We start from the raw sequence: 55,382 nt of genomic DNA, 5'->3' as shown, positions 1-55,382 counted from the left end.
TGCCCGACCAGATGCCTGAAGCCTTCGCGCGTACGGTGCTCGATTTTCTGGAGACGCTGCCGTGAAGGCAGTGCGCATCCACGGATTCGATGCGATCCCCGTGCTGGAGGAGATTGCCGACCCTGTCGCGCGGCCGGGCCGCACCCTGGTGCGCATGGAGGCCGCAACGGTCGGGCACATCGACCGCACAGTGTGGCGCGGGAGTTTCCTTCGCCATCCGCCGTTGCCCTACACGCCTGGCGTGGAGGCTGCAGGTGTAGTGATGGCAAGCGAACGGTATGCCATCGGCCAGCGCGTGTGGCTGCGCGGCAGCGGACTCGGCACGCTCTTCGACGGCACCTGGTGCGAGCAGATCGATGCGCCCGACGAAGCGCTGGGCCTGTTGCCCGACGCTGTGCCGATGGCGTTGGGCGCTGCTTTCTTCTCGCCCACGACCTCGGCATGGGTGGCGCTGCACGAAGTCGCGAAGCTGCAGGCCGGTGAGCAGGTGCTCGTGACCGGCGCGAGCGGCGCCGTCGGCTCGCTCGTGATGCAACTCGCACGCGACGCAGGTTGCACGGTGAGGGCAGTGAACCCAGATGCCGCGCCGCCACCCTCTGCCAGCGCCGATCTGCTGATCGACACAGTCGGCGGAGATGTGCTCGCCAAGGTGCTGCCTTCGGTGCGGCCAGGCGGCCGTGCCGTGCTGGTCGGCTATACCGCCGGCCCGACGCTGCAGCTCGACATCGCGCACTTCCTGCAACGCGACGTTGCGCTGTTGCCTCTCAACATGTTTCGACGTGAAGCCGTCGGCCGTGCCGCGGCGCCCGAATTGCTCGCGAGGCTGGCCGATGGCCGCCTGCACCTCGACGTGCAGCCGTTCGCATTTGCCGATGCAGCTCGCGCGCTTGAATGGATCGCACAACGCGGCCACCGCGGCCGCGCCGTCCTCGTGCCCCGCCTCTGAGCGGAGAGGCGAGCGAGCAAGCTCAGTCTTCTTGCGGCTCCTCGACCGGCACATGCACGTGCAGGTCGATCATCTGCCTCAGCGTTTGCTTGAGCTCTTCGGCGCGTCGCAGCCCGAAGGGTTCGAGCACGCGCCGCTCGTGGTCGCGTGCCAGTTCCATCAGGTGCTCGACCGCCTTCAGCCCCTTGCGCGTGATGCGCACCAGCGTGATGCGGCGATCACTTTCGTGGGGCAGGCGCTCGACCTGTCCGCGCGATTCCATGCGGTCCAGCAGCCGCGTCACCGTGGGTTGCTTGGTCACTGTCACCTGCGCGAGCTGGCCGATGCTGATCGGCTCGCTGCCGGCGAGCGATGCCATCACGCGCCACTCCGATACGGAGAAGCCCTGCTGCCGCGCAACCTCGTGGAACTCCGAGGAGATCAGCTGGCTGGCCTGCGCCAGCAGTGCCGGCAGGTAGTCATCGACGAAGCGATGCGATTCGACGGGTTGTTCTTCAGCCATGAAGGCACCTCACAGTCGCCGCGGGCACGCTGTTTGCATGTCTAGGGTAATTCATGATTGTGGATACATTCATTTGTCAACATTATATGAACCGCGATGCAGCTCCCCAAGCTCATCGTCCCACGATAGACAACAAGGACCCAGATGGCCGAGCGTTCATTCGTTGAAGAAGTCAAGAAGCTGCGGCTTTCTGGTGGGGAAGTCTTCCGTGGGGAGGGCATTCTGGCGGTTACCAAGGCCTTGCTCGAATCGGGAGTTTCCTATGTGGCGGGCTACCAGGGTGCACCCATCTCGCACCTGATGGACGTGCTGGCCGACGCGCAGGACATCCTCGCCGAGCAGGGCATCCGCTTCGAGAACAGCGCGAGCGAGGCCACCGCCGCCGCCACGCTGGCCGCTTCCGTCAACTACCCGCTACGCGGCGCCGTCACCTTCAAGGCGACCGTGGGCACCAACGTCGCGTCTGATGCGCTGGCCAACCTGGCATCCGGCGGCGTCACCGGCGGCGCGCTCATCATCGTCGGCGAAGACTACGGCGAAGGCTCGTCCATCATGCAGGAGCGCAGCCATGCCTTCGCCATGAAGTCGCAGATCTGGCTGCTCGATCCACGCCCCAACCTGCCGAGCATCGTCGATGCGGTGAAGCAGGGCTTCGATCTTTCAGAGGCCAGTAACACGCCGGTGATGCTGCAGCTGCGCATTCGCGCCTGCCACGTGCACGGCCACTTCATTGCCGGCGACAACCGCCGCCCGAAGTTCACGCTGAAAGACGCGCTCGAGAACCCGCAGCGCGATGTCAGCCGTATCGTGCTGCCGCCCGCGAGCTTCGTGCACGAACAAGAGAAGGTGAAAGACCGCTGGCCCGCCGCCGTGCACTTCATCGAGGAGCGCAAGCTCAACGAGTTCTTCTCCGAAGACGCCGACGACATCGGCATCATCGTGCAGGGCGGCAGCTACAACACGCTGCTGCGCGCCCTCGAGCGACTGGGCTTGGCCGACGTGTACGGCAACACGCAGGTGCCGCTCTATGTGATGAACGTGGCCTACCCCGTCATCGAGAGCGAGGTGATCCGCTTCTGCGAAGGCAAGCGCGCCGTGATGGTCGTGGAAGAGGGGCAGCCCAACTTCGTCGAGCAGAACCTCGCGACCATCCTGCGCCAGGCCGGCTCGACCACCGCGCTGCACGGCAAGGACATGCTGCCGGTGGCCGGCGAGTACACCGCCTCCGAACTGCTGAAGGGCGCACGCAGCTTCTGCGAGCGCTACGAACGCCTGGCACCGCTGCCGGTGCCAGTGCCGGTGCGCAAGGTGATTCCGTTGAAGGAAGTGGCCGCCATCGGCGTCGATGCCGCACCCGAGCCCGCGCAGCCGTCGACAGCATTGGGCGAAGTAGTCCACGCCCGTCCGCCGGGCTTCTGCACCGGCTGCCCCGAGCGCCCCATCTTCAGCGCCATGAAGCTGGTCGAGCGCGAACTCGGAGCGCACCACGTGAGCGCCGACATCGGCTGCCACCTGTTCTCCATCCTGCCGCCCTTCAACATCGGCAACACCACCATGGGCTACGGCCTGGGCGGCGCAGGTGCCGCGGCGCTCAATGCACCGGCAGGCAAGCGCGCGATCTCGATGATGGGCGACGGCGGCTTCTGGCACAACGGCCTCACCAGCGGTGTAGCGAACGCGGTCTTCAACAAGAGCGACAACCTCACCATCGTCGTAGACAACAACTACACCTCGGCCACGGGCGGGCAGGACATCCTGTCGTCGCACGCCGTCAACAAGACGCGCAGCACCGGCCACGAAATCGAGCGCGCCGTGCGCGGCGTGGGCGTGGAGTGGGTGAAGACGCTGCGCCGCACCTACGACGTGGCAGGCATGCGCGACGCGCTGAAAGACGCACTCACCACGACGAAGAAGGGCCCCAAGGTCCTGATCGCCCAGTCGGAGTGCATGCTCAACAAGCAGCGCCGCGAGAAGCCGCTGGTGCGCAAGGCCATTGCCGACGGCAAGCGCATGGTGCGCGAGAAGTTCGGCGTCGATTCCGACACATGCACCGGCGACCACTCCTGCATTCGCCTGTCGGGCTGCCCGTCGCTGTCGATCAAGCCCAACCCCGATCCGCTGCGCACCGACCCCGTTGCGACCGTGCTCGACAGCTGCGTGGGCTGCGGTGTGTGCGGCGAGGTCTCGCATGCCGCCGTGCTGTGCCCGTCGTTCTACAAGGCCCAGATCGTGAGCAACCCCAGCCGCTGGGACGTGCTGCGCGAACGTGTGCGCGCCGCCGTCATCGGCTGGCTGCAACGCGGTGAGGCGCGCCGCCGTGAAGCCTATGCCTTCTGAAGCAATGACGAGCAACGCACAACCCATAAAGGTTGCCATCCTCGCCATGGGCGGGGAGGGCGGCGGCGTGCTGGCCGACTGGATCGTCGACATGGGCGAGGCCAACGGCTACGTCGCCCAGACCACTTCGGTGCCGGGCGTGGCCCAGCGCACCGGCGCGACCATCTACTACGTCGAGCTGTATCCCGCGGCGCAGGCCGAGGCCGATGGCGGCCTGCCGGTGCTCGCGCTGATGCCACTGCCGGGCGACGTCGACGTGGTGCTGGCATCGGAGCTCATGGAGGCGGGGCGCGCCGTGCAGCGCGGCCTCGTCACGCGCGACCGCACCACGCTGATCGCATCCACGCACCGCGTCTTCTCCATTGCGGAGAAAAGCGCCTTGGGCGATGGCCGCGTCGACAGCGACCAACTGCTGGCACACACCGCCAAGGCAGCCAAGCGCTTCATCCGCTTCGACATGGCACAGGCAGCCGAAGCCTCGGGCAGCGTGATCAGCGCCGTGCTGTTCGGCACGCTGGCAGGTTCGGGCGTGCTGCCATTCAGCCGCACGCAGTTCGAGGCAACCATCGAGCGAGGCGGCGTGGGCGTGAAGCCCAGCCTCAAGGCCTTTGGCGCTGCATTCGCTCGCGCACAGGGCGGTGACGACGGCGAGCCTGCGAAAGAAGTGCCTATTACCGCGCCGGCACCGCGACCGCGCCACCCGGCCGTGCGGGCACTGGTCGAACGGGCGCAACACGACTTCCCGGTGCAAGCGCAAGACTTCCTGCTCGAAGGCGTGCGCCGTCTCATCGACTACCAGGACCCGGCCTACGCCAGCCTGTACCTCGACCGCATGGCTGCCATCGCCGCGCTGCCGGGCAACGACGACCATCGCCTGCTGCGCGAAACCGCGCGCCACCTCGCGCTCTGGATGTCCTACGAAGACACCGCCCGCGTCGCAGCCCTGAAGACCCGCGCCACCCGCTTCGAGCGCGTGCGCGGCGAGGCCCGCGTACAACCGGGCCAGGTGCTCGCCATCAACGAATACATGCACCCGCGCCTGCAGGAAATCTGCGAGACGCTGCCCGGCGGCATCGGCCGCTGGCTCATGAACTCGACGATGCCCAAGAAGCTCGTCGAGCGCTTCACGCAGCACGGCCGCGTGATCCAGACCAGCTCACTGCGCGGCTACCTCATGCTGCGCATCGTGGCGGCATGCAAGCGCTGGCGCCTGTCGACGATGCGCTATGCCGAGGAAAACCGCCGTATCGAGGAATGGCTGCAGCGCATCGCCGCCACCGCGCAACGCAACCCCGAACTGGCCGTCGAGCTGGCCCAGTGCCAGCGCCTCGTCAAGGGCTACAGCGATACGCACGAACGCGGCATTCGCAACTACGACACCGTGATGCGTGCTGTCGAGCGCGCCGGCACAGCGCTGGCACCGGCCACGCTGCGCGAACTGCGCGATGCGGCCCTGGCCGACGAACATGGCCACAAGCTGCAGGCCGCACTGGCACAGCACGCACTGGCCTGAAGAGACAACGAAGATGACCGCACCCTCAGCCACCCTCTCACTGCGCGTCGTCGAGGCGCGGGCGTTGAATTCGCTGATCCGCATGCTGCGCCTGCGCGCCGAAGATGGCCGCGCGCTGCCCGGCTTTGCAGCCGGCGCCCACATCCGCGTGCAGGTGTCGCTGCCAGACGGCAAGACCGACTGGCGCCACTACTCGCTCATCAACTTCGACACGGCGCGCAATGCCACCAATGCGCCGGCTGAATACGTGATCGCAGTGCGCAAGGAGGCCGAAGGCCGGGGCGGCTCGCGCTTCATGCACGAGCAGCTGCGAGAGGGCGACACCCTCGCCATCGAGGCGCCCAAGAACGACTTCCCGCTGCACACCGGCCCCGGCGGCACCGTGCTGGTGGCCGGCGGTATCGGCGTGACGCCGCTCGCCACCATGGCCGCCCGCCGCCGCGCCGAAGGTGCAGCCGTGCGCATGCACTACGCCGGCCGCAGCCGCGACCTGATGGCCTTCCTGCCCGAGCTTCAAACCCTGCTCGGCGATGACCTGCGCGTGCACGCGGACGCCGAGGCCGGCACGCCGCTAGACATTGATGCGCTGCTCGACAGCGTTCCCACCGGCGACCGCCTTTACGTCTGCGGCCCCAAGGTCATGCTCGACGCCGTGCTCGAGCGCACCCAGGCGCGCGGCTGGGAACATGACCGCGTGCACTTCGAGCTTTTCACCGAGCCCGTCGCGGAAGAAGGCGATCAGCCCTTCGAGGTGGAGCTCGCCCAGTCGGGCCAGCGCTTCACCGTGCCGGCCGACCAGAGCATCCTCGACTGCCTGATCGAAAACGGCTGCGACCCGATGTTCGACTGCAAGCGCGGCGAATGCGGCGTATGCGCGGTGCCGGTGCTCGAAGGCGAGATCGACCACCGCGACTACGTGCTCACCGCCCGTGAGAAGGCGGAGGGCAACGTCATGCAGATCTGCATCTCGCGCGCCAAGGGTGCGCGCCTGGTGCTCGACATCTGATGAAGCAAGGAGCCATGAGAACCATGACCTCGTACAGAGACAACCCCGATGCCATCCGCGCGCTGGTGCAGCATGATCGCGTGCACCGCGACCTGTACACCAGCCAGGAACTGTTCGAGCTGGAGCAGGAGCACTTCTTCGCCAACACCTGGAACTACGTCGGCCATGAAAGCCAACTGCCCAAGCCCGGCGACTGGATCAGCAACGAGATCGCGGGCCGCCCGCTGATCATCGTGCGCCACTCCGACGGCAGCGTGCGCGCCATGATGAACCGCTGCGCTCACAAAGGCTCGCGGCTCGTGAACGGGCCCTGCGGCAACACCGGCAAATTCTTCCGCTGCCCGTACCACGCCTGGACCTTCAAGACAGACGGCGCACCACTCGCGATTCCGCTGAAAACGGGCTACGAGCACACCCAACTGCACGAGTGCGAGTCGGGCAAGGGCCTTACCACCGTGAAGCACGTGCGCAGCCACCGCGGCTTCATCTTCGTGAAGATCAACGACGCAGGCCCCGACTTCGACGAATACTTCGGCGACTCGCTGAGCTCCATCGACAACATGGCCGACCGCTCGCCCGAAGGCGAGCTCGAAATCGCGGGCGGTTGCCTGCGCTTCATGCACCAGTGCAACTGGAAGATGTTCGTCGAGAACCTCAACGACACCATGCACCCCATGGTGGCGCACGAATCTTCTGCCGGCACCGCCAAGCGCATGTGGGCCGACAAGCCCGAGGACGAGCCCAAGCCCATGGCGGTAGAGCAGTTCGCGCCCTTCATGTCCGACTACAAGTTCTTCGAGGACATGGGCATCCGCACCTACGACAACGGCCACAGCTTCACGGGCGTGCACTTCAGCATCCACAGCAAGTACAAGGCGATCCCCGCGTACGACGACGCCATGAAGGCGCGCTACGGCGAGGAGAAGACGGCGCAGATCCTGGGCATGGCGCGGCACAACACCGTGTACTACCCGAACCTCACGATCAAGGGCGCGATCCAGGCGATTCGCGTGGTCAAGCCGATCTCTGCCGACAAGACGCTGATCGAGAGCTGGACCTTCCGCCTCAAGGGCGCGCCGCCCGAGCTGCTGCAGCGCACCACCATGTACAACCGGCTCATCAACTCGCCGTTCTCGGTGGTGGGGCATGACGACCTGCAGGCCTACCGAGGCATGCAGGCCGGCCTGCACGCGAGCGGCAACGAGTGGGTGAGCCTGCACCGCGACTACGACCCCTCCGAGTTGAAGGGCGGCGAGATCACCACGGGGGGCACCAACGAACTGCCGATGCGCAACCAGTACCGAAGCTGGGTGCAACGCATGACGGAGACGATGTAATGGCCGGCACCGAAGTCACCCGCCAGGACCTGATCGACTTCGTCGTGAACGAAGCACACCTGCTCGACACCCGCCGCTACGAGGAGTGGAACGCGCTCTTCACCGACGACGCCTTCTACTGGGTGCCGCTCGTGCCCGACCAGGAAGACGGCCTCAACCACACCTCGCACCTGTACGAAGACAAGCTGCTGCGCGACCTGCGCATCGAGCGCTTGAAGAGCCCGCGCGCTTTCTCGCAGCAGCCACCGAGCCGCTGCCACCACCTGTTGCAGGTACCGGTGGTCGAGCAGTTCGATGCCGAGGCCAACCGCTACGTGGTGCGCACCGGGTTTCACTACACCGAATCGCAGGGTGACGAACTGCAGTTCTACGTCGGCACCTTCTTCCACCACCTCACGGTGCAGGATGGCGCGCTGCGGATGACGCTCAAGCGCGTCAACCTGCTCAACTGCGACGCGGCCCTGCCGGCCGTGCAGCTCTTCATCTGACTGGGACGAGATGTCACACGCCACCGTCCATCAAATCTTTGCGGCGACCGCGGCGCGCACGCCGCAAGCCGAATTCCTGTTCACCGAATCGGTGACTGCGGCCGCCTATGGCATCGAAGCGGGCGCCATCCGCTGGGGCGAGGCTGCGGCGCAGATCGAACGCCTGCGCGCGGCCTATGCGCAAGCCGGCTACGGCCACGGCCACCGCGTCGGCCTGCTGCTGGAGAACCGGCCTGCCTTCATCTTCCACTGGCTCGCGCTGAACGCACTGGGCGTGAGCGTGGTGCCCATCAACGCCGAGATGCGCTCGGCAGAACTGGTCTACCTGATCGGCCACAGCGAGATCGGCCTGGCCGTCACCCTGCCGGGCCGCGCCGCCGATCTGCGTGCGGCGGCGGCGCAGGCGGGTGTCGAATTCGAGACGATGGGGCCTGAAGACGCAGTGCCGCCAGCGAAGACCGCCGCACCGCGCGCCGATGAGCCCATCGGCACAGACACCGAATGCGGCCTGCTCTACACATCCGGCACCACGGGCCGTCCCAAGGGCTGCATCCTGAGCAACGCCTACTTCCTGCGCGCGGGCGAGTGGTATGCGGCGCTCGATGGTGTGTGCGGCATCCGGCCCGACAAGGAACGCGTCATCACGCCGCTGCCGCTGAACCACATGAACGCGATGGCCTTCTCCACCATGGTGGTGCTGGTTGCGGGCGGTTGCCTGGTGCAGCTTGATCGCTTCCATCCGAAGACCTGGCTGGCGAGTGCGAAGGAAAGCGGTGCGACCATCGTGCATTACCTCGGCGTGATGCCGGCCATGCTGCTGTCCGCACCTGCATCGGCGGCCGACCGCGATCACGCCATCCGCTGGGGCTTCGGCGCTGGCGTGGACCGCAAGAACCACACGCCTTTTGAAGAGCGCTTCGGCTTCCCGCTGGTCGAGGCCTGGGCCATGACCGAGACCGGCGCAGCCGCCTGCATCATGGCCAACCGCGAGCCGCGCCTCGTGGGCACCAGCTGTTTCGGGCGGCAGGAAGACTTCGTCGAGATCCGCCTCGTGGGTGAGGACGGCGGCGACGTTGGCATTGATGCACCGGGCGAGTTGCTGGTGCGTTCGGCCGGCAATGACCCGAAGCGCTATTTCTTCTCCGGCTACCTGAAGGACGAGGAAGCCACGCGCGAAGCCTGGGCCGATGGCTGGTTCCACACCGGCGATCTGGTGCGCCGCGACGCCGAGGGCAACTTCTTCTTCGTCGACCGCAAGAAGAACGTGATCCGCCGCAGCGGCGAGAACATCTCGGCCGTCGAGGTCGAGAGCGTGCTCAACCAGCACCCGGCGGTGAAGACCTCGGCCGTGGCAGCCACGCCCGATGCGGTACGTGGCGACGAGGTGCTGGCCTGCATCGTGGTGCGCGAAGACATCGACGCCTCGCAGCGCACGCAAGTCGCCACCAGCATCGTCGAACACGCACTGGCCCAACTGGCGTACTACAAGGCACCCGGCTACGTGGCCTTCGTCGATGCGTTGCCGCTCACCCCGTCGCAGAAGATCCAGCGCGGCCAGCTGCGCGAAATGGCGCAGTCGCTGCCGGGCCAGGGCCATTGCGTCGACACACGCGCCATGAAGAAGAGGCAGGCATGACGACGAAACGACGGCTCTCCTACGAAGGCGTCGCGGTCGCGGTGCCCGTGACCGTGCCCTACGTGCGCTACTCCACGCGCACCGCGCACTGGTTCATCGGCCAGGCCATCGAGGCGCTGGTCGATGCCAGCGGCGTGGCCAAGGAGCAGATCGACGGCCTGTGCCTCAGCAGCTTCTCGCTCGCGCCCGACACGGCCGTGGGTGTCACGCAGCACCTGGGCCTGTCGCCTCGCTGGCTCGACCATGTGCCTACCGGCGGTGCATCTGGCGTGATGTGCCTGCGCCGTGCGGCGCGGGCGGTGCAGGCGGGCGATGCCGACATCGTGGCTTGCGTGGGTGCCGACACCAACCACGTCGACTCCTTTCGCCAGACGCTGGGCAGCTTCAGCAACTTCGCGCGCGATGCCAGCTACCCCTACGGCTCGGGCGGCCCGAACTCGATCTTCGCGTTCATCACCGCCAACTACATGCGCACCTACGGCGCGAAGCGCGAAGACTTCGGCCGCATCTGCGTCGACCAGCGCACCAACGCGCTCGGCAACCCGAACGCGATGTTCAAGAAGGGCCTGATGCTCGACGAGTACATGGCCGCGCGGCCCATCTCCGACCCGATCCACCTGTTCGACTGCGTGATGCCCTGTGCGGGCGCCGATGCCTTCCTCGTGATGAGCGAGGAGCGCGCGCGCGACCTGGGCCTGGCGCACGTGGTGATCCGCGGCGCCATCGAGCGCCACAACGCCTACGCCGAAGACCCCGTGATGGTGCAGGGCGGATGGCGCAAGGACCGCGACGACCTGTATGCGCAGGCCGGCATCCAGCCCACCGAGCTCGACTTCGTGCAGACCTACGACGACTACCCCGTCATCGTGATGATGCAGTTCGAGGACCTGGGCTTCTGCGAGAAGGGCGAGGGCCCGGCCTTCGTGCAGTCGCACACCATGACCTTCGACGGCAGCTTTCCGAACAACACCAGTGGCGGGCAGCTCTCGGCAGGGCAGGCCGGCGCGGCGGGCGGCTTCCTCGGCATGGTCGAGGCGATCCGCCAACTGACTGATCAAGCAGGCCCACGCACCGTGCCCGATGCACAGCTGGGCCTGGTCGCCGGCTTCGGCATGGTGACCTACGACCGCTGCCTGTGCACAGGCGCCGTCATCCTGGGGAGACCGGAATGATGTACCCCCACGTTTGCCGCTTCGCGGCTGCACTGCCCCCCGAGGGGGCCGCGCGCCTGCCTTGGGGCGGCCCGGCGGAGGCGCTATGACCATGCCGATGATGCGCCCCCCGCGCAAGAACCCGGTGCTGCGCACCCGGCAGATGAACCTGCCGCCCGGCGCGCGTGGCCGCGTGGCGCTCGGCCTTACGGCTGCTGCCGCCGAAGGCCGCTTCGAACTGCAGACCTGCGAGGACTGCGGCACGGTGCAGTACCCGCCGCGCGAGGTCTGCCACAAGTGCCTCTCGGCCGCCTTGCGCTGGCGCCAGCAGAGCGGCGAGGGCGAGTTGCTCGGCAGCACCACGCTGCATCACAGCAACGACTTGTTCTTCCGCGAGCGGCTGCCCTGGCGGCTGGGCCTGGTGCACCTGGATGCCGGCCCCACGCTCATGGTCCACCTGCATGGCGAGGTCGGCGATGCGCCGCAACGCGTGCGTGTCGGCGCCCGGCTCGACCGCGCGGGGCAGGCCGTTCTCATTGGTTTTCCGAATGAAGGGAGTGCCCATATGGCCGACGACAAGATGCTTCGCGAAATGACCAGCGACCCCAAGTTCCGCAAGGCGCTGGTGACAGACGGCAAGACCGAGACCGGCCAGGCCATCGTGCGCGCGCTGGTGAAGGCTGGCGCCGACATCGTCTGGGTCGGCCATGCCGAGCCCTGGAAGAAGATGGGCGAGGGGCTCGACGACATCTCGGCGCTGCCGCAGGTCACGCTGGTGCCGCTCGATCTGACCAACGGCCGCCAGGTGACGGAGCTTGCGGGCTCCATCGGCGGCAAGGTCGACATCGTGATCAACAACGCCGAGGTGCACCGCACCTTCGGCATCGGAGCGCGGCGCGGCACCGACGTGGCCAAGGCCGAGATGGACATCAACTACTTCGGCCTGCTTCGTCTGGCGCAGGAGTTCGGCCCCGCGCTGAAGGGCCGCTCGGCCGACGGCGCAACCGGCGCGACGGCCTGGGTCAACCTGCTGTCGATCTACGCGCTCAGCAACTTCCCGCCGCACGGCACCTTCAGCGCGTCGAAAGCCGCAGCGCACTCGCTCGCGCAGTGCCTGCGTGCCGAGATGCGGCCGGCCGGCATCCGCGTGATCAATGTGTTCCCGGGGCCCATCGACGATGAATGGAACCAGCACACGCCACCACCCAAGCTCGCACCCACCGCGCTGGCCAACGCCATCGTGAAGGCGCTGCGCGACGGCGTGGAAGACGTCTACCCCGGTGACGTGGCGCAGGAGTGGCTGGAGCGCTGGCGCGACAACCCCAAGGTGCTCGAGCGCGAGCTCGCGGCGGGCGGCTGAGACAGGAGCCATACGAATGACCACGACAACCGAACTGATGTCCGCCGCCGAAATCCTCGGCGGCCTGGTGACCGCGATGGCCAGTGGCCGCATCCGCGTGATCGACCTCACGCAGACGCTCACGCCCGAGTTCCCGCAGATCGCGCTGCCGCCCGAGATGGGCCAGTGCTGGCCCTTCCGCATCGAGGAAGTGTCCAAGTACGACGAGCGTGGCCCGGGCTGGTACTGGAACAACTTTTCCTGCGGCGAGCACACCGGCACGCACTTCGACGCGCCGATCCACTGGATCTCGGGCCGTGACCTGCCGAACAACTCGGTCGACACCATTCCCGTGCAGCACTTCGTGGCGCCGGCCTGCGTGATCGATTGTTCGGCCGATGTGCAGTCGAACGACGACTACCTGCTGAGCGTGGCCGACATCGAGCGCTACGAGGCGGCGCATGGCCGCATCCCGAAAGGCGCTTGGGTGCTGATGCGCACCGACTGGTCCAAGCGCAGCGACCCCGAGGCTTATCAGAACTTCGACGAGACGGGCCAGCACACGCCGGGTCCGAGCACCGAGGCCGTGCGCTTCCTGGTCGAGCAGCGCGACGTGCTGGGCTTCGGCTCCGAAGCCATCGGCACCGATGCGGGGCAGGGCTATCACCTGCGGCCGCCGTACCCGTGTCACTACTACATGCACGGCGCGGGCCGCTACGGGCTGCAGTGCCTGAGCAACCTCGACCTGCTGCCACCGGCCGGTGCGGTGCTGATCTGCCCGCCGCTGAAGATCGAGAAGGGCAGCGGCAGCCCGCTGCGCGTGCTGGCACTGGTGGGAGCCTCGGCATGAGCGCGGCGCCCAAGGTCGCGGCCGTCACCGGCGGCAGCGCCGGCATCGGCAAGGCGATCTGCGAGGACCTGCTCGCGCAGGGCTACGAGGTGGTGTCGCTCGCGCGCCGCAAGGCCGAAATCGACCATCCGAAGCTGCACAGCATCGAGGTCGACCTGAGCGACCGCGCCGCCACGGGCGAGGCGGTGCGCGAACTGGTCGAACGCTTCGCGCCGACCACCATCGTCCACAACGCAGGCGTCATCCGCGCCGCGCTGTTGCCCGAAGTAAAGCTCGACGACCTCGACGCACTGGTCGACCTGCACCTGGGCTGTGCCATTCAGCTCGTGCAAGGTGCGCTGCCCGCGATGCGTGCGCAGCGCTTCGGCCGCGTGGTGCTGCTGTCGTCACGCGCCGCGCTGGGGCTGGCCACGCGCACCAGCTACTCGGCCACCAAGGCCGGCATGCTGGGCATGGCGCGCACCTGGGCGCTGGAGCTTGCCGCTGACGGCATCACGGTGAACGTGGTGGCGCCGGGGCCGATCCGCACCGACATGTTCTACGACGTGGTCGAAGCCGGCAGCGAGAAGGAACGCGCGCTCGCAGCCTCGGTTCCCGTCAAGCGCCTCGGCGAATCGGCCGATGTGGCACGCGCCGTGCGTTTCTTCGCCGATGCCGAGAACAGCTTCGTCACGGGACAGGTGCTGTATGTGTGCGGCGGCACCAGCGTCGGAAGTCTCGCCCTCTGAGTTTTTTGCTTTCCTCACGTTCATCCAAAACCACCTCTGGAGCCTCGCCATGAAAGTCCTGAACCGAATTCGCACACTCGCGGCCATTGCCGCGGGCCTCGGCGCGCTGAGCGCCGCGGGCGCGTGGGCCGCCGATCTCAAGGTCGGCTTCATCACTTCGATGTCGGGGCCGGTGTCATCGCTCGGCATTCCGTACGACAAGGGCATGAAGGCGGCAGTCGCGTACAAGTCGGAGGTCGCAGGCCGCAAGGTCCAGGTGATCCAGCTCGACGATGCGTCAGACCCGTCCACGGCCGCACGCAATGCGCGCAAGCTGATCGAGGAAGACAAGGTCGACGTCATCATCGGCACGGCCGGAGCGCCGGGCTCGCTGGCCATTGCCGGCGTGGCGCGTGAAACCAAGACCCCGCTGATCTCCATCGCCAATGCCGACCTGGCAGGCGAAGAAGGCGCATGGATGGTGACGCTGCCGCAGCCCGCGCCGCTGATGATGGGCGCGATGGTCGAGAAGATGAAGCAGGCCGGCGTGAAGACGGTGGCCTACATCGGCTACTCCGACGCCTGGGGCGACCTGGTGTACGACGCGCTCATGAAGTCGGCGCCCACGGCAGGCATCAAGGTGGTGTCGAACGAGCGTTATGCGCGCAGCGATTCGTCGGTGGCCGGCCAGGTGCTGAAGATCGTGGCGCTGCGCCCCGACGCGGTGATCACCGGTGCGTCGGGCACGCCCGGTGCGTTGCCGTACCTCGCGCTCACCGAGCGCGGCTACAAGGGAAAGATCTACGGCATGCATTCGCTGATCAACCCCGACTTCATCCGCGTTGGTGGTCCGTCGGTCGAAGGCCTGCTGGCGCCCACCGGCCCGGTGGTGGTAGCCGAGCAGCTGCCCGACAACAACCCGATGAAGAAGATCGCGATGGACTTCCGCGCCGCCTACCAGAAGGCCAACGGCGCGGCGCCCACCGACACCTTCTCGGCCTACAGCTTCGATGCGTGGCTGATCTATCTCGACGCTGCGCAACGCGCGTTGGCCAGCAAGGCTGAGCCTGGCACCCCGCAATTCCGGCTGGCGCTGCGTGATGCCATCGTGAGCACCAAGGAGCTGGTGGGCACGCATTCGGTCTACAACTTCAAGCCCACTGACCGCTATGGTTCGGATGACCGCTCGCGCGTCGTCGTGAAGCTCGAAAAGGGTCAATGGAAGCTGGTGCCCTGAGATGAAGAACAAGCTAACTCACATCCTTGGCGCAACAGCGCTTGCGCTGGCAGCCTCGCAGGCCATGGCGGCTGACCTGAAGATCGGCTTCATCAGCTCGCTCTCGGGCCCCGTGGCCGCGCTCGGGATTCCTTACGAGAAGGGCATCCGGGCCGCCATTGCCGAGCACCCGGAGATTGCCGGTCGCAAGGTACAGCTGATCGTGCTCGACGACGCTTCTGATCCCACCACAGCTGGGCGCAACGCACGCAAGCTGGTGACCGAGGACAAGGTCGACGTGCTCATCGGAACCTCCGGCGTGCCGGGCGCCATGGCCATCGCAGCGGTGGCCAGGGAACTGAACACGCCATTGATCTCGCCCACGCCGGTCACCATCGCCGGCCCCGAGGGCGCGTGGACGGTGACGGTGTCGCAGCCGTTCCCGCTCATGGTCGCTGGCGTGGTCGAGCGCATGAAGAAATCGGGCGTGAAGACGGTGGCCTTCATCGGCTTCTCGGACGCACTGGGTGACCTGGCCTACGACTCGCTGGTGAAGAGCGCCGACGCCGCCGGCATCAAGGTGGTGGCGAACGAGCGCTATGCGCGCAGCGATTCGTCCGTGGCCGGGCAGGTTCTGAAGATTGTCGCGTCGCGGCCTGATGCAGTGTTCGCCGGCAACTCGGGCACGCCCGGCGCGCTGCCCTACATCGCGCTGGCCGAGCGTGGCTACAAGGGCAAGATCTACGGCACGCACGGCCTCATCAACGCCGACTTCGTGCGCGTGGGCGGCGCTTCCATCGAAGGCCTGCAGGTGCCCAGCGGACCGGTGCTGGTGGCCGACCAGTTGCCCGACAGCAACCCGATCAAGAAGGTGTCGATGGGCTTTCGCAACGCGTACCAGAAGGTCAATGGCGCGGTGCCGACGGATGCCTTCTCGTCGTACACCTACGACGCCTACCTGCTGCTGGCCGATGCGGCCTCGCGCACCAAGGGCGAGCCGGGCACGCCGCAGTACCGCACGGCGCTGCGCGACGCCATCGTGAGTACCAAGGAGCTGGTGGGCACGCACGGCATCTACACCTTCAAGCCCGACGACCGCTATGGCTCCGACCAGCGCGGCGTGGTCATCGTGCAGATGACAAAGGGCCAGTGGAAGCTGGTTCCGTAGTTTCCGCCGAACCACCGAGCACATCGCCATGACCATCCATCGCAACCGCCCCGATCTCGTCGCGGCGCTGGTGCAGGACGACCGGGTGCACCGCGACCTGTACCTCAGCGAAGAGCTTTTCGCGCTGGAACAGGAGAACCTGTTCGCCAACACCTGGGTCTTCCTCGGCCACGCGAGCCAGGTGCCCGAGGCCGGCGACTTCGTCACGCAGGACATCGCGGGACGGCCGCTGCTGATGGTGCGCCAGCCCGATGGCGATGTGCACGTGCTCTACAACCGCTGCGCCCACAAGGGTACGCAACTGGTGACGGACGAATGCGGCAACACCGGCCGGTTCTTCCGCTGCCCATACCACGCGTGGACCTACAAGCTCGACGGCGCGCCGCTCGGGCTGCCGCTGAAGAACGGCTACGAGGGCACGCAGCTCAAGGCCTGCGAATCGGGGCAGGGGCTGTCGGTGGTGAAGCACGTGAAGGTGTACCGCGACTTCGTGTTCGTGCGGTTGTCTGACACCGGGCCTTCGTTCGAGGACTACTTCGGCGAGGTGCTGGGCGCCATCGACAACATGGTCGACCGCTCGCCCGAAGGCAAGCTGACAGTGGGTGGAGGTGTGCTGCGCAACATCGTCCACTGCAACTGGAAGATGTACCTGGAGAACATCAACGACACAGTGCACCCGATGTCGACGCACGAGTCGGCCACCAAGGCGGCCGAGGCGCTGTGGGAAGGCCATGCGCCCACGGACCCCAAGCCGATGGCAATGGAGCAGATACTGCCCTTCGGCTCGGGCTACGAGTTCTTCGACAAGATGGGCGGGCGCGTGTTCGCTAACGGGCACAGCGTGCTGGGAGTGAACTTCAGCATCCACTCCAACTACGCGCAGCTGCCCGAGTACGAAGCCGCGATGCGCGCCGCGCACGGCGAGGCGCGGGCCACCGAGATATTGCAGCGCTCGCCCCAGAACTCGGTCTTCTATCCGAGCCTGTCGGTCAAGGGCTCGCCGCAGGCCATTCGCGTGATTCGCCCGCTGGCGGCCAACCGCACGCTGATCGAGGCCTGGAGCTTCCGTGCGGCGGGTGCGCCCGCGCTGCTGTTCGAGCGCGCCATGAGCTACAACCGCCTCGTGTTCTCGCCGATGTCGGTGGTCGCGCACGACGACGTGCACCTGTTCGAGAGCATCCAGCAGGGCCTGCGCGCCGGCGGCAACGAGTGGGTGAGCCTGCACCGCAATTACGACCCGGCCGAGACGCAGCAAACCACGGTCACCACCAACGGCACCAACGAACTGCTGATGCGCAACCAGTTCCGCGCCTGGGCGAAGTCCATGGCGGCGGGCATGGAGGCTGCGGCATGACGGACCCGCGCGATTTCGTCGCCCACGAGGCGGCGCTGCTCGACGAGCGGCGGCTCGACGACTGGTTGGCCCTGTTCGCCGAAGACGGCCACTACTGGGTGCCGCTGCTCGGTGCGGCGCAGGCCGACCCGTTCTCGCACAACTCGCTGGCCTATGAAGACCGGCTGCTGCTGCAGTTGCGCGTCGACCGCCTCAAGAACCCGCGCGCGCATTCGCAGCATCCTGCGAGCCACAGCCAGCATGTACTGCAGCCCTCGCGCATCGAGCGCGAGGAGGGCGACGAGGCATGGCTGCGCACGCCGTTCCTCTACGTCGAGGCGCGCGGCGAAGACCAGATCCTGCTGAGCGGCACCGCCCGCCATCACCTTGTTCGCACCTCCACCGGCTGGCTGATCCGCGAGAAGCGCGTCGACCTGCTCAACGCCCCGCGCGCGTTGCCGGCCATCCAGTTGTTCATTTGAGTTACCCACCTGTCCATTCCAACAATCCTCACCGGAGCTACGACATGAAGAGCCTGATGCAGATCCTGACGCGCGGCACCCTCGCCGCGGCGCTGACCGCCTGTGGCATAGCGAGCGCGTTCGCGGCCGACCTCAAGGTCGGCCTCAGCGTGTCGCTGTCGGGGCCCAACTCCTCGCTGGGCGTGCCCTACGCCAAGGGCATGCAGGCCGCGCTGGCCTACAAGGGCGAGGTGAACGGCCGCAAGATCCAGCTCGTCGTGCTCGACGACGGCTCCGACCCCACCACGGCCGGGCGCAACGCGCGCAAGCTGATCGAGGAGGAGAAGGTCGACGTGCTCATGGGCACATCGGGCGTGCCGGCCGCCATTGCGATGGCGCAGGTGGGCAAGGAAGCAAAGACGCCGATGATCGGCCTCACGCCCATCCTGCTCGACCCCAACGAGAACCCTTGGGTGATGACGGTGGCGCAGCCGACGCAGTTGATGATCGATGCGGTCGTCGAGCGCATGAAGCGCAACAACGTGAAGACCGTGGGCTACATCGGCTTCTCCGACGCCTGGGGCGACCTGGTCTACGACGCGCTGATGAAGGCCGCGCCCGGCGCAGGCATCAAGGTGGTGAGCAACGAGCGCTATGCGCGTGCCGACGCCTCGGTGACGGGGCAGGTGCTGAAGATCGTGGCGCTGCGGCCCGACGCGGTGATGACCGGCGGTGCCGGCACGCCGGGGGCGCTGCCGTTTCTCGCGCTGCAGGAGCGCGGCTTCAAGGGCGGCGTGTACGGCCAGCACGGCTTGATCAACCCCGACTTCGTGCGCGTGGTCGGCGCGGCCGGCCAGAACGCGCTGATGCCCACCGGCCCGGTGATCGTGGCCGAGCAACTGCCGGACAGCTACCCGACCAAGAAGATCGCGACCGACTTCCGCGCCGTGTTCCAGAAGGTCAACAACGCACCGACCAGCGACGCCTTCTCGGCCTATTCGTTCGACGGCTGGCTGGTGTTCGTCGATGCCGCCTCGCGCGCCATGAAGAAGGCGGAACCGGGCACGCCCGAGTTCCGCGTGGCACTGCGCGATGCCATCTTCAGCACGAAGGAAGTGGTGGGCACGCACGGCGTCTACACCTTCAAGCCCGGCAGTCTCTACGGCGTGGACGAACGCGCCCGCGTGATCGTCAAGCTCGACAACGGCCAATGGAAGCTCGCACCTTGAACCTCTCGCCTTTGTCTTTCCGGAGGGCCGCGCGATGACATGGGACGTGGCGCTGATTCTCCTCACCGACGGCCTGGCCAACGGGGCCGTCTATCTGCTGGCCGGGTTGGGGCTGGTGTTGATCTTTTCCGTCACGCGGGTGGTGTTCGTGCCGTTCGGCGACATCGCGGCCTTTGCGGCCCTGTCGCTCGCGGCCTTCGAAACCGACCGCGTGCCGCCGACCATCGGTATGGTCGCGGTGCTGGCCGCACTGGCCCTGGCCACCGAGATCGGCAGCCTGCTGCGTCGCGGCGAGGCCGCGCGCATTCCGAAGGCGGTGCTGATGTGGGGTGTGCTGCCCGCCATTCCGTGCGTGCTCGCATGGTTGGCGGCGCGGCCGGGCGTGCCGGTGGCGGTGCACATCGCGGTGGCGGTGCTGCTGGTGGTGCCCATCGCGCCGCTGCTGGCGCGAGTGGTGTTCCAGCCGATCGCGGATGCATCGGTGCTGGTGCTGCTGATCGTGTCGCTGGCGCTGCACTTTTTGCTGTCGGGGCTGGGCTTGCTGTTCTTCGGGCCCGAGGGTTCGCGCACCACGCCGCTGACCAGCGCCGTGTTTACGCTGGGTGACGGCTTCACGGTCAGCGGGCAGGTGGTGTTGATGGTGGGAGCGGCCATCGTGTTGAGCGGGCTGTTCTTCCTGGTGTTCGAGCGCACGGTGGCAGGCAAGGCGCTGCGCGCCACGGCCGTGAACCGGGTGGGCGCGCGGCTGGTCGGCATACGGCCGGTGCGCACGGCGTTGCTGGCGTACGGCTGCGCCTCGCTGCTGGCGGGGCTGATCGGCGTGCTGATCGCACCGGTGACGACGATGTATTACGACTCGGGCTTCATCATCGGTCTGAAGGCTTTCGTGGCCGCGATCATCGGCGGGCTCGTGAGCTATCCGATGACGGCCATTGGCGCGCTCGCGGTTGGCGTGGTGGAGAGCTTTGCCTCGTTCTGGAGCGGCGCGCTGAAGGACGTGATCGTGTTCAGCCTGCTGATTCCGGTGCTCATGCTGCGGTCTTTCATGGCCACGCATGCCGAAGAGGAAGAAGACGAGGTGGACCAATGAACGCCAATCGCAACAAGCGCCGGGCGTGGATCGCCGGGCTCGTCGTCGTGCTGGCACTGGTGCCGGTGCTGGCGGGCAGCTTCACCGTTTCGCTGCTCAACGACATCGGCATCGGCGCGCTGGTGGCGCTGGGCCTTGTGCTGCTCACGGGCGTGGGCGGCGCCACATCGTTCGGGCAGGCGGCCTTCGTGGGCATCGCGGCCTACGCCACCGCATGGCTGACGACGACGCAGGGCATGTCGCCCTGGATCGGGCTGCTGTTCGCGCTGCTGCTCACGGGGCTGTCGGCGCTTGCCATCGGCATGCTCACGCTGCGGCTCGGCGGGCACTTTCTGCCGCTGAGCACCATCGCTTGGGGACTGTCGATCGCGATGCTGTTCGGCAACGTCGATGCGCTCGGTCGGCACACGGGGCTGTCGAACATTCCGGCGCTGCAGGTCGCGGGATGGTCACTGGCCGACCCGCGCGCGATGTACTACCTGATCTGGGTGGTGGTCGGCCTAGCCTGCCTGTTCAGCTACAACCTGCTGCAGTCGCGGCCGGGTCGCGCGATTCGCGGACTGCGCGGCGGTGCGACGCTGCTGGCGAGCGTGGGGGCTGATGCGTACCGCGTGCGGCTGTCGCTGTTCGTGACGGCCGCGCTGTTCGCGGGGCTGGCGGGCTGGCTCTATGCGCACATGAACCGCTTCGTGAGCCCGTCGCCCTTCGACGTGCGCGCCAGCATCGAGTACCTGCTGATGGCGGTGGCCGGCGGTCTCGGTCAGTTGGGTGGTGCGCTGGTTGGCGCCGCGCTGGTGCTGGTGCTGAAGAACGGCCTGCAGGACGTGCTGCCGATGCTCACGCAACGCGCCGGCCAGCTGGAGGCCGTGGCCTTCGCCGCGCTGTTCATCCTGCTGCTGCACTTTGCGCGCGGCGGCGTGATGGGCCTGCTGCGACGCTGGACGCGTCGTCGCGGTGCTGCGCAAGGACCGTCGCGCCACGAGGCGCCGCCGGTGGAACCGTTGCCGCATCGCACGCTGCCTGAACGCGGCTCGCAGGTGTTGTCAGTGAATGGTGCGGTCAAGCGTTTCGGCGGGCTGGTTGCGGTGAACGACGTGAGCTTCGACGTGAGGGCCGGCGAGATCGTCGGGCTGATCGGGCCCAACGGCGCAGGCAAGTCGACCATGTTCAACCTGCTGACCTGCACGCTGCCGATGAGCGCGGGCCAGGTGCGCTTCCTGGACCACGACATCGCGGGCATGCCGCAGCGCGAGGTGGCGCGGCTGGGGTTGGCGCGCACCTTCCAGCACGTGAAGCTGCGCCCGCACATGAGCCTGCTGGACAACGTGGCGCTGGGTGCGCACTCGCGCACGCGCTCGGGCATCCTGAAGGCGGGGCTGCGGCTCGATCGCACGGAAGAAAGCCAGATCCTGCAGGAGGCCCAGCGCCAGCTCGACCGCATCGGCCTGGGCGACCGCGCGCACGAACTGGCGGGCAGCCTGCCGCTGGGCACGCAGCGCATCCTGGAAATTGCGCGCGCTCTGGCCGCCGACCCCGTGCTGCTGGTGCTCGACGAGCCGGCCGCCGGCTTGCGCCGCAAGGAAAAGATGGCACTCGGCGATTTGCTGCGCAAGCTGCGCGAGGAGGGCGTGACCATCCTCATCGTCGAACACGACATGGACTTCGTGATGAAACTGGTAGACCGGCTGGTGGTGATGAACTTCGGCTCCAAGCTCGTGGAGGGCGTGCCGTCGGCGGTGCGCGCGGACGAGCGTGTGCAGGCGGCTTACCTGGGGAGCGTTGTATGACCGCGATGCTGGAGATCGGCGATCTGCATGTGTCGTACGGGCAGGTCGAGGCGGTGCGCGGAGTGTCGCTCGACTTGCAGCCGGGCCAGATCATTTCGGTGATCGGGCCGAACGGCGCGGGCAAGACCACGCTGCTGGCCGCGGCCATGGGCCTGCTGCCCTGCAAGGGCACGTTGCGCTTCGAAGGCGAAGACCTGCAGGGGTTGGACGTGGAGGCGCGCGTGGAGCGCGGCCTGTGCCTCGTGCCCGAGAAGCGCGAGCTGTTCGGCGAGCTCACCGTGCTCGACAACCTGCAGCTCGGCGCGTACGCCAAGCGGCTGCGCGGCGATGCAATGAAGAAGCGGCTGCAGTCGGTGTACGACCGCTTTCCGCGGCTGGCCGAACGGCGCTCGCAGCGCGCGGACACGCTCTCGGGTGGCGAACGGCAGATGCTGGCGGTGGGGCGCGCGCTGATGTCGGCGCCGCGCTTGCTGATGCTCGACGAGCCCAGCCTCGGACTGGCGCCGCTGATCGTGCGCGACATTCTGACCATCGTGCGCAAGCTGCGGGAAGACGGCGTGTCGATCCTGCTGGTGGAGCAGAACGCGCGCGCCGCGCTCGAAAGCTCGGACGAGGGCTATGTGCTGGAGACGGGCGAGATTGCGCTGTCGGGTGCTTCGGCCGAGCTGGCCAGCGACCCGCGGGTGCAGGCCACCTACCTCGGCGGAGGCACGCACGATGACGAGTGACCCGCGCGCCGTACCGCCCGCCCTGCGCACGCTGCCGGCGATGCTGCGGCGGCAGGCCGGGCTGTTCGGCTCGCGTGCGTTGCTGCGGATCGCGGGGAGCGAGTGGACGCATGGCGATGCGGCGCGGGCTGCGGCTGTGCGTGCTGGGGCATTGGCGGCGGCTGGCGTGGTACGTGGCGACCGCATTGCGGTGATGTGCGGAAACCGTGTCGAGTTTCTCGAAAGCTTTCTCGGCGCAGGCTGGTTGGGGGCATCGATGGTGCCGGTCAACACGGCGTCGATGGGGCCGCAGATCGAATACTTCCTGGCGAACAGCGAGGCGAAGCTGCTGGTGATCGAGGCGGGCTTTCTGGAGCGGCTCGCGACGGCAGACCTGACGCGCACTGCGTTGCGCGAGGTCTGGGTGGTTGGGGAAGCTGCATCCAATGCGTGGCGAGCGCCTGAAGGTGTGCGCGTCGTGGCGTATCCCGAGGGCGGGGAGCCCGTTGATCCGGCTGCGGTGCAGCCCGGCGACCCGCTCGCGATCCTCTACACCTCCGGCACTACGGGGCCGGCCAAGGGTGTGATCTGTCCTCACGCGCAGTATTTCTGGTGGGGCGTGAACAGCGCTGAAGTGCTCGGCGTCGGCGCCGACGACGTGCTGTGCACCACGCTGCCGCTCTTTCACATCAACGCGCTCAACACCTTCGCGCAGGCCGCACTGACGGGCGCACAAGTTGTGTTCGAGTCGCGCTTCTCGGCCTCGGGCTTCTGGCCGACGATGCGCTCGAGCGGGGCGACGGTGGTGTATCTGCTGGGCGCGATGGTGCCGATCCTGCTCGCGCAGCCGGAAGGCCCTGGGGAGCGCGACCACCGCGTGCGCATCGGGCTGGGGCCCGGCGTGCCGTCTGCTGCAGGCGCTGCGTTCAAGGCGCGCACAGGCGTGTCGCTGCTCGAAGGCTACGGTTCGACGGAAACCAATTTCGCCATCGCCACCGCGCCCGATTCGCCGCGCGGCGGTGTCATGGGCTGGCTGCGCCCGGGCTTCCAGGCGCGCGTGGCCGATGAAGACGACGTGGCGCTGCCGCCCGGCGAAGCGGGCGAACTGCTGCTGCGTGCGGACGAGCCGTACGCCTTCGCGAGCGGCTACTTCAACATGCCGGAGAAGACGGTCGAGGCCTGGCGCAATCTCTGGTTTCACACCGGGGACCGCGTGGTGCGCGACGCCGACGGCGCATTCCGCTTTGTCGACCGCATCAAGGACGCGATCCGCCGGCGTGGCGAGAATATCTCCTCGTTCGAGGTTGAGCAGGTGCTGCTGAGCCACCCGGGCGTGGCCTCGTGCGCGGTGTACCCGGTGCGCTCCGAGCTGGCCGAAGACGAGGTGATGGCTGCGCTGGTGGCGCGCGAGGGCGTGTCGATCGATCCCGCCGAACTCGCGCGCTTTTGCGAAGGGCGCCTGCCGTACTTCGCCGTGCCGCGATACATCGACCTGCTGGCCGACCTGCCGCGCACCGAGAACGGCAAGGTGCAGAAGTTCAAGCTGCGTGAGCGCGGTGTCGGGCCGCAGACCTGGGACGGACGGCCCGCCAGGGCCTGAGGCGAATCGCATGACGAGCGCAGTGCTGCTCCCGCTTTCCGGCCGCGTGGCGTTCGTGACGGGTGCGGGGCAGGGGCTGGGAGCGGCCATCGCGCGAGGGCTGGCGGAAGCCGGGGCGCGCGTGGCCCTGGCCGACATCGAGCTTGCGAATGCCGAAGCCGTTGCGGCGGAGGTCGGCGGGCTCGCCTTGCAACTCGATGTGCGCGACGAGGCGGCGTTCTCCGCTTGCTTCCACAAGGCGGTTGCACATTTCGGCGCTGTCGACGTCATGGTCAACAACGCGGCGCGCACGCCGACCACATCGCTCTGGGACATCACACCTGAAGAGTGGGACGACGTGCTCGCCGTCAACCTGCGTGGCAGCTTCTTCGGCTGTCGCATTGCCGGGCGGCACATGCGTGAGCGCGGCGCGGGGCGCATCGTCAACCTGACTTCGATGGCGGGGCAGCAGGCCAGCACGGTGACCGGCGCGCACTACGCAGCGAGCAAGGCCGGACTGCTGGCGCTGACGCGGTCGTTCGCGCAGGAACTGGCGCCGCACGGCGTGACGGTGAATGCGCTGGCCCCTGCGGCGATCCGCAGCCCCGCGCTCGACGCCATGGAGCCAGCGAAGCAGTGGGCGCTGCGGGCGGGCATTCCCCTCGGCCGCTTCGGATTGCCAGAGGAGGTGGCCGCGGCGGTGGTCTATCTGGCTTCGCCGGCAGCAGCCTTCATGACGGGCACCACGCTGGACCTCAACGGCGGCCGTTTCATGCGCTGACAACCCGGGCCGGCGCACTCCGTTAAAATGATTCAGAACTAAAACATTCAGGTATGCAATCAAATTCACTCACTGGCCGCCACGCACTCGTCACGGGCGCGGCACGCGGCATCGGCGCCGAGATCGCCCGCACCCTGGCGGCCGAGGGCGCCGTCCTGACGCTGCTGGGCCGTGACCGTGAGGCGCTGCAGCGCGTGGCCGATTCGCTCGCGGGCAGCGGGCATGGCGTCGTGGCCGCCGACGTGGCGAGCCCCGAGGCGGTGCAGGCGGCGTTCGCCGAGACCCGCACCGCGCGAGGCCCGGTCGCTGTGCTCGTCAACAACGCGGGTGCGGCCGAAAGTGCGCCCTTCCTCAAGACGTCGTTCGAGCTCTGGCAGCGGATGCTGTCGGTCAATCTCACCGGCAGCTTTCTGTGCGCGCAGGCGGCACTGCCCGACATGCTCGACACCGGCTGGGGCCGCATCGTCAACATCGCCAGCACGGCGGGGCAGAAGGGCTACGCCTATGTGGCGGCCTATACCGCGGCCAAGCATGGCGTGATCGGGCTCACGCGCTCGCTGGCGCTCGAGGTGGCGCGCAAGGGCATCACGGTGAATGCCGTGTGTCCGGGCTACACCGACACCGACATCCTTCGCAACAGCGTCGCCAATGTGGTCGGCAAGACCGGGCGCAGCGAGGCCGACGCGCTGGCGGAGTTTTCCAGCGTCAATCCGCAGAAGCGGATCGTGCAACCGTCCGAGGTGGCCGATGCCGTGCGCTGGCTGTGCGGGCCCGGTGCAGCGTCGGTCACCGGGCAGTCCATCTCGGTTTCGGGGGGAGAAGTGACATGACACGCAACAACGATGCTTCGCACGCCGCGCTGAGCGATGCGGAAGAACTGGGCCACGAAGCCCGCGCGGGCCACGAGGACCACGCGATGCTCAAGCTGTGGCTGCGCATGCTGGCCAGCACCACGCAGATCGAGGCCGAGATCCGGCGCCGGCTGCGCGAGCGCTTCGGCATCTCGTTGGCGCGCTTCGACTACATGGCGCAGCTCTACCGCTACGAGGATGGGCTCAAGATGCGCGTGCTGTCGCGCTACCTGATGGTGACCGGCGGCAACGTCACGGGCCTGACGGATGAGCTCGAACGCGAAGGCATGGTGGCGCGCGCGCCCAGCCCCGACGACCGCCGCGCGTGGATCGTGAGCCTCACGCCCACGGGGCGCCGCACCTTCGAGACGATGGCGAGCGAGCACGAGCAGTGGATTCTGGAGATGTTCTCGGGGCTCGACATGAAGACGGTCAAGCAGATGCACACGCAGCTGGGCCTGCTGCGCGTGCATGTGATGCGCGGCGAGCCTTCGGGCGAGGAGGGCTGAGGATGAGCGACGACACGCACGTCGATCTGGTGGCCGCGAGCAACGAGTTCCGCAGGCCGCGGCTGATCCGGTTTTCGGATTGCGACCCGGCGGGCATCGTTTTCTATCCGCAGTACTTCGTGATGCTCAACGGGCTGATCGAGGATTGGGTCAATGAAGGCTTGGGGCTCAGCTACCACGGCCTGGTGGCGCAGCGCCGCATCGGCCTGCCGACCGTGAAGCTCGATGTCGATTTCCGCGCCGTGAGCCGCATGGGCGACCAGGTGCTCCTCGGGCTCACGGTGCAGCGGCTGGGCTCGCGTTCGATGACGTTGGCTGTGCGCTGCTTCAGCGCCGAGACGGGCGAAGTGCGCATGCAGATGACACAGGTGATCGTGACGACTTCGCTTGAAACGCATCGCGCCGTCGCCATTCCGGACGACATGCGCGTGGCCATCCTGCGCAACGCGCCCGAACTGGGCTGATCCTTGTTCAGGGCGCGGGCTCGTTGCCGGCAGCGTCCTGCGCGCGCTTCTTCAGCCAGCCGCTGAGCTCTTTCTTGCCCTTGGCATTGGCCGTGCGCCATGCCTCGCGCGCGGCGGCAATGAAGCGTTCTTCTGCTGCATCGGGCACCTCGGAGGGGCGATCTTCCTTGTCGAGCCAGCCCGGCTCCACGTTGCAGTGCCGTTCGATCTGCCGTGCCAGGTTGTCGCCGATGGGCCGGGAACTCTTGATCTGGCTCCACATGCTGGGGGAGATTTCGATCTTCTTCGCAAACGCCTGGTCCAGCCCCTTGGCAGGCAGGCCCGCGGCAACGGCCTCTTCGAGAAAGCGGCGGTGCAGCGCGAGAGCATTGCGGCGGCGCGCGACGGTGATATTGGGCACTGTTCAAAAACAACAACAAGACAAAAAAAGATTGTCCCGGTTGTTGACGCAGTCGTAAACACTATTTACAGTTGCCCTCAATCGCGGCCCAAAGCCGTACCTTTTTTCCAACCCTTTACAGCCGACAGCGGCAATTTTTGACTCAGGAACCATCGTGAACACCGCATTGAACCTCACCAGCATTCGACCCGCCTCGGGCCGATCGCTCGTGCGCGTCTGGGCGTGTGGTGGTTTCGATGGCATGCCGTCGTTCCGACTGAATCAGCACCAGAGCCACGTGTATTCCACAAAAGCTGCAGCCAGCCTGCGCGTTGGAAAAGTCGAGGATCAGGTGCTACCGGGTGGAGGTTGCGCATAGGCGCACACCTTCCAAGCTCTCTCATGCAGAGGCCCGGACACCGCAAGGTTCCGGGCCTTTTTGTTTTTGGCTTCTTGTTTGCCATTTCGGGTGTGCCTTCACCACACCGCCAGAGCCCACCGCGTAGACGGTCTGGCGGGATGTGCAGGAATTGATCACTCCTGTGCAGCGACGTCGTACGGGGCAGCGCCCAGAGCGCTGTCCGTCGCGTGAGGACACAACCGAAATGGAAAGCGGGCCACCGCTTTTTTGAACAACACCGAACCCGAGCGGGACCGGGCCATGCAGATGGCCCTCCCGCGGAAACCGGCCGCAAAGATTGGGCGGCGCCGGAACTCGTAACCGGACACTTTTTGTTTTTCGACCCGCGTTAGCTCAATGGATCAGAGCACTTGCCTACGAAGCAAGGGGTTGCACGTTCGAGTCGTGCACGTGGGGCCATTTCTTTCTTTGTTCAGCTGTCACACAACCAAGGAGCCACCATGCGCAAGCGCAACACCCCGATCCGGATGATCACCGTGCGCCCGGCACAACCACGCAAGCGCATGGTGCTGGCCCTGGCCCAACGCTTCGGCATCGTGACCGATGCACGTCGCGCGAACGAATGCGCGCCGACGTCGCCGGGCCGAGAGGCACCAATCGAAGGCCTCGATCTCGACCAGCGCGTGCGCGCGGTCGGCGAGTGGTGAGTCGGCTGCTCGTCTTTTTCTTATGGTGTACGTAGCTCAACGGCAGAGCCGCGGGTTGTGGTCCCGCTGACGACGGTTCGATTCCGTTCGTGCACCCCATGGTTTCATTTCATTCAACCTCACAACCATCGCCGCAAAAGGAGGCGAGTCATGCACCCTCACGTCCTGCAACTCGATATTCAGGGCACGCCGCAAGCCTGGATTTCGCTCGAGCAGGCGGTGTTGCACTACGCGACCGGCTCGGTCGCATGGGAAGACGGCGACCTGCCGCTGGCCACGCTGCGTGGCGGCTTCAATGTGGCGCGCGGTGTGCAGTCGCGCGTCGAAGTGGCGCCGATCATCGCGCTGCGCGGTGCGTCGAAGATCAACCTCTTCGACGTGATTCCGAGCGTCACCAAGAGCAAGCTGCTGCGCCGCGACCGTCACACCTGCGCCTACTGCGCGGGCGTGTTCCACGAGCGCGACCTGCAATGCGAGCACGTGCTGCCCGAATCGCGCGGAGGCCCATGGACCTGGACCAACCTCGTGAGCGCATGCGCGGTCTGCAACAACCGCAAGGCCGCGCGCACGCCGGAGGAAGCAGGCATGCCGCTGGTCTATCTGCCTTATGTGCCGAGCCGCTATGAGAACTTTCTGCTTGAAGGCCGCAACATTCGTGCGGACGTGCACGAGTGGCTGGCCAAGCGGCTGCCCAAGGGCTCGCGGCTTCAGTAAGGGCAGGGCTGTGACCTTGACCCATGCCCATGAAAAAAGCCCGCTGTCTTCCGGACGGCGGGCTTTTGTTTGTGCGGGGGATCGGTGGTCAGCGCCCGAAGAAGCGGTAGGCGATCAGGCCTGCGGCCGCCAAGCCACCCACGACCGCGAGGATCACCTTGGTGGCACGACCGGAACCGCGCTTCGAGCGCGGCCAGTGATCTGGCCCGATCAGGTCGATGGGGACGGTGGGTTTGCCTATGTCGGACGCCTTTTCCATGGGAGGAAATATAGCTCACGCCCGAAGCGTGGTCCGAGGCAGGTCACATTCTGTGGCCTCCGAACATCGTCACCGGCCCTGGCCGCGGCCGGGCAAAAAAATACCCGCATGAGCGGGCCGAACGAGCTTTTTGGCTTCGAAGTTGATATCCCTGTGTCTCTTGTTGTTGTGATGCGTGACAGCAGGTACAAGATGCCATGCCCAATGGGTGTCTTTTGCAGGTCGGGGCCGAAGCAGGTTGCAAGTGATAGGCAAAACCGTGAAATATTCCCGTATGAACAAAGAAATCATTCTTGGAAGTTTGACGCGCGCGCTGGAGAGCTGGGTTCGCAATGCTTCTGCAGCGCAACTCTGGCACGTGCATCAAGCGGGCGGCCTCGCAGCCTCCATCGAGGCGGACGATGAGGTCGTGCAGGTGCGCATCGTCCTCGGCGGCGCGCGAGACGCCTTGTCGGACGTCGGCAAGACCGATGGGCGACTGCCCGTCACCGAGGCTTTTCTCGGCAGTTCGGCATGGGGTGCGCCGCCGGCACAAGGAAGCCCGGAGCGCGAGCAATGGTTCCTGTCGAGCGAACTGGCGCAGACACACGCGCGCCAGTATCTGATGGCCGAGGTGGGTGAGCGGCGCGATCTGCTCGAGCGCTGTGTCGACGACTGGATCGCGCGGCAGGGAGCCGCTTCCTGATAGTCCGGCTCACCGGCGGTCCGCAGGTCAGCCTTGTGCTCCCTCGGACACGGCAGCCCAGGCTTCCCAGGTCGACATGCGTTGCGAATAGGCCTGCTTCGCGGCAGGCAAGCAGGCCTTTCCGAGAAAGAGTCGCAGCGGCGGTTCCTCTGCGTCGACTACAGCGAGGATCGCCGCAGTCGTGGCAACCGGATTGCCCAGCGCTCGGGTGGCGCTGAGGGCCTTGATCTTCTGGCGCAGCCCCTCGTAGACCTGCATCGGCTCAGCGCTGATGGCCGAGGCTCCTCGCCAGTCCGTGTCGTAGCCGCCGGGCTCGACGAGCGTCACCTTGATGCCGAAGGCCCCGACTTCCGATGCGAGCGTCTCCACGAGTCCCTCGACGGCCCATTTGGTTGCGTTGTAGACCCCGGCAGTGGGGAAGGTGATGATCCCCGCCACGCTCGAGGTCACCAGGATGTGCCCTCCGCCTTGTGCCCTCAGGTGGGGAAGCGCTGCCTGAATGATCCAGAGAGTTCCGAAGAGGTTGGTCTCGAACTGCGCACGCGCCTGCGGTTCGCTGCTTTCCTCGATGGTGCCGAACAACGCATAGCCGGCATTGCTGGCGATGACGTCGAGTCGGCCGAAACGGGCAATTGCCGCGTCCATCGCTGCGAATACTGCGTCGCGATCCGTGACGTCGAGAGTCACCGGGAGGATGGCGTCGCCGTACTTCGCCACCAGCGGCTGTAGTGCCTCCATGGAGCGGGCTGTTGCCACGACCTTGTCGCCGCGTTCCAGCGCCGCCTGTGCCCATGCGCGTCCGAGTCCTCGAGACGAGCCTGTGATGAACCAAACCTTGGATGTCATGTATTGCTCCGTGTTAGTACAAATCGTGTTTGACCGCGTCCTGGTACTTCGCATCAAGGACCGACGCAGAGACGTCGTTCAGCTCTGCAAGTGCGACCAGCACCGTCCCGACCGTTGGCAGGGAGTTGCGATCCAGGAGTGCGGCCGGATCCCACAGCCGCGCGCGATTGACGGCCTTGCCGCAGTGGAACAAGGCTTCCTCGACCGTGACCACAACGGCGGCTTTGGGATGCTTGCCTCGCTCGACAAGCCTGCCAAGCAGATCCGGCGATGTGGAAATGTGCCCGCGGCCATTGATGCGCATGAACACATCCAGTCCGGGAAACAGGAAGAGCATCGCAACCCTGTCGTCGTCCTGCAGATTTTTCAGTGACTCGATACGGTTGTTGCCGGGCCAATCCGCGAACGCGAGCGTCTGGGCATCGAGCATGTGCACGAAGCCAGGCGGACCGCCGCGCGGAGAAGCGTCAAGGCCCGAACTCTCGCGCCCGGTCGCAAGGCAGAAGAACGTCGCGGCTTCAAGGTAGGGGCGGTGGTACTCGGTCAGTCTGCGAGACACCGCCTTCTGGATCATCGGGGATGGCTCGGCGTACAGCTCGCCGAGTGCAACGACGTTGCGTTCTCTTGCTCTGTCTTCCATGTCGGCACTGTCGGGAAGGATGTCTTGGGCTTGCATGGCGGTCATCTGCTCTGAAGTGTTGGATCGATGCTAGGTTTTTGGGCCTGGCGTTGCTATGCTGTTCAGGCCATTCAATAGCTCATTTGCGCCATGTCCTCGACAACCCAGCAGCCTGACCTTGCGGACCTGAAAGATGGCGCCGCGGGGCCGTTGGCGATCGTTGTTTCCCAATGCGTCGAAGGGAGTTCGCTGGTGGAGCCTCACAGCCACGGACGAGGGCAGCTCCTTGGTGTTTGGCGAGGCCTGCTGACGCTTGGCACGGAGTTCGGCAAATGGCTCGTGCCGAACGTGCACGCGGTGTGGATACCGCCCGGGCAACTGCACTGGGCGAGCGCGCACGGACAGGTCGACACGTGGAGCATCTACGTTCAGAGCGGTGCGGGTGAGGGGCTGCCTGAACGACCGGCGACGCTTCGTATCTCGGCCCTGTTGCGCGAGACAGTGCGGCGGCTTGAAAGTCTCAACAGCGAGCCTGCTGGAGCGATGCGAGGTTTGCTCGAACTCGTCGTGGTCAACGAGATCAGGTCCTTGCCGATCGAAGAGCTCAGCCTGCCGATGCCGACAAGCCCATCGCTGATGAAGATCGCGCAAGAGCTCCTGGCGCAGCCCGCTGACGATCGTTCGTTGGACGCCTGGGCCGGGTTGGCGAATATTTCGCCTCGCACGCTGAACCGTCGCTTTCCCTTGGAGACCGGATACAGCCTTGGAACATGGCGGCAGCGTGCGCGCTTGCTGCGTGGGTTGGAGCTCCTGGCTGAGGGACGCTCCGTCACGACCGTTGCCCTCGAGCTCGGCTACAGCAACATCAGTGCGTTCATTGCCTTGTTCAAGCGCACGTTTGGTGCCACTCCCACTCAGTACATGCGGTAGCAGCCACAATGAAAAACGCCCGCTACCTTGTGAGTAGCGGGCGTTCCAGCGATGACGCGATGTTGGTTGGTGGGCCCTGAGTGACTCGAACACTCGACCTACGGATTAAGAGTCCGCTGCTCTACCAACTGAGCTAAGAGCCCTTGCGTTGAAAACGTTTGGTGTTTTCTGGCAAGACCACGAGTATATCCCAGAATTTCTGCCCGTCCAAAAAATTTGTAGGTCGCGGCGTTAGGATTCGCCTCTACCGACGGGGCACGGCCCTCTCAACCAGGAGAACTTCGATGAGCGACGCCAACACCACGCCCCATGTCTTGATCACCGGCGCTGCAGGCGCACTGGGCCGTGCCGTGGCTCAGCACTTCATCGACCAGGGCGCGCGCCTTGCGCTGGTCGATCACCATGCGGGTCGTCTTGCGGAGGTCTTCCCGGGCCTCGACAACTCGCAGCATCTTTTGTTGGCGGGCGACGTGACTTCCGCGTCCGAGATGGCAGCCCTCGCGGAGCAGGCGCTCAAGTCTTTCGGCCGCATCGATACGCTGGTCCACATCGCAGGCGGCTTCGAGATGGGTGAGGCGACGCATGCGCTCACGCGCGCGAGCTGGGACCGGATGATGAATCTCAACGCATGGTCGTTCGTGGCGGTGACGCAGGCCGTGCTGCCCTCGATGATCGAGCGACGCGCAGGCAGCGTCATCGCCGTGACGGCGAAGGTCGCGGCGCGCGGCGTGCCGGCCATGGCCGCGTACATCGCTTCGAAGAGTGCGCTGCAGCGCCTGGTGGAAGCCATGGCCGCTGAGGCGGCACCGCATGGCGTCAACATCAACAGCGTGGCTCCGAGCGTGCTCGACACGCCGGCCAACCGGCAGGCGATGCCTGACGCGAATCCGGCTGACTGGGTGTCGACCTCGGTCGCCGCGCAGACGATCGGCTTCCTTGCATCGCCGGGCGCCGCGGCGCTGCACGGCCAGCATCTGACGCTCGATACCTGAGCCGGAAAAAAGAAAAGGCCCTGGCGGATGCCAAGGCCTTTTCTGTATTGGTTGGTGGAGAGGATGAGGATCGAACTCACGACCTCCGCATTGCGAACGCGGCGCTCTCCCAGCTGAGCTACCCCCCCAACGCAAGGCGAATTTTAACCGGAACTCCTGTTTTGGCGCACCCTGCCGTGCCAAGATGCGCGCCTCGCGAAACACGGAGCAAAGACCGCATGGCCTCGTTCGACCCCGCCTGGCTGGAAGGCATGTACAACAACCTTGCACGGGTGAAAGATCACCCCGCGTACTTCGAGCAATGGGCGCGCGAATCGGCCGCAGTGCGCGAGGCCTTGCCGGCGCGGATCGATCTTCCCTACGGCCAGGGCGTGAACGAAACGCTCGACATCTTTCCCGCACCGGTGCCCGACGCGCCCGTGCTGGTCTTCATCCACGGCGGCTACTGGCGCGCCATGGACAAGAAAGACCACTCCTTCATTGCGCCTGCGTTCAATGACCGCGGCATCTGCGTGGTCCAGCCCAACTACGCGCTGTGCCCCGGCACGCCGGAGCAGCCTGTCACGGTGCCCGGCATCCTGCTGCAGATGGTGCGTGCGCTCGAATGGACCTGGCGCCACATCGCGGCCCATGGCGGCGATCCTTCGCGGATCACCGTAGCAGGCCATTCGGCCGGTGGTCACATGGCGGCGGCGCTGTTGGCTTGCGACTGGAAGGCGGTCGCACCCGATCTGCCCACGCAGCTCGTGCGCAACGCGCTGTCGATCTCGGGCCTTTACGACCTTCGCCCGCTGCAGCGCACGCCATTTCTCGAGAATGTGCTGAAGCTGACCGATGCAGACGCCCTGCGTGCCAGCCCGGCACGGTGGCCTGCGCCCAAACGCGGCCAGCTCTACGCCGTTGCTGGCGGCGGGGAGAGCGAAGAGTTCATCCGCCACAACGCGATGATCCGCGAGGCGTGGGGACGCAACACCGTGCCGGTGTGCGAGGTGCTACCGGGGCTCAACCACTTCGATGTGGTCGACGCGCTCGCCGATCCTGCCCACACCCTGCACCGGCACGCGGTGCAGTTGCTGGAAGCCTGACCGGCGCCCGGGTGGGGCGGCCTACATCAGCAGGTGCTCGCCCGCGTTGTCGCCACCCAGCGTGACGTAGTTGACCTTGCGGATGTCCATCAGCGCGCGGCCGCCCGCGTAGCTGATCGAGCTCTGCACGTCCTGCTCCATTTCGACCAGCGTTTCGGCCAGCTTGCCCTTGATGGGTTCGAGGATGCGCTTGCCCTCGACGTGCTTGTATTCGCCCTTGTTGAAGTCGCTGGCGGAGCCGTAGTACTCCTTGAACAGCACGCCGTCGACCTCGACCGTCTTGCCCGGCGATTCCTCGTGCCCCGCGAACAGCGAGCCGATCATGACCATCGACGCGCCGAAGCGCACGCTCTTGGCAATGTCTCCGTGGTCGCGGATGCCGCCGTCGGCAATGATCGGCTTGGTCGCCACGCGCGCGCACCACTTGAGCGCCGACAGCTGCCAGCCGCCGGTGCCGAAGCCGGTCTTGAGCTTGGTGATGCAGACCTTGCCCGGGCCGATGCCGACCTTGGTCGCGTCCGCGCCCCAGTTCTCGAGGTCGATCACCGCTTCGGGTGTGCCGACATTGCCGGCAATCACGAAGGTCTTGGGCAGCTTTTCCTTCAGGTAGCCGATCATGTTCTTCACGCTGTCGGCGTGGCCGTGTGCGATGTCGATCGTGACGTACTCGGGCACGAGGCCCTGTGCCACGAGTTGGTCGACGGTGTCGTAGTCGGCCTTCTTCACGCCCAGCGAGATGGAAGCGAACACGCCCTTGCCCTGCATCTCCTTGACGAACTTGACGTTGTCGAGGTCGAAGCGGTGCATCACGTAGAAGTAGCCGTTCTGCGCCAGCCACAGGCAGATCGACTCGTCGACCACCGTCTTCATGTTGGCGGGCACCACCGGCAGGCGGAAGCTGCGCTCGCCCAGCGTGACGCTGGTGTCGCACTCGGAACGGCTCTCCACGCGGCACTTGCGCGGGAGCAGGAGGATGTTGTCGTAATCGAAAATTTGCATGACCAGGCTCCTGAAAGGAATCGTTGAAAGAAACGAATGAGCGCTTGGTCCGGCCGGCTTTCGCGGTGCGTTCTGCAAGGAAAACGCCCACAAAAAACCGGGCGCAAGAAACTTGGGCCCGGTGATTGATTTTACGCGGTCTCGCAAAGGCAGGTCTTCCGGTTCTTCATATAACCCGCATACGCCGTGGTTTCTACAATCGCATGATGTTGTTTAACGATCCTGCGGCTGACGCCCACCCCCCAGCGCTGCCGCTGCTCCAGAACCTGAACGCGGAGCAACTCGCCGCGGTCACGCTGCCAGAGGGCAACGCGCTGATCCTGGCCGGCGCCGGTTCCGGCAAGACGCGCGTGCTCACCACCCGCATCGCCTGGCTGCTGCAGACCGGCCAGGTCTCCGCCGGGGGCATCCTCGCCGTGACTTTCACCAACAAGGCGGCGAAAGAAATGATGACGCGGCTGACGGCGATGCTGCCCGTCAACGTACGCGGCATGTGGATCGGCACCTTCCACGGCCTGTGCAACCGCCTGCTGCGCGCGCACTGGAAACTGGCCAACCTGCCGTCGACCTTCCAGATCCTCGACACGCAAGACCAGCTCTCGGCCATCAAGCGCCTGATGAAGCAGTTCAACGTCGACGACGAGCGCTTCCCGGCCAAGCAGACCCAGTGGTTCATCGCCGGCGCCAAGGAAGACGGCCTGCGCCCCGGCGACGTAGAAGTGCGCAGCGACGACGACCGCAAGAAGGTCGAGCTCTACCGCCTCTACGAAGAACAATGCCAGCGCGAGGGCGTGGTCGACTTCGGCGAGCTCATGCTGCGCAGCTACGAACTGCTGCGCGACAACGACCCGGTGCGCGAGCACTACCAGCGGCGCTTCCGCCACATCCTGATCGACGAGTTCCAGGACACCAACCGCCTGCAGTACGCGTGGATCAAGATGCTCACCGGCAACACCGTCGGGGGCCAGTTCACACCGAGCGAGAACAGCAGCGTGATCGCCGTGGGCGACGACGACCAGAGCATCTACGCCTTCCGCGGCGCGCGCGTGGGCAACATGACCGACTTCGTGCGCGAGTTCGACGTGCGCCACCAGATCAAGCTGGAGCAGAACTACCGCAGCTACAGCAACATCCTCGACTCGGCCAACGAGCTCATCAGCCACAACAAGAAGCGCCTGGGCAAGAACCTGCGCACCGACCAGGGTCCGGGCGAGCCGGTGCGCGTGTACGAGTCGCCCACCGACCTCGCCGAAGCCCAGTGGATGGTCGAGGAAATGCGCCAGCTCGCGCGCGACGGCTACGAGCGCAAGGAAATGGCCGTGCTCTACCGCAGCAACGCGCAGAGCCGGGTGATCGAAACGGCGCTCTTCAATGCCTCGGTGCCGTACCGCGTGTACGGCGGCCTGCGCTTCTTCGAGCGCGCCGAAATCAAGCACGCGCTGGCCTATCTGCGCCTGCTGGAGAACAAGGACGACGACACCAGCTTCCTGCGCGTTGTCAACTTCCCGCCGCGCGGCATCGGTGCGCGCACGCTCGAAACCCTGCAGGACGCGGCGCGCGCGGCCGGGCGTTCGCTGCACGATGCGGTGAGCGTCGTCGGCGGCAAGGCCGGCGCCAACCTCACGGGTTTCGTTGCCAAGATCGACGTGCTGCGCGAGCAGACCCAAGGCGTGAGCCTGCGCGAGATCATCGAGCTGGTGCTCGACCACAGCGGCCTCGTCGAGCACTACAAAGCCGACCGCGAAGGCGCCGACCGCCTCGAGAACTTGGACGAACTCGTGAACGCGGCCGAGAGCTTTGTTACGCAGGAAGGCTTCGGCCGCGACGCCGTTGCGCTGCCGGTCGACGAGTTGCGCCAGTCGCCTGCGAGCCAGGGTATCGACCCGAGCCGTCCGGTGCTCGACGAGCCGCTCGCGCCCGACGCCGAAACCGGCGAAACGCTGAGCCCGCTGGCCGCTTTCCTCACGCACGCCGCGCTCGAATCGGGCGACAACCAGGCGCAAGCCGGGCAGGACGCGGTGCAACTGATGACCGTGCATGCCGCCAAGGGCCTGGAGTTCGACTGCGTGTTCATCACCGGCATGGAAGAGGGCCTGTTTCCGCACGAGAACTCGATGAGCGATTTCGAGAGCCTCGAGGAAGAACGCCGCCTGATGTACGTGGCGATCACGCGTGCCCGCAAGCGCCTGTACCTGAGCCATTCGCAGACGCGCATGCTGCACGGCCAGACGCGCTACAACGTCAAGAGCCGCTTCTTCGACGAGCTGCCCGAAGGCGCGCTGAAGTGGCTCACGCCCAAGAACCAGGGCTTCACTCCATCGGCCTTCGGCTATGGCGGAGGCTACGCGAGCACGCGCGGCGGTGGAGGCGGCTACAGCGGTGGTGGCTATGGAGGCGGCGGCAGCAGCCGCGACAAGGACACCTTCGCCAGCCCACCCGTGCCGCCGCAGAAGACAGCGCCTTCACACGGCCTGCGCTCGGGCATGCAGGTGTTCCACAACAAGTTCGGCGAAGGCACGGTGACCGCGCTGGAAGGCACCGGCGACGATGCGCGCGCACAGGTCAAGTTCGCGCGGCATGGCGTGAAGTGGCTGGCGTTGTCGGTGGCCAAGCTCACGCCGATCTGAGCTTTGCGGCGCCGCTTGCAGCGGCGGCGCTCAGTCCGGATTGAAAGTGTCGCGGAAGGTGAACCAGTTCGACGCCTGCGCCATGGCGGCGAGCGTCAGCACCGTGCCGACCATCAGGATGTTGCCGATGGCCATTGCGCCGGTGTCCGAGCCCAGAGAGCCCACGCCGATCACGATGGTGCCGACCAGCGCCGCCGCCAGCAGGCCAAGCACCAGCACGCCGCACCACGCGAGCCAGTACAGCGCATAGGCGCCGAAATTCCGGAACATCGCCACCAGGCTGAAGAAAATGCTCTTCACCGGCTCCACCCGGTGCCAGTGGACCAGCGCGGGGGCATGCCACATCGCCGCGACCAGCGGCAGCGCGAGGCACATCTGAAGCAGATTCGCCATCTGGAAGCGGCTGCTTTCCAGCACTTCCTTGGTCGGGGTTTCGCCCAGCAGGTAGCTGCGCATGAACTGGCCGCCATCGACCAGTGCCGTCAGGAACACGGTCAGGAAGCAATACACCGCCGAGATCACGCCAAGTACAGCCAGCGCGCGCCATTCCGTTCGCATGGCACGGGCCACCGACAGGAACATGAGCGCGCCGGTTGGCTTCTTCACGCCGCCCGCTTCCCCAGGAAGATCGGTGTTGGTCGCTGAGGCGTCGGCCACCGAGGCCGCGACCATGAAGCCCAGCGTGGAGAACGGCAGCAGCACGAACGGAATGAATCTGCCGATCAGCGGCAGCTGCGAAATGCTCGTGATCAGCGCCATGAACATCAGGAACAGCGAGACAAAGGCCAGCGGCTGCCGCCAGAAGTTCTTGAGTCCGAGGCGGACCCATTCGACGCCGGTTCGCGCCGGCACGAGGTTGAGTTTCATGTGTAGAGGTCAGGCAGCCAGCAGCGGCTCGAGGGCCTGTGCCATGGCATGCGGGTGGGTGGCGCGGTCGCGCAGCACGCGTTCGAAGTGCGTGGGGTCATGGGGCTTGAGCATGCTCGCCTCGCGCGGCAGATGGAAGTCCCAGAGCCGGGAAATCCAGAAGCGCAGCGCCGCGGCGCGCAGCATCGCGGGCAGCAGGGCGCGCTCGGCGGCGTTCAGCTTTCGCACGGTTTCGTAGGCCGACAGCAGCGCATCGGCGCGTTCGGCATCGTGCCGGCCGGTCGGCAGGTCGATGGCCCAGTCGTTCAGGCACACGGCCAGGTCGAACAGCCAGGTGTCGGTGCCGGCGAAGTAGAAGTCGAACACGCCGGTCAGGCGCGGTGCGGCGCCCGCGTCGCCGCCGGTCGCGAACATCACGTTGTCACGGAACATGTCGGCATGCACCGGGCCGCGCGGCAGGGCTGCATAGGCCGAAGACTCGGCGACGTGGTTCTGGTAGGCCAGTTCGGCACGCAGCAGGGCGGCTTGCGATTCCTCGATGTACGGCAGCACCACCGGCACCGTCTCGTTCCACCAGTGCAGGCCGCGCAGGTTCGGCTGGATTCGGGGGTAGTCGCGCCCCGCGAGGTGCATGCGTGCCAGCATCGCGCCCAGTTCGGCGCAATGTGCCGTGCCGGGGGCCAGTTCGCTGTGGCCCGAGAGTTTCTGCACCACCGCCGCAGGCTTGCCGGCCACGATGTGCAGCAGATCGCACGCGGCTTCGGCGGGCACGGGGGGCTGGTTCTTCCTGGGCTTCTCGGCGACGACGGGCTCGGCTGCCGCCACGGGCGCGGGAACAGGCAGGCCGGCAGCCGCCAGGTGCTTCATCAGACAAAGGTAGTACGGGAGCTGCTCGGCACTCAGGCGCTCGAACAGCGTCAACACGAACTCGCCGGACTCGGTGGTCGCGAAGTAGTTGGTGTTCTCGATGCCGCCCTCGATGCCGCGCAGTTCGCGCAGCGGGCCCAGGCCCAGGCGTTGGACGAGCGCGTCTGCCTCGCCGAAACTGACTTCGGTGAAAACTGCCATCGCGGTACTCAGCGCCGCGTTGCCGCTGCAAAAACTAGGACGAAAGAACGCACGGTCAGAACTTCATCACGTTCCAGACGCGGGGGCCGTTGGCGCCCGTTTCGGACGAACCCTGGCGTCCCGTGTACGCGTCGGCGGGCAGCACTTCGTAGCCCGGCACGTTGGCCTTGGGCGTGACGTTGATGCTCTGCGTGCGGCCGCCGTAGCGGACTTCGTCGACCGAGGCACCGCTGTCCTCGGTATGGATGTTCTCGACCTTCTGGTTGCGTCGGCCTTCGGCTTTGTCCTGCTCCTGATTTGGTAGCGATGCGGCCGGGGCCGCCGCGGGGGCGGCTGCGGGCTGCTGCGCCTGTACGGCGGCAAAGGGGGCTGCGAAAGCCAGCGCCAGCAGGATGCGGCGGGCGACCAGGAGTGTGGAGCTAGGCATGCCTTGATTGTAGGCTCGCCCCCGGTTCCGGGGCGTCGGTTGACATCTCGTGCCGTCGTGGCTTCGGACGCCGTCGCGGGCACGGCAAAATGGCCCGATGACCGACAAGAAAACGCTGCTGCTCGTCGATGGCTCGAGCTACCTCTACCGCGCCTTCCACGCGATGCCCGATCTGCGGGCCGTGCCCGGCGATCCCAAGAGCCCGGCGACCGGCGCGATCCGGGGAATGATCAACATGATGACTGCGCTGCGGCGCGAGGTGCGCGCCGACTACGCAGCCTGCATCTTCGACGCTCCCGGCAAGACCTTCCGCGACGACTGGTACCCCGAGTACAAGGCCAACCGCTCGCCGATGCCTGACGACCTGCGCAGCCAGATCGACCCCATCCACGAAGTGGTGAAGCTGCTCGGCTGGCCCGTGCTCAGCGTGCCCGACGTGGAAGCCGACGACGTCATCGGCACGCTCGCAAAGGTCGCCGCCGCTCAGGGCGTCGAGGTGATCGTGTCCAGCGGCGACAAGGACCTGAGCCAGCTGGTCGACGAGCACATCACCATCATCGACACGATGAACGGCAAGAAGCGCGACGTGGCGGGTGTGACGTCCGAGTTCGGCGTACCGCCGAACCTGATGATCGACTACCAGACGCTGGTCGGCGACACGGTCGACAACGTGCCAGGCGTCCCGAAGGTCGGCCCCAAGACTGCCGCCAAATGGCTGCTCGAATACGGCTCGCTCGATGCATTGATCGAACGCGCCGCCGAAGTGAAGGGCGCCGCGGGCGAGAACCTGCGCCAGGCCATCGACAAGCTGCCGCTGAGCAAACGCCTCGTCACCATTCGCACCGACTGCGACCTCGACGGCCACGTTACCGGCCTGCCGTCGCTCGAAGGCCTGCCCGTCGGCGCGCCGCAGACGGCCGAACTGAAACCCTTCTACGAGAAGTTCGGCTTCAAGAGCCTGGTCAAGTCGCTCGAAGCGCAGGAAGTGCCGCCCGAGCTGATCGAAGAGAGCATCAAGAAGAAGGCTGCCTCCAAGGCCGACAGCGACCAGGGCGGCCTGTTCGACGAGCCCTCCGAGCTCGAAGCGCAGGAGGCCGCCGCGCCCGCGAGCAATCTCAAGTACGACACGATCACGAACTGGGCGCAGTTCGACGCCTGGCTCGCAAAGCTCGAAGCTGCCGACCTCGCAGCCATCGACACCGAGACCACCTCGCTCGACGAGATGGTCGCGCAGATCGTCGGCGTGAGCTTCAGCGTCACGCCCGGCGAAGCGGCCTACATCCCGCTTACGCACAACTACCCCGATGCGCCCGAGCAGTTGCCCATCGACGAGGTGCTGGCGAAGCTCAAGCCCTGGCTGGAGAACGGTGCCAAGAAAAAGCTCGGCCAGCACATCAAGTACGACCGCCACGTGTTCGCCAACCACGGCATCGAGGTGCAGGGCTACGCGCACGACACCATGCTGCAGAGCTACGTGCTCGAAGTGCACAAGCCGCACGGTCTTTCCAGCCTGGCCGAACGTCATCTGGGTCGCAGCGGCATCTCGTACGAAGACCTGTGCGGCAAGGGTGCGCACCAGATCCCGTTCAGCCAGGTCGACATCGCCAAGGCGGCGGAGTATTCGTGCGAGGACAGCGACCAGACGCTCGACGTGCACAACACGCTGTGGCCGCGCCTTGAAGCCGACGAAAAACTGCGCTTCATCTACCAGCTCGAAATGGATTCGAGCGAGGCGCTCTACCGCGTCGAGCGCAACGGCGTGCTGATCGACGCCCCTACGCTTGCCACGCAGAGCCACGAGCTCGGCAAGCGCATCATGGAGCTGGAGCAGGAGGCCTACGACATCGCCGGCCAGCCCTTCAACCTCGGTTCGCCCAAGCAGATCGGCGAAATCTTCTTCACCAAGCTGGGCCTGCCCGTGGTCAAGAAAACGCCGAGCGGCGCACCCAGCACCGACGAAGAGGTGCTTGAAAAACTGGCCGAAGACTATCCGCTGCCGGCCAAGATCCTCGAACACCGCGGCCTGTCGAAGCTCAAGGGCACCTACACCGACAAGCTCGGCCAGCTCGCCAACCCGCGCACCGGCCGCGTGCACACGCACTATGCGCAGGCCGTGGCCGTCACGGGCCGCCTCAGCAGCAACGACCCCAACCTGCAGAACATCCCGATCCGTACGCCAGAAGGCCGCCGCGTGCGCGAGGCCTTCGTGGCACCGGCGGGCAGCGTGATCGCCAGTGCCGACTACTCGCAGATCGAGCTGCGCATCATGGCCCACATCAGCGGCGACGAATCGCTGCTGCGCGCGTTCACCGAAGGCATCGACGTGCACCGCGCCACGGCCGCCGAGGTGTTCGGCTCCACGCCCGACCAGGTGTCGAGCGAGCAGCGCCGCTATGCCAAGGTCATCAACTTCGGCCTGATCTACGGCATGAGCAGCTTCGGCCTTGCGCGCAACCTCGGCATCGAGACCAAGGCCGCGGCCTCGTACATCGAGCGCTACTTTGCGCGCTACCCGGGCGTGAAGGCCTACATGGACGAGACCAAGGCGCTCGCCAAGGAGCAGGGCTACGTGGAGACCGTGTTCGGCCGCCGCCTCTACCTGCCCGAGATCAATTCGCCCAACGGCCCGCGACGCGGAGGCGCCGAGCGCGCGGCCATCAACGCGCCGATGCAGGGCACGGCCGCCGACCTGATCAAGCTCAGCATGGTCAAGGTACAGAACGTGCTTGACGAGGAGAAGCGCGGCACCCGGATGATCATGCAGGTGCACGACGAACTGGTGTTCGAAGTGCCCGAGGCCGAGATCGAATGGGTGCGCACCGAAATCCCTCGTCTCATGGCCGGCGTGGCCGCGCTGAAAGTGCCGCTGCTGGCCGAGATCGGTGTCGGTCCCAATTGGGACAAGGCGCATTGATGAATAAAAAGACGAGACAACCAACCGAGAAGAACGCACGAACATGACTCAATTTCCGCACCGCAAACTTCTGCTCGCCGCTGTCTGCGCGGCCTGCTTCGGCACCGCCTTCGCCGCACCCGACGCGCAAGTCGCTTCGCTCGCCGCCAAGGAAAAGCCGGCTCTGCTCGACACGCTGAAGGAGCTGGTCTCCATCGAATCGGGCAGCCGCGACCTCGACGGACTCGAAAAAATCTCCGACCTCATCGCCGCGAAGTTCAAGGCGCTGGGCGGCCAGGTCGAGCTGATCGACCCGAGCGCCGAGGCCTACCGCATGGAAGACACGCCCGAGAAAATGGGCCGCGTGGTGCGCGCCACCTTCAAGGGCACGGGCAAGAAGAAGATCTTGCTGATCGCGCACATGGACACGGTCTACACCGTGGGCATGCTCAACAAGCAGCCGTTCCGCATCGATGGCGACAAGGCCTACGGCCTGGGCATTGCCGACGACAAGCAGGGCGTGGCCGTCATCACGCACATCGTGTCGATGCTGCAGGCAATGAAGTTCAAGGAATACGGCACGCTCACCGTGCTGATCAACGGCGACGAGGAAATCAGCTCGCCCGGCGCACGCGCGCTCATCACGCGCATGGGCAGCGAGCACGATGCGGTGCTGTCCTTCGAGGGCGCCTACGTCAAGGAAGACAAGCTCTCGCTCGCCACGGCGGGCATTGCCTCGGTCACGCTGCATGTCACGGGCAAGGCCTCGCATGCGGGCTCGGCGCCCGAGCTGGGCGTGAACGCGCTGTACGAGCTTTCGCACCAGATCCTGCAGATGCGCGACCTGTCCGACCCGGCCACCGGCCTGAAGATGAACTGGACCATCTCCAAGTCGGGCAGCAACCGCAACGTGATTCCGGCCAGCGCCACCGCGGGCGCCGACGTGCGCGTGCTGAAGGTCAGCGACTACGACCGCATCGAGCAGCAGGTGAACGAGCGCGTGAAGAAACAGCTGATTCCCGAGGCCAAGGTCGAGATGAACTTCGAGCGCCGCCGTCCGCCGCTGGAAGCCACCGACGCTTCGCGCGCCATGGCCCGCCATGCGCAGCAGATCTACAAGGACGAGCTCGGCCTGCCGCTGGGTGCCGACGACAAGGCCGCCGGCGGCGGTACCGACGCGGCCTTCGCGGCACTGAAGACCAAGGCGCCCGTCATCGAGCGCTTCGGCCTGCAGGGTTTCGGCGCGCACTCGGCCGATGCCGAGTACGTGCTGGTCAACTCCATCGAACCGCGGCTGTACCTCGGCACCCGCATGGTCATGGACATCGCACGAGGCAAGACCGCTTCGGGCAACTGACCCGCCGTTCGCGATGCGCCTTCGCCACATCGAAGTCTTCAACGCGATCATGCTCACTGGCAGCGTGAGCGCGGCGGCGCGGCTCATCAACATCACGCAGCCGGCGGTGAGCCGCACGCTGCAGCATGCCGAGCTGCAGCTGGGCTTTCCGCTGTTTCAGCGCGCCAAGGGCAGGCTCACGCCGACCACAGAAGCGCTCACGCTGTATCCGCATATCGAACGGCTGTTCGCGCAGCTCGACGAGGTGCAGCGGCTTGCTTCCAACCTGCGCACCGCGGGCGACACGGGCGAGCTGCGCATCCTCAGCGTGCTGGCGTTGAGCTACGACATCTTGCCGCGCGCGCTCAAGGCCTTTCGCGAAAAGCATCCGGGCTATGCGATCACCGTCGAGTCGCTGCACTCGCCGCAGATCATGTCGGCGCTGCTGCTGCAGGAAGCCGACGTGGGCTTTGCCTTCAGCCCCGCGGTGCATCCCTCGCTCACGCAGGAGACGCTGGCCGACAGCCGCATGGTGTGCATTGCGCCCAAGGGCATGCTGCCGCGCGCGCTGGTGCGCAACGGTTCGGTGGCGCTGCACGATCTCGTCAACCGTCCGGTGATCGGCCTCGACAGCCGCGACCCCGTCGGCACCAGCCTGAGCCAGGCCTGCCGGCAGGCGGGCGTGGGCTTCCAGCAGGCGGTGGTCACGGTGCAGACCTATCACGCGGCACTGGCCATGGCGCACCACGGCATCGGCGTGGCGCTGGTCGACGGCTGCACGGCGCGATCGGCGGACCGCGCGAAGGTCGAGGTGCTGACGCTGGAGCCGCACATTCCGGTGCCGATTCGCGCGCTGCGTTTTGCGGCGCGGCCCGATTCGGTGGCGGTGCGCGGCATCACGCGCTGCATGCAGCAGGCGATCCAAGAGGCGCTCTAAGAGAAATACGCCTGCAGCGCCAGGTCGGTCGTGGCCCTGGCGTGCGCGACGACATCCGGGCCGAGGCCCGTGCCCTGGATTGAGAAGAAGTTCAGGTCCTTCAGCCCGATGGTGCCCAGGATGGTCGTCAGGTACGGCGTCAGGAAATCCGGCTGCCGTGCATGTTCCCCGGAAAATCTCCCGCCCGAAGCCACGGCGATGAAGACCGGGCGGTCGCGCAGCGTGCCCACCTTGCCCGCGGCGCCCACATTGAACGTGCGGCGCGCCCGAACGACATGATCGATCCAGGCCTTCAGCGCAGAGGGCATGCTCAGGTTGTGCATGGGCGTTCCGATGACCACGACGTCCGAGTTCTCCAGTTCCCGGATCAATTCTTCGGATGTGGAAATCGAGCCTTCCTGATTTATTTCTGCCGCGGACGAATGCTGGGCGAACGCGTAATTCGCGTCGATATGCCTCAGGGCGTCGCCGCCAATTTCTCGTTTGACCAATACGGCATCGGGCGACTTCTTCAGCAGAAGATCGACGATTTTTCGGGAAAGCTTGAAGCTCTCGGAGGCTTGCCCGCGGGAGCTGCAATTGACGTGCAGGATTTTCATGATTGATATGGCCGCAAGGGAGAAGCGTCAATCCTAGAATTTGCATGGCCTACACTCCAGAGCCAAGAATGGAGCTTGTGATTGATCCATGATCGCCGAGAAGACCAGTCCCGTATCGCCCCTGGACCCCGCAGCGGCCGAGCCCTACTACAGGCAGATCTACGAGCGGTTTCGCAATGCCATCTCCAGCGGATTGCTCAAGCCCGGCGACCGGATACCCGCCGCCCGCGCACTGGCCAAGGAATTGGGCCTGGCAAGAGGAACGATCGAAGCCGCGTACTCCTTGCTGGTCGCCGAGGGATACATCCAGGCACGTGGCCAGGCCGGGACCATCGTGGCGCCGGGCCTCAAGCCGCAAACGCCAGTGGCAATTCCGGAGCCTCCGCTCGACAAGAGAATTTCTTCGATCGGTTTCCGGCCGGATTCGATTCTTCCGTTTCAAATGGGGCTGCCCGCCCTTGACGAATTCCCTCGAAAGATATGGGCCCGCCTGGGTGCGCGCTGCGTGCGTGCCATGCAGCCATCCGACATGGCGCATCCCTCCATCTACGGGCTGCCAAAGCTGCGTGCAGAAATTGCCGCGTATCTGCAGGTGTCGCGTGGCATCAACTGCGCTGCATCGCAGGTGTTCGTGACCTCGGGATACCGCCACACCATCGAGCTGATCGGCCTCGCCCTGCTGAAGGCCGGAGACCGCGTCTGGCTCGAAGACCCGGGCTACCCGCCCACGCGGGAGCTGCTCGCGCACATGCAAATCGCGGCTGTCCCGGTGCATGTAGACCAGGAGGGCATGGTCGTTTCCGAGGGCATCAAGTCGGCGCCGCGCGCGCGTGCAGCCGTGGTTACGCCGGCGCACCAGAGCCCGCTGGGCGTTTCCCTGTCCTTGCCCCGGCGCCAGGCGCTGCTCGACTGGGCGGGACGGCACAACGCATGGATCGTCGAGGACGACTACGACGGCGAATACCGCTATGTCAGCCGCCCTTTGCCTGCGCTGAAGAGCCTGGACCGCGACGGACGCGTGCTCTATGCGGGCACCTTCAGCAAGGTGCTTTTTCCGAGCATCCGGCTGGCCTATCTCGTCGTGCCGGAGTCGCAGGTCGAGCGCTTCGAGCAGATCATCCAGACCTTCGCCGGGGGCAGCCCCGAACTGACGCAAGCCATCGTCACCGCCTTCATCACGGAGGGGCACTTCGCGCGACATATCCAGCGGATGCGCAGGCTCTATGCCGAGCGTCGCGAGGCGACCAGCGCGGGCTTGCAGAGCGTGCTCGGGCAGCACGTGCGAATCGACGTGCAACCCGGTGGCATGCATCTCATCTTGCGGTTGCAAGGCCGGCAATCGGATCGCGAGCTCGTGGCGCGCATGCGGGAAGAGGGCCTGTACGCGGAGGCATTGTCAGACTGGACGAAGGAGGGCGAGGGCGCTTCGGCCCTGCTCGTCAACTTCACGAACATCGACTCGCGGCGCACCGCCGAGAAGCTCGGAAAGCGCATCCTGAGCCTGATGTGATCTGGAAGATCATGGCCCAGTATCGAATGCCATTCATGGATCTTCTGGGCTAGACCAAGATTCGACACCATGGAGTCCTTTCCAACCAGCACGCACACAAGGACTCTTCATGAGCAATCGCATCGACTACGCAAAGATTTCGCCCGAGGTCTACAAGGCTTTCGGAGGGGTGTACATGGCCGTCCAGAAAAGCGGCCTGCCCAAGCAACTGGTCGATCTCGTCTACCTGCGGGTTTCGCAGATCAACGGCTGCGCCTATTGCATCGACATGCATTCGCGCGACCTGCTCAAGTCCGGCCTGGCGGTCGACAAGCTCGTGCTGGTTCCGGTGTGGCACGACGCGGGCGAAGTCTTCAGCCGCCGCGAACAGGTCGCGCTCGCCTGGGCAGAAACCGTGACGCGCGTCGCTGAAACCGGCGTTCCCGATGCGGACTACGAAGCCGCTGCCGCCGAGTTCAGCGACAAGGAACTGGCCGACCTCAGCTACGCGATCGGCCTGATGAACGCCTTCAACCGCTTCGGCATCACGTTCCGCTCGACGCCCGCTGCCACTGCCGCCGCTGCCAAGGCCTGAACGCCATGGCATGGGCATTACTCGGCGTTGCCGGCGTTCTTGAAATCGTCTTCGCCTTTGCGATGAAGTCGTCCGAAGGTTTCACGCGGCTGGTGCCCGCGCTGTTCACGGTCGCTGCCGGCCTGTCGAGCGTGGTGCTTCTTTCGCTCTCGCTGCGGACATTGCCGATGGGGACGGGCTACGCGGTGTGGACCGGCATCGGCGCCGCGGGCACCGCGATCGTGGGCATGGTGGTGCTGGGCGATTCGGCCGCACCGATGCGGCTGCTGTGCATTGCACTCATCCTGGCCGGCGTGATCGGGCTCAAGCTGGTCACCACCAGCTGAGAAGGAGGCAGGCTGCGCTCAGGCCTGCAAGGCCTGCCCGATCCGCAGCGCCGAGCCGAAGGCCAGCGTGAACCCCAGCGCGCCATGACCGGTGTTGAACAGCATGTTCGATGGCGCGCTCTCCAGCCGGCCGATGATCGGCAATCCTTTCGGCGTGGCGGGCCGCATGCCTGTCCACGGGTGCAGTTCCTCGAGCCGGCTCGCATGCGGGAAGAGGGCACGCGTCGCCGTTGCCAGCGTCTCGATGCGCGTCGCAGGAATGCTTGCGTCGTGCCCCACCAGCTCGGCCATGCCCGCCACGCGCAGGCGCGAGCCGATGCGCGCGAACACCACCTTGCGTGCGCTGTCGGTCACGTTCACGTGCGGCGCGGCGCCGGGCGACGGATCGACCTCCACGGTAATGCTGTAGCCCTTGAGCGGATACACCGGTAGATAGGCCCCCAGTGCGCGGCCCAGCTTGTGCGAGGCAGAGCCCAGCGCCATCACGAAGGCATCGGCCTCCACGTCGCCTTCGCTGGTGTGCACGGCCGCGATGCGGTTCTCGCTGCGCGCAAAGCCATGCACGTCGGCGCCGAGCATGAAGCGCACGCCGCGCGCGCTCAATGCCCGCATGAGCTCGGTGCACACCTTGAGGCAATCGGCCGCGCATTCGCTCGGCGTGTGCACGGCGCCCGCCATCTGGCCGCGGTAGCTTGCGAGCGCGGGCTCGATGGCGATGCATTCGTCAGGTGTTACCAGGCGCTGCTCGCTGCCCATGGCGCGCTGCAGTTCGAGCTGTGCGCGCGCACCTTCGAGCGAAGCCGAGCTGGCATACAGCACCAGCTTGCCGGTGGCCGAGAAATCGCAATCGGGTGCGATATCGGCGCGCATCGCCTCGAACTCTGTACGGCTCGATGCGGCCAGCGCCAGCAGCCTAGCCGTCGTGTCGCGCGAAGTCTGCGCGTTGCAGGCCGCGAGAAAGGCCATGCCCCAGCGCCATTGCAGCGGGTCGAGCTGCGGCTGCAGCTTGAGCGGCGATGTGGGCGACAGCAGCAGCTTGGGCAACTGCTTCCAGATCGACGGGTCGGCCAGCGGCTGCACGTACGAGTAGCTGAGCTGCGCGCCATTGCCGCCGCTTGCGCCCGCGCCAGGGGCGGCGCGGTCGATCACGGTGACCTGATGGCCCTGGCGTTCGAGCTGCCAGGCGGTGGCCAGGCCCACGATGCCGGCACCGAGCACACACACATGCATGGAGGCAACTTTCCGGAGATTGAGAACTTGAGCCGTGACTGTAGGCGCGCGCGGCTCCGGCCGGAAATGCCAAAAGAACCCCCGTCCATAACCTTTGGGCATGGGTCGGCTTTCAATTGGAATTGTTGTTTTGTTTCGCTGCTTCTTAAACTGGCCGCATGTTCAGTCCAACCGAATGAAGGCTCGCATGAAACTCCCCGTCCTCATGGCTTCCATGGCCGCAACGGTGCTCTTCAGCGCCACTGGCGCGCAGGCTGCCGACACGCTGGCCAAGATCGCCGAGTCCGGCAAGATCACGCTCTCTTATCGCGAGTCGTCGGTGCCTTTCAGCTATCTCGACGGCCCCAACAAGCCGATCGGGTTCTCGGTCGAGCTCTCCAACGCCGTGGTCGAGGCGGTGAAGAAAAAACTGAACAAGCCCAACCTGCAGGTCGCGCTCATGCCCGTCACCTCGCAGAACCGTATTCCGCTGATCACCAACGGCACGGTCGACCTGGAGTGCGGCTCCACCACCAACAACACCGCGCGCGGCAAGGACGTGGCCTTTGCCATCAACCACTTCTACACCGGCACGCGCCTGCTGGTGAAGAAGTCTTCGAAGATCAAGAACTACGCCGACCTCGCGAAGAAGACCGTGGCCAGCACCACCGGCACTACCAATGCACTGGTAATGCGCAAGTACAACACCGAGAAGAACCTCGGCATGGACATCGTGCTCGGCAAGGACCACGCCGATTCGTTCCTGCTGGTCGAGAGCGACCGTGCGGTGGCCTTCGCCATGGACGACATCCTGCTGTTCGGCCTGATCGCCAACGCCAAGACGCCGGCCGACTTCGAGGTGGTGGGCGATTCGCTGCAGGTCGAGCCCTATGCCTGCATGCTGCCCAAGGACGACCCGGCCTTCAAGAAGCTGGTCGACGACACCTTCGCCGGCCTGATGAAGAGCGGCGAGTTCGAGAAGCTCTACAACAAGTGGTTCATGCAGCCGATCCCGCCGAAGAACGTGCCGCTGAACCTGCCGATGAGCCCGCAACTGAAAGAGAACCTGAAAGCTCTCAGCGACAAGCCCGCGACCTGATCCAGGCGCGACGAGAAGATAAGAAAAGGACATGGCAGTGACGCAGGTGGTCGGCATTCTTGGAGGCATGGGCCCCGCGGCGGGCGCCGACTTCGTACGGCTCTTCGTGCTGGCCTGCGCGCAGCAGATGCGTGCGCGCGGCGAGCCGGTGCGCGACCAGTCCTTTCCTGAACACTGGCTCGCGCAGGTGCCGGTGCCCGACCGTACCGACGCACTGGCTTCGGCGGAACAGGGCGCACACCAGCCGCTGGAGCCGATGCTGCAGGCGCTGGGCCGGCTGGCCGCGCTCGGCAGCCGGGCCGTGGCCATCGCCTGCAATACCGCGCATGCATGGCACGCCAACCTGCAGGAGCGCTTTCCGCAGGTCGAGCTGCTGCACATGGCGCGCGAAACCGCGCAACAGCTGGCCGGGCAGGGCACGACCAGCGTCGCGCTGATGGCCACCGAGGGCACCTACCGCGTGCGCCTCTACGAACAGGCGCTGGCCGAAGCGGGCCTGGGCTGCCACGTGCCGACGCTGGCGGAGCGCCACACCATCACGCGCGGCATCTTCGACGGCGTGAAGGCCGGCAACATGCAGCTCGCCGAGCAATGCTTTTCCGATGTGGCACTGCGGCTGGCCGAGCGCCATGGCCCCGTCACCATCATCATGGGCTGTACCGAAGTGCCGCTGGGTCTGCAGGGTTCGGCCGCGGTGGCGGGCCTCGACCTCGTCGACCCCGCGCAGGTACTGGCCGCGGCGCTGGCCCGGCGGGCCTACCAACCCCACTGAAACCAGGGGACATAGAGGCAGGAGTCGATTTCGCCTACATTGCGGCGTGCGTTTTTGATAGCGCAACGCCCCTTGTCCGACGATCCAACTGGAGCCCTTCCCATGCCCCTCGACGACAGCCGTTCCGACTTCGATTCGCTTCGCCCCGGCGAGAGCACCGAGCAGGGCGCCACGCGCCGCACTGCACTCAAGGCCGCCATCGGCGTGGGCTATGCCGCCGCCGTGCTGCCGGTGGCCGCGCAGACTGCCATCAGCACCTCGGCCGAAGGCCTGAAGGCCGGCCCGATCAAGTACACCGTCAACGGCTTCGATGTGCCCGCCTACGCTGCGGCACCCGCCGGCAAGACCGGCCTGCCGGTGATTCTGGTGATCCAGGAAATCTTCGGCGTGCACGAGTACATCGCCGACACCTGCCGCCGCTTCGCCCAGCTCGGCTACCTGGCCATCGCGCCAGAGCTGTATGCGCGCCAGGGTGACCCGCGCGGCTACACCGACATTCCCAAGCTGCAGGCCGACATCGTCAGCAAGGTGCCCGACGCACAGGTGCTGGCCGACCTCGACGGCGCGCTGGCCTATGCCAAGGCCAACGGCGGCGACACCAGCAAGGCCGGCATCACCGGCTTCTGCTGGGGCGGGCGCATCGTGTGGCTGTATGCCGCCACCGGCAAGGTCAAGGCGGGCGTGGCGTGGTACGGCCGGCTGGTCGGGCAGCCCAGCGAACTGACGCCGAAGCACCCCATCGACATCGCCGCCAGCCTGCAGGCGCCGGTGCTTGGCCTGTACGGCGGAAAAGACCAGGGGATCCCCCTTGACACGGTTGATAAGATGAAAGCAGCTCTGGCCACTGGAACCCCGGCGGCCAAGGCGTCGAGCTTCGTCGTGTACCCCGAAGCAGGCCACGCATTCCATGCCGACTACCGCCCCAGCTACGTCAAGAGCGCAGCGGACGACGGCTGGCAACGTGCCACGGCCTGGTTCAAAGCCAATGGCGTCGCCTGAACGCGGCGCCCTGTAGCCACCCCCGCCGAAGGCCGTCGAATGACGGCCTTTTCTCTTTTTATGAACGGACAACGGCCTTGTTGAAACAGTTTCAGCGGCCGCTCCTCTTGCGCAAGCAGCTATGAATTTGATAGTCATCATCGCGGCGACCCTGGTTGCCGGTATCGGAAGCGTCTGGCTCGCGGCCCTCCTGCTGAAGGTGGGCGTGCGCAGCGGCTCGGGCGGCGTGAACCCGCAGCATCTGCTGAGCCTGGCAGCTGGCGCGCTGCTTGCCACGGCGTTCATGCATCTGCTGCCCGAGGCGTTCGAGAGCCGCATCGAGCCCGCGCTGCTGTTCGCGGTGCTGTTGTTCGGGCTGGTGTTCTTCTTCCTGCTCGACAAGGCCGAGCTGTGGCACCACGGGCACGAACATCACCATGGCGACGAGAAGAGCGCGCACGAGGGGCACGACCATGACCACGGGCACTCGCATGGCCACACGCACGACCACGGCCCCCGAACCGGTGGCTGGGCCGTGCTCACAGGCGACAGCGTGCATTGCTTCGGCGACGGCATCCTGATCGCCTCGGCCTTCACCGCCGACCTGCGCCTGGGCCTGGTTGCCGCCATCGCGGTGCTGGCGCACGAAATTCCGCACCACATCGGCGACCTCGTCGTGCTGCGCCAGAGCTCCGCCAACCAGCGCGCGGCGCTGGTGAAGGTGTCGCTCGCTGGCACCATGACCGCGCTGGGCGGCATCGCGGGCTGGTGGCTGGTCGACCAGCTGCACAGCTGGCTGCCGTACTTCCTGGTGCTGGCCGGCAGCAGTTTTGTCTACGTGGCGCTGGCCGACCTGATTCCGCAGCTGCAGAAGCGCCTGCCGGCACGCCAGACCGCCGCGCAGATCCTGTGGCTGGCCGCGGGCATCGTGCTGGTCACGCTAGTGAGCCGGCTGGCGCATGGCGAGCATGGGCACGACCACGGCCACGACGACCCGGGCCACGGGGAGCACGGCCACGTGCACAAGGACTGACGGTCGGTCAGCCGGTTAGCGAATCCCGCGGGAAACTTTCCGACACCGACGCTGCGCGCCGGATGAACCGGAACGGCCGAAACAGGCGCACCATAGGGGGTCTGTCAGAAATCAGCCGAGGAACCGATCATGAACACCATCGACGCCACCGCGCGATCCGCCTCGCCCGCCGAAGACGATGAGGACGACACGCCCGCCGATGACTTCGAGGAGCAGGACAGCGACGTGTCCGACGACCTGTCGGAGGAAACGGGCATCGATCTCACCGATGCGAGCGAACTCGATGCCGACAACGTGCCAGCCGACGAAGAGTTCGACCGCGTGATGAACGCTCCGGACTGAGCCTGCTCAAGCCATTCAGGCAGTCTCGCGCCGCGTGATCACCTGTCCGTTGCGCACCCCGCAGTGCGACCCATCGCGCCAGGTCACGGCGCCATTCACGATCACCGCATCGATGCCCTCTGCCGGCTGCATCGGCGTTTCGTAGTTCGCGGTGTCGCGCACCGTCGCGGCGTTGAAGATCACCACGTCGGCATGGTGGCCCGGCTTCAGCGTGCCGCGCTCGTGCAGGCCGAAGTTGCGCGCCGTGAGCCCCGTCATCTTCCACACTGCCGTCTCCAGAGGGAACAGGCCGATGTCGCGGCTGTAGTGGCCCAGCACGCGCGGAAAGGTGCCCCACAGGCGCGGATGCGGCTTCTCGCCCAGCGGAATGCCGTCCGAGCCGATCATGGTCTCGTCGAACGCGAGGATGCGCTGCACGTCGTCCTCGTCCATCATGAAATAGATCGCGCTGCCGGGCTGCAGCCGCCTGGCCGCCTCTTCGCCCGACACGCCCCATCCGGCTGCAATGTCTTTCAGGTCGCGGCCTGCGCATTCAGGGTGCGGCACGCTCGATGCGATGAGCACGCGGCCTTCCATCATTCCGCGGTCGGTGCGGATCATGGTGGAGCCGGCCGTGTACGGGTAGCAGTCGAGCCCGATGCACTGGTGCTGCATCGCTTCCTTGATGAACGGCAGCGTGACTTTCGTCTTGCCGAAGTTCTGCGTGTTCTGCACCTTGTGGTGCGACACCACCACCGGAATGTCGAGCGCGCGGCCGATGTGGAAGGTTTCTTCCAGCGACTCCATCACGCGGTCGCTCTCGTCGCGCATGTGGGTCACGTACAGCGCCTTGCGCGATGTGAGCGGGCGGCCGACTTCGATGATCTCCTCGGTCGTCGCCTTCACGGCCGGCGGATAGAAAGTGCCGGTCGACAGGCCGATGGCACCGGCCTGCATCGCCTCTTCGACCAGCGCTTGCATGGCCGTGATCTCGATGTCGTTCGCGGGCCGGTCGAGGTCGGCCATGACCACGGCGCGCAAGGTCGAATGGCCCACCATCGCCGCCACGTTCACCGATGAGGGCATGGCGCGCAGCGCATCGAGGTACGCCGCGAAGGTGGTGAAGCGGCCTTCCGCCGGCGAGTCGAGCAGGCTCAGCGGCATCGGCAGGTCCATGTCGGCGCGCAGCGGTGCGGCGCTGATGCCGCAGTTGCCCGCCACCACCGTGGTCACGCCCTGCGAC

Annotated in this window: 55 protein-coding genes and 4 tRNA genes (2 of these 59 cut by a window edge); 45 read left to right on the top strand and 14 right to left on the bottom strand. The window is 66.2% G+C overall.

The annotated features are described in order from the left end of the window. Together AC07O3_RS25185 and AC07O3_RS25180 are read left to right on the top strand one after the other, a co-directional pair. Positions 1–65, top strand: partial view of an alpha/beta fold hydrolase gene (locus AC07O3_RS25185; RefSeq protein WP_495340599.1) — the 3' portion only. 733 nt of this gene lie to the left of the window's left edge; the window shows 65 of its 798 coding nt (coding positions 734–798); its start codon lies beyond the left edge, outside the window; the stop codon is at positions 63–65. After that, positions 62–946, top strand: coding sequence for a quinone oxidoreductase family protein (locus tag AC07O3_RS25180; protein WP_495340598.1), 885 nt, complete (start codon positions 62–64; stop codon positions 944–946). Before AC07O3_RS25185 ends, AC07O3_RS25180 begins: the two co-directional genes overlap by 4 nt. A 22-nt stretch (positions 947–968) precedes the next feature. Here the strand turns inward: AC07O3_RS25180 and AC07O3_RS25175 are convergent, their stop codons facing one another. Then, complete coding sequence (locus AC07O3_RS25175) at positions 969–1,448, bottom strand: MarR family winged helix-turn-helix transcriptional regulator (protein WP_093049726.1); 480 nt, start codon at positions 1,446–1,448, stop codon at positions 969–971. A 144-nt stretch (positions 1,449–1,592) separates the two neighbouring features. Between AC07O3_RS25175 and AC07O3_RS25170 the strand changes: the two genes are divergently transcribed. The 23 genes from AC07O3_RS25170 (at position 1,593) to AC07O3_RS25060 (ending at position 26,987) form a co-directional block, all read left to right on the top strand. Beyond that, entirely contained in the window at positions 1,593–3,785 is a 2,193-nt protein-coding gene (locus tag AC07O3_RS25170; protein ID WP_495340597.1) for a thiamine pyrophosphate-dependent enzyme, read from the top strand. Between the two features lie 4 nt (positions 3,786–3,789). Beyond that, on the top strand, positions 3,790–5,298 hold the full coding sequence (locus tag AC07O3_RS25165) for an indolepyruvate oxidoreductase subunit beta family protein (RefSeq protein ID WP_495340596.1): 1,509 nt from the start codon (positions 3,790–3,792) through the stop codon (positions 5,296–5,298). A 13-nt stretch (positions 5,299–5,311) separates the two neighbouring features. Continuing rightward, positions 5,312–6,304 (top strand): PDR/VanB family oxidoreductase, encoded by a 993-nt coding sequence (locus AC07O3_RS25160; protein ID WP_495340595.1) that lies wholly within the window; start codon positions 5,312–5,314, stop codon positions 6,302–6,304. 23 nt (positions 6,305–6,327) lie between these two features. Next, positions 6,328–7,641 (top strand): aromatic ring-hydroxylating dioxygenase subunit alpha, encoded by a 1,314-nt coding sequence (locus AC07O3_RS25155; protein ID WP_093049735.1) that lies wholly within the window; start codon positions 6,328–6,330, stop codon positions 7,639–7,641. Beyond that, positions 7,641–8,129, top strand: a complete 489-nt coding sequence (locus AC07O3_RS25150) for an aromatic-ring-hydroxylating dioxygenase subunit beta (RefSeq protein WP_435458758.1) — start codon at positions 7,641–7,643, stop codon at positions 8,127–8,129. Before AC07O3_RS25155 ends, AC07O3_RS25150 begins: the two co-directional genes overlap by 1 nt. 10 nt (positions 8,130–8,139) lie before the next feature. Continuing rightward, complete coding sequence (locus AC07O3_RS25145) at positions 8,140–9,765, top strand: AMP-binding protein (protein WP_495340594.1); 1,626 nt, start codon at positions 8,140–8,142, stop codon at positions 9,763–9,765. Beyond that, entirely contained in the window at positions 9,762–10,937 is a 1,176-nt protein-coding gene (locus AC07O3_RS25140) for a thiolase family protein (RefSeq protein WP_495340593.1), read from the top strand. The genes AC07O3_RS25145 and AC07O3_RS25140 overlap by 4 nt, the downstream gene beginning before the upstream one ends. An 85-nt stretch (positions 10,938–11,022) precedes the next feature. Then, positions 11,023–12,276, top strand: a complete 1,254-nt coding sequence (locus tag AC07O3_RS25135) for an SDR family NAD(P)-dependent oxidoreductase (protein WP_093172049.1) — start codon at positions 11,023–11,025, stop codon at positions 12,274–12,276. A gap of 16 nt (positions 12,277–12,292) precedes the next feature. Next, a complete protein-coding gene (locus tag AC07O3_RS25130; RefSeq protein WP_093049750.1) occupies positions 12,293–13,105 on the top strand; it encodes a cyclase family protein in 813 nt (270 codons plus the stop codon). Continuing rightward, entirely contained in the window at positions 13,102–13,833 is a 732-nt protein-coding gene (locus tag AC07O3_RS25125) for an SDR family oxidoreductase (RefSeq protein ID WP_093075480.1), read from the top strand. The genes AC07O3_RS25130 and AC07O3_RS25125 overlap by 4 nt, the downstream gene beginning before the upstream one ends. A gap of 49 nt (positions 13,834–13,882) precedes the next feature. Then, positions 13,883–15,049: an ABC transporter substrate-binding protein gene (locus tag AC07O3_RS25120; RefSeq protein ID WP_097199744.1), complete on the top strand. Its 1,167-nt coding sequence runs from the start codon at positions 13,883–13,885 to the stop codon at positions 15,047–15,049. A 1-nt stretch (position 15,050) separates the two neighbouring features. Further along, positions 15,051–16,196 (top strand): ABC transporter substrate-binding protein, encoded by a 1,146-nt coding sequence (locus tag AC07O3_RS25115; protein WP_093049760.1) that lies wholly within the window; start codon positions 15,051–15,053, stop codon positions 16,194–16,196. 28 nt (positions 16,197–16,224) lie between these two features. Next, positions 16,225–17,550 (top strand): aromatic ring-hydroxylating dioxygenase subunit alpha, encoded by a 1,326-nt coding sequence (locus tag AC07O3_RS25110; protein WP_495340592.1) that lies wholly within the window; start codon positions 16,225–16,227, stop codon positions 17,548–17,550. After that, positions 17,547–18,011, top strand: a complete 465-nt coding sequence (locus tag AC07O3_RS25105) for an aromatic-ring-hydroxylating dioxygenase subunit beta (RefSeq protein ID WP_093075471.1) — start codon at positions 17,547–17,549, stop codon at positions 18,009–18,011. Before AC07O3_RS25110 ends, AC07O3_RS25105 begins: the two co-directional genes overlap by 4 nt. A 44-nt stretch (positions 18,012–18,055) precedes the next feature. Continuing rightward, positions 18,056–19,219 carry an ABC transporter substrate-binding protein gene (locus tag AC07O3_RS25100; protein ID WP_093049770.1) on the top strand — a complete coding sequence of 388 codons (1,164 nt, stop codon included), beginning with the start codon at positions 18,056–18,058 and terminating at the stop codon, positions 19,217–19,219. A 34-nt stretch (positions 19,220–19,253) separates the two neighbouring features. Then, positions 19,254–20,309, top strand: a complete 1,056-nt coding sequence (locus tag AC07O3_RS25095; RefSeq protein ID WP_093049773.1) for a branched-chain amino acid ABC transporter permease — start codon at positions 19,254–19,256, stop codon at positions 20,307–20,309. Continuing rightward, a complete protein-coding gene (locus tag AC07O3_RS25090) occupies positions 20,306–22,096 on the top strand; it encodes a branched-chain amino acid ABC transporter ATP-binding protein/permease (RefSeq protein WP_495340591.1) in 1,791 nt (596 codons plus the stop codon). The genes AC07O3_RS25095 and AC07O3_RS25090 overlap by 4 nt, the downstream gene beginning before the upstream one ends. After that, positions 22,093–22,824: an ABC transporter ATP-binding protein gene (locus AC07O3_RS25085; RefSeq protein WP_007831224.1), complete on the top strand. Its 732-nt coding sequence runs from the start codon at positions 22,093–22,095 to the stop codon at positions 22,822–22,824. Before AC07O3_RS25090 ends, AC07O3_RS25085 begins: the two co-directional genes overlap by 4 nt. Continuing rightward, positions 22,814–24,403 carry an ATP-dependent acyl-CoA ligase gene (locus tag AC07O3_RS25080; protein WP_495340590.1) on the top strand — a complete coding sequence of 530 codons (1,590 nt, stop codon included), beginning with the start codon at positions 22,814–22,816 and terminating at the stop codon, positions 24,401–24,403. Before AC07O3_RS25085 ends, AC07O3_RS25080 begins: the two co-directional genes overlap by 11 nt. Before the next feature lie 10 nt (positions 24,404–24,413). Next, positions 24,414–25,163, top strand: coding sequence for an SDR family NAD(P)-dependent oxidoreductase (locus AC07O3_RS25075; RefSeq protein WP_495340589.1), 750 nt, complete (start codon positions 24,414–24,416; stop codon positions 25,161–25,163). Positions 25,164–25,216: 53 nt separating this feature from the next. Further along, complete coding sequence (locus AC07O3_RS25070; protein ID WP_495340588.1) at positions 25,217–25,993, top strand: SDR family NAD(P)-dependent oxidoreductase; 777 nt, start codon at positions 25,217–25,219, stop codon at positions 25,991–25,993. Next, a complete protein-coding gene (locus AC07O3_RS25065) occupies positions 25,990–26,523 on the top strand; it encodes a MarR family winged helix-turn-helix transcriptional regulator (RefSeq protein ID WP_093049788.1) in 534 nt (177 codons plus the stop codon). The genes AC07O3_RS25070 and AC07O3_RS25065 overlap by 4 nt, the downstream gene beginning before the upstream one ends. A gap of 2 nt (positions 26,524–26,525) precedes the next feature. Then, positions 26,526–26,987 carry an acyl-CoA thioesterase gene (locus AC07O3_RS25060; RefSeq protein ID WP_495340587.1) on the top strand — a complete coding sequence of 154 codons (462 nt, stop codon included), beginning with the start codon at positions 26,526–26,528 and terminating at the stop codon, positions 26,985–26,987. Between the two features lie 7 nt (positions 26,988–26,994). Here the strand turns inward: AC07O3_RS25060 and AC07O3_RS25055 are convergent, their stop codons facing one another. Next, positions 26,995–27,387, bottom strand: coding sequence for a hypothetical protein (locus AC07O3_RS25055; RefSeq protein ID WP_093049836.1), 393 nt, complete (start codon positions 27,385–27,387; stop codon positions 26,995–26,997). Between the two features lie 722 nt (positions 27,388–28,109). Between AC07O3_RS25055 and AC07O3_RS25050 the strand changes: the two genes are divergently transcribed. From AC07O3_RS25050 to AC07O3_RS25035, 4 genes are all read left to right on the top strand, one after another. After that, positions 28,110–28,186, top strand: a tRNA-Arg gene (locus AC07O3_RS25050). A gap of 41 nt (positions 28,187–28,227) precedes the next feature. After that, positions 28,228–28,434, top strand: coding sequence for a short-chain dehydrogenase (locus tag AC07O3_RS25045; protein WP_495340586.1), 207 nt, complete (start codon positions 28,228–28,230; stop codon positions 28,432–28,434). Positions 28,435–28,459: 25 nt separating this feature from the next. Beyond that, a tRNA-His gene (locus AC07O3_RS25040) sits at positions 28,460–28,533 on the top strand. Positions 28,534–28,584: 51 nt separating this feature from the next. Beyond that, positions 28,585–29,148 (top strand): HNH endonuclease, encoded by a 564-nt coding sequence (locus AC07O3_RS25035; RefSeq protein ID WP_093172026.1) that lies wholly within the window; start codon positions 28,585–28,587, stop codon positions 29,146–29,148. Positions 29,149–29,236: 88 nt separating this feature from the next. On the opposite strand, the gene AC07O3_RS25030 is transcribed toward AC07O3_RS25035, so the two are convergent. Further along, complete coding sequence (locus AC07O3_RS25030) at positions 29,237–29,407, bottom strand: hypothetical protein (RefSeq protein WP_176928697.1); 171 nt, start codon at positions 29,405–29,407, stop codon at positions 29,237–29,239. A gap of 274 nt (positions 29,408–29,681) precedes the next feature. On the opposite strand from AC07O3_RS25030, the gene AC07O3_RS25025 reads away from it, so the two are divergent. After that, positions 29,682–30,092 (top strand): hypothetical protein, encoded by a 411-nt coding sequence (locus AC07O3_RS25025; RefSeq protein WP_495340585.1) that lies wholly within the window; start codon positions 29,682–29,684, stop codon positions 30,090–30,092. Between the two features lie 27 nt (positions 30,093–30,119). On the opposite strand, the gene AC07O3_RS25020 is transcribed toward AC07O3_RS25025, so the two are convergent. Together AC07O3_RS25020 and AC07O3_RS25015 are read right to left on the bottom strand one after the other, a co-directional pair. Next, positions 30,120–30,938 carry an SDR family NAD(P)-dependent oxidoreductase gene (locus tag AC07O3_RS25020; RefSeq protein ID WP_495340584.1) on the bottom strand — a complete coding sequence of 273 codons (819 nt, stop codon included), beginning with the start codon at positions 30,936–30,938 and terminating at the stop codon, positions 30,120–30,122. A 13-nt stretch (positions 30,939–30,951) separates the two neighbouring features. Beyond that, complete coding sequence (locus tag AC07O3_RS25015; RefSeq protein WP_495340631.1) at positions 30,952–31,578, bottom strand: MSMEG_1061 family FMN-dependent PPOX-type flavoprotein; 627 nt, start codon at positions 31,576–31,578, stop codon at positions 30,952–30,954. A 129-nt stretch (positions 31,579–31,707) separates the two neighbouring features. On the opposite strand from AC07O3_RS25015, the gene AC07O3_RS25010 reads away from it, so the two are divergent. After that, positions 31,708–32,487 (top strand): AraC family transcriptional regulator, encoded by a 780-nt coding sequence (locus AC07O3_RS25010; RefSeq protein WP_093049854.1) that lies wholly within the window; start codon positions 31,708–31,710, stop codon positions 32,485–32,487. A gap of 67 nt (positions 32,488–32,554) precedes the next feature. Here the strand turns inward: AC07O3_RS25010 and AC07O3_RS25005 are convergent. Beyond that, positions 32,555–32,630: transfer RNA gene (locus tag AC07O3_RS25005), tRNA-Lys, on the bottom strand. A 141-nt stretch (positions 32,631–32,771) separates the two neighbouring features. Between AC07O3_RS25005 and AC07O3_RS25000 the strand changes: the two genes are divergently transcribed. Beyond that, positions 32,772–33,479 carry an SDR family NAD(P)-dependent oxidoreductase gene (locus AC07O3_RS25000; protein WP_093075441.1) on the top strand — a complete coding sequence of 236 codons (708 nt, stop codon included), beginning with the start codon at positions 32,772–32,774 and terminating at the stop codon, positions 33,477–33,479. Positions 33,480–33,531: 52 nt separating this feature from the next. Here AC07O3_RS25000 and AC07O3_RS24995 read toward each other — a convergent pair. Next, positions 33,532–33,607 (bottom strand) — tRNA-Ala (locus AC07O3_RS24995). A 90-nt stretch (positions 33,608–33,697) separates the two neighbouring features. Here AC07O3_RS24995 and AC07O3_RS24990 point away from each other — a divergent pair. Beyond that, the gene (locus AC07O3_RS24990) at positions 33,698–34,564 is read left to right on the top strand and encodes an alpha/beta hydrolase (protein ID WP_495340583.1); all 867 of its coding nucleotides are present in this window, start codon (positions 33,698–33,700) and stop codon (positions 34,562–34,564) included. 21 nt (positions 34,565–34,585) lie between these two features. On the opposite strand, the gene AC07O3_RS24985 is transcribed toward AC07O3_RS24990, so the two are convergent. Beyond that, positions 34,586–35,563, bottom strand: a complete 978-nt coding sequence (locus AC07O3_RS24985; protein WP_093075435.1) for a GMP reductase — start codon at positions 35,561–35,563, stop codon at positions 34,586–34,588. 206 nt (positions 35,564–35,769) lie between these two features. On the opposite strand from AC07O3_RS24985, the gene AC07O3_RS24980 reads away from it, so the two are divergent. Further along, complete coding sequence (locus AC07O3_RS24980; protein ID WP_495340582.1) at positions 35,770–38,190, top strand: UvrD-helicase domain-containing protein; 2,421 nt, start codon at positions 35,770–35,772, stop codon at positions 38,188–38,190. A gap of 30 nt (positions 38,191–38,220) precedes the next feature. Here AC07O3_RS24980 and AC07O3_RS24975 read toward each other — a convergent pair whose 3' ends face one another. From AC07O3_RS24975 to AC07O3_RS24965, 3 genes are read right to left on the bottom strand one after another with little or no spacing between them, the layout of a single operon-like run. Beyond that, on the bottom strand, positions 38,221–39,057 hold the full coding sequence (locus AC07O3_RS24975; protein WP_093172013.1) for a BPSS1780 family membrane protein: 837 nt from the start codon (positions 39,055–39,057) through the stop codon (positions 38,221–38,223). 9 nt (positions 39,058–39,066) lie between these two features. Beyond that, on the bottom strand, positions 39,067–40,125 hold the full coding sequence (locus AC07O3_RS24970; protein ID WP_495340581.1) for a homoserine kinase: 1,059 nt from the start codon (positions 40,123–40,125) through the stop codon (positions 39,067–39,069). Positions 40,126–40,180: 55 nt separating this feature from the next. Then, entirely contained in the window at positions 40,181–40,552 is a 372-nt protein-coding gene (locus tag AC07O3_RS24965) for a hypothetical protein (RefSeq protein ID WP_093049875.1), read from the bottom strand. Between the two features lie 97 nt (positions 40,553–40,649). On the opposite strand from AC07O3_RS24965, the gene polA reads away from it, so the two are divergent. From polA to AC07O3_RS24950, 3 genes are read left to right on the top strand one after another with little or no spacing between them, the layout of a single operon-like run. Continuing rightward, a complete protein-coding gene (gene polA / locus AC07O3_RS24960) occupies positions 40,650–43,466 on the top strand; it encodes a DNA polymerase I (RefSeq protein ID WP_093172009.1) in 2,817 nt (938 codons plus the stop codon). A 43-nt stretch (positions 43,467–43,509) separates the two neighbouring features. Further along, positions 43,510–44,802: a M20/M25/M40 family metallo-hydrolase gene (locus AC07O3_RS24955; RefSeq protein ID WP_093075423.1), complete on the top strand. Its 1,293-nt coding sequence runs from the start codon at positions 43,510–43,512 to the stop codon at positions 44,800–44,802. A gap of 13 nt (positions 44,803–44,815) precedes the next feature. Further along, positions 44,816–45,718: a LysR family transcriptional regulator gene (locus AC07O3_RS24950; protein ID WP_093049884.1), complete on the top strand. Its 903-nt coding sequence runs from the start codon at positions 44,816–44,818 to the stop codon at positions 45,716–45,718. Here the strand turns inward: AC07O3_RS24950 and AC07O3_RS24945 are convergent. After that, positions 45,715–46,317, bottom strand: coding sequence for an FMN-dependent NADH-azoreductase (locus tag AC07O3_RS24945; protein ID WP_495340580.1), 603 nt, complete (start codon positions 46,315–46,317; stop codon positions 45,715–45,717). The two genes, AC07O3_RS24950 and AC07O3_RS24945, sit on opposite strands and share 4 nt — an antisense overlap. Before the next feature lie 88 nt (positions 46,318–46,405). Here AC07O3_RS24945 and pdxR point away from each other — a divergent pair, with 88 nt between their 5' ends. From pdxR to AC07O3_RS24930, 3 genes are all read left to right on the top strand, one after another. Further along, the gene (gene pdxR, locus AC07O3_RS24940; RefSeq protein ID WP_495340579.1) at positions 46,406–47,827 is read left to right on the top strand and encodes a MocR-like pyridoxine biosynthesis transcription factor PdxR; all 1,422 of its coding nucleotides are present in this window, start codon (positions 46,406–46,408) and stop codon (positions 47,825–47,827) included. Between the two features lie 109 nt (positions 47,828–47,936). Beyond that, positions 47,937–48,401 carry a carboxymuconolactone decarboxylase family protein gene (locus AC07O3_RS24935; protein ID WP_097199729.1) on the top strand — a complete coding sequence of 155 codons (465 nt, stop codon included), beginning with the start codon at positions 47,937–47,939 and terminating at the stop codon, positions 48,399–48,401. 5 nt (positions 48,402–48,406) lie between these two features. Next, positions 48,407–48,727, top strand: a complete 321-nt coding sequence (locus AC07O3_RS24930; RefSeq protein ID WP_093075413.1) for a DMT family transporter — start codon at positions 48,407–48,409, stop codon at positions 48,725–48,727. Positions 48,728–48,745: 18 nt separating this feature from the next. Here AC07O3_RS24930 and AC07O3_RS24925 read toward each other — a convergent pair whose 3' ends face one another. Further along, on the bottom strand, positions 48,746–49,957 hold the full coding sequence (locus AC07O3_RS24925; RefSeq protein ID WP_495340578.1) for a D-amino acid dehydrogenase: 1,212 nt from the start codon (positions 49,955–49,957) through the stop codon (positions 48,746–48,748). Positions 49,958–50,144: 187 nt separating this feature from the next. Here AC07O3_RS24925 and AC07O3_RS24920 point away from each other — a divergent pair, with 187 nt between their 5' ends. The 5 genes from AC07O3_RS24920 (at position 50,145) to AC07O3_RS24900 (ending at position 54,160) form a co-directional block, all read left to right on the top strand. Beyond that, a complete protein-coding gene (locus tag AC07O3_RS24920; protein WP_093075407.1) occupies positions 50,145–51,035 on the top strand; it encodes a transporter substrate-binding domain-containing protein in 891 nt (296 codons plus the stop codon). Between the two features lie 31 nt (positions 51,036–51,066). After that, the gene (locus tag AC07O3_RS24915; RefSeq protein ID WP_495340577.1) at positions 51,067–51,807 is read left to right on the top strand and encodes an aspartate/glutamate racemase family protein; all 741 of its coding nucleotides are present in this window, start codon (positions 51,067–51,069) and stop codon (positions 51,805–51,807) included. A 102-nt stretch (positions 51,808–51,909) separates the two neighbouring features. After that, positions 51,910–52,806 carry a dienelactone hydrolase family protein gene (locus AC07O3_RS24910; RefSeq protein WP_093075402.1) on the top strand — a complete coding sequence of 299 codons (897 nt, stop codon included), beginning with the start codon at positions 51,910–51,912 and terminating at the stop codon, positions 52,804–52,806. A gap of 121 nt (positions 52,807–52,927) precedes the next feature. Further along, positions 52,928–53,818 (top strand): ZIP family metal transporter, encoded by an 891-nt coding sequence (locus AC07O3_RS24905; protein WP_093049908.1) that lies wholly within the window; start codon positions 52,928–52,930, stop codon positions 53,816–53,818. Between the two features lie 129 nt (positions 53,819–53,947). Continuing rightward, positions 53,948–54,160 carry a hypothetical protein gene (locus AC07O3_RS24900; RefSeq protein WP_093049911.1) on the top strand — a complete coding sequence of 71 codons (213 nt, stop codon included), beginning with the start codon at positions 53,948–53,950 and terminating at the stop codon, positions 54,158–54,160. A 15-nt stretch (positions 54,161–54,175) separates the two neighbouring features. Here the strand turns inward: AC07O3_RS24900 and AC07O3_RS24895 are convergent, their stop codons facing one another. Continuing rightward, positions 54,176–55,382: the 3' portion of an N-acyl-D-amino-acid deacylase family protein gene (locus AC07O3_RS24895; protein WP_495340576.1), read on the bottom strand. The gene runs 251 nt beyond the window's last position; only the last 1,207 of its 1,458 coding nucleotides appear in the window; the start codon falls outside the window, past its right edge — the gene reads right to left on this strand; its stop codon occupies positions 54,176–54,178.

This window comes from Variovorax sp. GW821-FHT09D05, assembly GCF_059416325.1.
The sequence above is the reverse complement of the archived record's forward strand: the minus strand, read 5'-3'. Positions and strand labels throughout refer to the sequence as shown.

Coding starts and splice junctions, on each gene's coding strand:
- AC07O3_RS25085 (WP_007831224.1), top strand. CDS start 22,093: ATGACCGCGATGCTGGAGATCGGCGATCTGCATGTGTCGTACGGGCAG.
- AC07O3_RS25170 (WP_495340597.1), top strand. CDS start 1,593: ATGGCCGAGCGTTCATTCGTTGAAGAAGTCAAGAAGCTGCGGCTTTCT.
- pdxR (WP_495340579.1), top strand. CDS start 46,406: ATGATCGCCGAGAAGACCAGTCCCGTATCGCCCCTGGACCCCGCAGCG.
- AC07O3_RS25010 (WP_093049854.1), top strand. CDS start 31,708: ATGTCCTCGACAACCCAGCAGCCTGACCTTGCGGACCTGAAAGATGGC.
- AC07O3_RS24985 (WP_093075435.1), bottom strand. CDS start 35,563: ATGCAAATTTTCGATTACGACAACATCCTCCTGCTCCCGCGCAAGTGC.
- AC07O3_RS25000 (WP_093075441.1), top strand. CDS start 32,772: ATGAGCGACGCCAACACCACGCCCCATGTCTTGATCACCGGCGCTGCA.
- AC07O3_RS25145 (WP_495340594.1), top strand. CDS start 8,140: ATGTCACACGCCACCGTCCATCAAATCTTTGCGGCGACCGCGGCGCGC.
- AC07O3_RS24980 (WP_495340582.1), top strand. CDS start 35,770: ATGTTGTTTAACGATCCTGCGGCTGACGCCCACCCCCCAGCGCTGCCG.
- polA (WP_093172009.1), top strand. CDS start 40,650: ATGACCGACAAGAAAACGCTGCTGCTCGTCGATGGCTCGAGCTACCTC.
- AC07O3_RS24900 (WP_093049911.1), top strand. CDS start 53,948: ATGAACACCATCGACGCCACCGCGCGATCCGCCTCGCCCGCCGAAGAC.
- AC07O3_RS25065 (WP_093049788.1), top strand. CDS start 25,990: ATGACACGCAACAACGATGCTTCGCACGCCGCGCTGAGCGATGCGGAA.
- AC07O3_RS25125 (WP_093075480.1), top strand. CDS start 13,102: ATGAGCGCGGCGCCCAAGGTCGCGGCCGTCACCGGCGGCAGCGCCGGC.
- AC07O3_RS25110 (WP_495340592.1), top strand. CDS start 16,225: ATGACCATCCATCGCAACCGCCCCGATCTCGTCGCGGCGCTGGTGCAG.
- AC07O3_RS25060 (WP_495340587.1), top strand. CDS start 26,526: ATGAGCGACGACACGCACGTCGATCTGGTGGCCGCGAGCAACGAGTTC.
- AC07O3_RS24955 (WP_093075423.1), top strand. CDS start 43,510: ATGACTCAATTTCCGCACCGCAAACTTCTGCTCGCCGCTGTCTGCGCG.
- AC07O3_RS25135 (WP_093172049.1), top strand. CDS start 11,023: ATGACCATGCCGATGATGCGCCCCCCGCGCAAGAACCCGGTGCTGCGC.
- AC07O3_RS24945 (WP_495340580.1), bottom strand. CDS start 46,317: ATGAAAATCCTGCACGTCAATTGCAGCTCCCGCGGGCAAGCCTCCGAG.
- AC07O3_RS25120 (WP_097199744.1), top strand. CDS start 13,883: ATGAAAGTCCTGAACCGAATTCGCACACTCGCGGCCATTGCCGCGGGC.
- AC07O3_RS25175 (WP_093049726.1), bottom strand. CDS start 1,448: ATGGCTGAAGAACAACCCGTCGAATCGCATCGCTTCGTCGATGACTAC.
- AC07O3_RS25105 (WP_093075471.1), top strand. CDS start 17,547: ATGACGGACCCGCGCGATTTCGTCGCCCACGAGGCGGCGCTGCTCGAC.
- AC07O3_RS25080 (WP_495340590.1), top strand. CDS start 22,814: ATGACGAGTGACCCGCGCGCCGTACCGCCCGCCCTGCGCACGCTGCCG.
- AC07O3_RS24950 (WP_093049884.1), top strand. CDS start 44,816: ATGCGCCTTCGCCACATCGAAGTCTTCAACGCGATCATGCTCACTGGC.
- AC07O3_RS24975 (WP_093172013.1), bottom strand. CDS start 39,057: ATGAAACTCAACCTCGTGCCGGCGCGAACCGGCGTCGAATGGGTCCGC.
- AC07O3_RS24930 (WP_093075413.1), top strand. CDS start 48,407: ATGGCATGGGCATTACTCGGCGTTGCCGGCGTTCTTGAAATCGTCTTC.
- AC07O3_RS25150 (WP_435458758.1), top strand. CDS start 7,641: ATGGCCGGCACCGAAGTCACCCGCCAGGACCTGATCGACTTCGTCGTG.
- AC07O3_RS24990 (WP_495340583.1), top strand. CDS start 33,698: ATGGCCTCGTTCGACCCCGCCTGGCTGGAAGGCATGTACAACAACCTT.
- AC07O3_RS25160 (WP_495340595.1), top strand. CDS start 5,312: ATGACCGCACCCTCAGCCACCCTCTCACTGCGCGTCGTCGAGGCGCGG.
- AC07O3_RS25095 (WP_093049773.1), top strand. CDS start 19,254: ATGACATGGGACGTGGCGCTGATTCTCCTCACCGACGGCCTGGCCAAC.
- AC07O3_RS25165 (WP_495340596.1), top strand. CDS start 3,790: ATGACGAGCAACGCACAACCCATAAAGGTTGCCATCCTCGCCATGGGC.
- AC07O3_RS25140 (WP_495340593.1), top strand. CDS start 9,762: ATGACGACGAAACGACGGCTCTCCTACGAAGGCGTCGCGGTCGCGGTG.
- AC07O3_RS24925 (WP_495340578.1), bottom strand. CDS start 49,957: ATGCATGTGTGTGTGCTCGGTGCCGGCATCGTGGGCCTGGCCACCGCC.
- AC07O3_RS25090 (WP_495340591.1), top strand. CDS start 20,306: ATGAACGCCAATCGCAACAAGCGCCGGGCGTGGATCGCCGGGCTCGTC.
- AC07O3_RS25130 (WP_093049750.1), top strand. CDS start 12,293: ATGACCACGACAACCGAACTGATGTCCGCCGCCGAAATCCTCGGCGGC.
- AC07O3_RS25115 (WP_093049760.1), top strand. CDS start 15,051: ATGAAGAACAAGCTAACTCACATCCTTGGCGCAACAGCGCTTGCGCTG.
- AC07O3_RS24920 (WP_093075407.1), top strand. CDS start 50,145: ATGAAACTCCCCGTCCTCATGGCTTCCATGGCCGCAACGGTGCTCTTC.
- AC07O3_RS25015 (WP_495340631.1), bottom strand. CDS start 31,578: ATGGAAGACAGAGCAAGAGAACGCAACGTCGTTGCACTCGGCGAGCTG.
- AC07O3_RS25100 (WP_093049770.1), top strand. CDS start 18,056: ATGAAGAGCCTGATGCAGATCCTGACGCGCGGCACCCTCGCCGCGGCG.
- AC07O3_RS25075 (WP_495340589.1), top strand. CDS start 24,414: ATGACGAGCGCAGTGCTGCTCCCGCTTTCCGGCCGCGTGGCGTTCGTG.
- AC07O3_RS25070 (WP_495340588.1), top strand. CDS start 25,217: ATGCAATCAAATTCACTCACTGGCCGCCACGCACTCGTCACGGGCGCG.
- AC07O3_RS24935 (WP_097199729.1), top strand. CDS start 47,937: ATGAGCAATCGCATCGACTACGCAAAGATTTCGCCCGAGGTCTACAAG.
- AC07O3_RS25155 (WP_093049735.1), top strand. CDS start 6,328: ATGACCTCGTACAGAGACAACCCCGATGCCATCCGCGCGCTGGTGCAG.
- AC07O3_RS24905 (WP_093049908.1), top strand. CDS start 52,928: ATGAATTTGATAGTCATCATCGCGGCGACCCTGGTTGCCGGTATCGGA.
- AC07O3_RS25030 (WP_176928697.1), bottom strand. CDS start 29,407: ATGGAAAAGGCGTCCGACATAGGCAAACCCACCGTCCCCATCGACCTG.
- AC07O3_RS24970 (WP_495340581.1), bottom strand. CDS start 40,125: ATGGCAGTTTTCACCGAAGTCAGTTTCGGCGAGGCAGACGCGCTCGTC.
- AC07O3_RS24915 (WP_495340577.1), top strand. CDS start 51,067: ATGGCAGTGACGCAGGTGGTCGGCATTCTTGGAGGCATGGGCCCCGCG.
- AC07O3_RS25035 (WP_093172026.1), top strand. CDS start 28,585: ATGCACCCTCACGTCCTGCAACTCGATATTCAGGGCACGCCGCAAGCC.
- AC07O3_RS24965 (WP_093049875.1), bottom strand. CDS start 40,552: ATGCCTAGCTCCACACTCCTGGTCGCCCGCCGCATCCTGCTGGCGCTG.
- AC07O3_RS25020 (WP_495340584.1), bottom strand. CDS start 30,938: ATGACATCCAAGGTTTGGTTCATCACAGGCTCGTCTCGAGGACTCGGA.
- AC07O3_RS25045 (WP_495340586.1), top strand. CDS start 28,228: ATGCGCAAGCGCAACACCCCGATCCGGATGATCACCGTGCGCCCGGCA.
- AC07O3_RS24910 (WP_093075402.1), top strand. CDS start 51,910: ATGCCCCTCGACGACAGCCGTTCCGACTTCGATTCGCTTCGCCCCGGC.
- AC07O3_RS25025 (WP_495340585.1), top strand. CDS start 29,682: ATGAACAAAGAAATCATTCTTGGAAGTTTGACGCGCGCGCTGGAGAGC.